This window comes from Agromyces ramosus, from assembly GCF_030817175.1.
Classification (GTDB): domain Bacteria; phylum Actinomycetota; class Actinomycetes; order Actinomycetales; family Microbacteriaceae; genus Agromyces; species Agromyces ramosus_A.
Genome location: NZ_JAUSYY010000001.1, coordinates 286,401 through 342,171 on the forward strand (window position 1 = coordinate 286,401; position 55,771 = coordinate 342,171).

At 70.6% G+C, this 55,771-nt stretch carries 54 protein-coding genes, 2 tRNA genes, 1 other RNA gene and 1 pseudogene (2 of these 58 only partly in view); 24 read left to right on the plus strand and 34 right to left on the minus strand.

From position 1 onward, the window contains the following. Nucleotides 1-741 carry the start of a transglycosylase domain-containing protein gene (locus QFZ26_RS01305; RefSeq protein ID WP_307038681.1) on the minus strand. Its footprint begins 1,590 nt before the window's first position, so the window shows 741 of its 2,331 coding nt (coding positions 1-741); it begins with the start codon at nt 739-741; the stop codon falls past the left edge of the window. Between the two features lie 202 nt (nt 742-943). Here QFZ26_RS01305 and QFZ26_RS01310 point away from each other — a divergent pair, with 202 nt between their 5' ends. Continuing rightward, nucleotides 944-1,174, plus strand: coding sequence for a hypothetical protein (locus QFZ26_RS01310; protein WP_307038682.1), 231 nt, complete (start codon nt 944-946; stop codon nt 1,172-1,174). 53 nt (nt 1,175-1,227) lie between these two features. Here QFZ26_RS01310 and QFZ26_RS01315 read toward each other — a convergent pair whose 3' ends face one another. After that, a complete protein-coding gene (locus tag QFZ26_RS01315) occupies nt 1,228-2,688 on the minus strand; it encodes an SPFH domain-containing protein (protein ID WP_307038683.1) in 1,461 nt (486 codons plus the stop codon). Nucleotides 2,689-2,793: 105 nt separating this feature from the next. On the opposite strand from QFZ26_RS01315, the gene QFZ26_RS01320 reads away from it, so the two are divergent. Further along, entirely contained in the window at nt 2,794-3,108 is a 315-nt protein-coding gene (locus tag QFZ26_RS01320; RefSeq protein ID WP_307038684.1) for a DUF2306 domain-containing protein, read from the plus strand. A gap of 106 nt (nt 3,109-3,214) precedes the next feature. Here the strand turns inward: QFZ26_RS01320 and QFZ26_RS01325 are convergent. From QFZ26_RS01325 to QFZ26_RS01345, 4 genes are all read right to left on the minus strand, one after another. Further along, nucleotides 3,215-3,286, minus strand: a tRNA-Gln gene (locus QFZ26_RS01325). Continuing rightward, a complete protein-coding gene (locus QFZ26_RS01335) occupies nt 3,272-4,324 on the minus strand; it encodes an NAD(P)/FAD-dependent oxidoreductase (RefSeq protein ID WP_444876236.1) in 1,053 nt (350 codons plus the stop codon). The genes QFZ26_RS01325 and QFZ26_RS01335 overlap by 15 nt, the downstream gene beginning before the upstream one ends. Then, nucleotides 4,321-5,835: a glutamate--tRNA ligase gene (gene gltX / locus QFZ26_RS01340; RefSeq protein ID WP_307038685.1), complete on the minus strand. Its 1,515-nt coding sequence runs from the start codon at nt 5,833-5,835 to the stop codon at nt 4,321-4,323. The genes QFZ26_RS01335 and gltX overlap by 4 nt, the downstream gene beginning before the upstream one ends. 11 nt (nt 5,836-5,846) lie before the next feature. Further along, entirely contained in the window at nt 5,847-6,788 is a 942-nt protein-coding gene (locus QFZ26_RS01345; protein WP_307038686.1) for a LysR family transcriptional regulator, read from the minus strand. Nucleotides 6,789-6,869: 81 nt separating this feature from the next. Here QFZ26_RS01345 and QFZ26_RS01350 point away from each other — a divergent pair, with 81 nt between their 5' ends. After that, nucleotides 6,870-7,901, plus strand: coding sequence for an aminotransferase class V-fold PLP-dependent enzyme (locus QFZ26_RS01350; protein ID WP_307038687.1), 1,032 nt, complete (start codon nt 6,870-6,872; stop codon nt 7,899-7,901). A 21-nt stretch (nt 7,902-7,922) separates the two neighbouring features. Here the strand turns inward: QFZ26_RS01350 and QFZ26_RS01355 are convergent, their stop codons facing one another. The 4 genes and pseudogenes from QFZ26_RS01355 to QFZ26_RS01370 form a co-directional block, all read right to left on the minus strand. Next, a complete protein-coding gene (locus QFZ26_RS01355; RefSeq protein ID WP_307038688.1) occupies nt 7,923-8,693 on the minus strand; it encodes a fumarylacetoacetate hydrolase family protein in 771 nt (256 codons plus the stop codon). 4 nt (nt 8,694-8,697) lie between these two features. Further along, nucleotides 8,698-9,156, minus strand: a complete 459-nt coding sequence (locus tag QFZ26_RS01360) for a GNAT family acetyltransferase (protein ID WP_307038689.1) — start codon at nt 9,154-9,156, stop codon at nt 8,698-8,700. Continuing rightward, nucleotides 9,153-10,269 (minus strand): annotated as a pseudogene (locus QFZ26_RS01365) (branched-chain amino acid aminotransferase). The gene QFZ26_RS01360 and the pseudogene QFZ26_RS01365 overlap by 4 nt, the downstream one beginning before the upstream one ends. A gap of 25 nt (nt 10,270-10,294) precedes the next feature. Next, entirely contained in the window at nt 10,295-11,356 is a 1,062-nt protein-coding gene (locus QFZ26_RS01370) for a 3-isopropylmalate dehydrogenase (RefSeq protein WP_307038690.1), read from the minus strand. A gap of 126 nt (nt 11,357-11,482) precedes the next feature. Between QFZ26_RS01370 and QFZ26_RS01375 the strand changes: the two genes are divergently transcribed. Beyond that, nucleotides 11,483-11,737, plus strand: a complete 255-nt coding sequence (locus QFZ26_RS01375) for a DUF6458 family protein (RefSeq protein WP_307038691.1) — start codon at nt 11,483-11,485, stop codon at nt 11,735-11,737. On the opposite strand, the gene QFZ26_RS01380 is transcribed toward QFZ26_RS01375, so the two are convergent. Continuing rightward, nucleotides 11,731-13,239 (minus strand): MFS transporter, encoded by a 1,509-nt coding sequence (locus QFZ26_RS01380; protein WP_444876244.1) that lies wholly within the window; start codon nt 13,237-13,239, stop codon nt 11,731-11,733. The two genes, QFZ26_RS01375 and QFZ26_RS01380, sit on opposite strands and share 7 nt — an antisense overlap. Before the next feature lie 224 nt (nt 13,240-13,463). Between QFZ26_RS01380 and QFZ26_RS01385 the strand changes: the two genes are divergently transcribed. Continuing rightward, a complete protein-coding gene (locus QFZ26_RS01385) occupies nt 13,464-14,030 on the plus strand; it encodes a TetR/AcrR family transcriptional regulator (protein ID WP_307038693.1) in 567 nt (188 codons plus the stop codon). A gap of 46 nt (nt 14,031-14,076) precedes the next feature. On the opposite strand, the gene serA is transcribed toward QFZ26_RS01385, so the two are convergent. The 6 genes from serA to QFZ26_RS01415 all read right to left on the minus strand — a co-directional run bounded on the left by serA (nt 14,077) and on the right by QFZ26_RS01415 (nt 19,525). Further along, nucleotides 14,077-15,666, minus strand: coding sequence for a phosphoglycerate dehydrogenase (serA, locus tag QFZ26_RS01390; RefSeq protein ID WP_307038694.1), 1,590 nt, complete (start codon nt 15,664-15,666; stop codon nt 14,077-14,079). 134 nt (nt 15,667-15,800) lie between these two features. Next, nucleotides 15,801-16,184: a hypothetical protein gene (locus QFZ26_RS01395; protein ID WP_307038695.1), complete on the minus strand. Its 384-nt coding sequence runs from the start codon at nt 16,182-16,184 to the stop codon at nt 15,801-15,803. 1 nt (nt 16,185) lies between these two features. Beyond that, on the minus strand, nt 16,186-16,635 hold the full coding sequence (locus tag QFZ26_RS01400) for a hypothetical protein (protein ID WP_307038696.1): 450 nt from the start codon (nt 16,633-16,635) through the stop codon (nt 16,186-16,188). Nucleotides 16,636-16,644: 9 nt separating this feature from the next. Beyond that, nucleotides 16,645-16,827 carry a hypothetical protein gene (locus tag QFZ26_RS01405; protein ID WP_307038697.1) on the minus strand — a complete coding sequence of 61 codons (183 nt, stop codon included), beginning with the start codon at nt 16,825-16,827 and terminating at the stop codon, nt 16,645-16,647. Continuing rightward, nucleotides 16,805-17,557 carry a copper homeostasis protein CutC gene (locus QFZ26_RS01410; RefSeq protein WP_307038698.1) on the minus strand — a complete coding sequence of 251 codons (753 nt, stop codon included), beginning with the start codon at nt 17,555-17,557 and terminating at the stop codon, nt 16,805-16,807. The genes QFZ26_RS01405 and QFZ26_RS01410 overlap by 23 nt, the downstream gene beginning before the upstream one ends. 111 nt (nt 17,558-17,668) lie before the next feature. Further along, nucleotides 17,669-19,525, minus strand: coding sequence for a 5'-nucleotidase C-terminal domain-containing protein (locus QFZ26_RS01415; protein WP_307038699.1), 1,857 nt, complete (start codon nt 19,523-19,525; stop codon nt 17,669-17,671). Nucleotides 19,526-19,625: 100 nt separating this feature from the next. On the opposite strand from QFZ26_RS01415, the gene merB reads away from it, so the two are divergent. Further along, nucleotides 19,626-20,297 (plus strand): organomercurial lyase, encoded by a 672-nt coding sequence (gene merB, locus QFZ26_RS01420; RefSeq protein WP_307038700.1) that lies wholly within the window; start codon nt 19,626-19,628, stop codon nt 20,295-20,297. A 108-nt stretch (nt 20,298-20,405) separates the two neighbouring features. On the opposite strand, the gene ilvC is transcribed toward merB, so the two are convergent. The 8 genes from ilvC to QFZ26_RS01460 form a co-directional block, all read right to left on the minus strand. Then, on the minus strand, nt 20,406-21,434 hold the full coding sequence (gene ilvC / locus QFZ26_RS01425) for a ketol-acid reductoisomerase (protein WP_307038701.1): 1,029 nt from the start codon (nt 21,432-21,434) through the stop codon (nt 20,406-20,408). 48 nt (nt 21,435-21,482) lie between these two features. Next, nucleotides 21,483-21,992, minus strand: coding sequence for an acetolactate synthase small subunit (ilvN, locus tag QFZ26_RS01430; protein ID WP_307038702.1), 510 nt, complete (start codon nt 21,990-21,992; stop codon nt 21,483-21,485). A gap of 2 nt (nt 21,993-21,994) precedes the next feature. Continuing rightward, nucleotides 21,995-23,839: an acetolactate synthase large subunit gene (locus QFZ26_RS01435; protein ID WP_307038703.1), complete on the minus strand. Its 1,845-nt coding sequence runs from the start codon at nt 23,837-23,839 to the stop codon at nt 21,995-21,997. After that, nucleotides 23,840-25,534, minus strand: a complete 1,695-nt coding sequence (gene ilvD / locus QFZ26_RS01440; protein ID WP_307038704.1) for a dihydroxy-acid dehydratase — start codon at nt 25,532-25,534, stop codon at nt 23,840-23,842. It lies immediately after the preceding gene. Between the two features lie 9 nt (nt 25,535-25,543). Then, nucleotides 25,544-27,790 (minus strand): bifunctional alpha,alpha-trehalose-phosphate synthase (UDP-forming)/trehalose-phosphatase, encoded by a 2,247-nt coding sequence (locus QFZ26_RS01445; protein ID WP_307038705.1) that lies wholly within the window; start codon nt 27,788-27,790, stop codon nt 25,544-25,546. Between the two features lie 73 nt (nt 27,791-27,863). Beyond that, nucleotides 27,864-29,825, minus strand: a complete 1,962-nt coding sequence (locus QFZ26_RS01450) for a YhgE/Pip family protein (RefSeq protein ID WP_307038706.1) — start codon at nt 29,823-29,825, stop codon at nt 27,864-27,866. Beyond that, nucleotides 29,822-32,710: an MMPL family transporter gene (locus QFZ26_RS01455; protein WP_307038707.1), complete on the minus strand. Its 2,889-nt coding sequence runs from the start codon at nt 32,708-32,710 to the stop codon at nt 29,822-29,824. The genes QFZ26_RS01450 and QFZ26_RS01455 overlap by 4 nt, the downstream gene beginning before the upstream one ends. Nucleotides 32,711-32,721: 11 nt before the next feature. Beyond that, entirely contained in the window at nt 32,722-33,327 is a 606-nt protein-coding gene (locus QFZ26_RS01460) for a TetR/AcrR family transcriptional regulator (protein WP_307038708.1), read from the minus strand. Between the two features lie 98 nt (nt 33,328-33,425). Between QFZ26_RS01460 and QFZ26_RS01465 the strand changes: the two genes are divergently transcribed. From QFZ26_RS01465 to QFZ26_RS01500, 8 genes are all read left to right on the plus strand, one after another. Continuing rightward, the gene (locus tag QFZ26_RS01465) at nt 33,426-33,614 is read left to right on the plus strand and encodes a hypothetical protein (RefSeq protein ID WP_307038709.1); all 189 of its coding nucleotides are present in this window, start codon (nt 33,426-33,428) and stop codon (nt 33,612-33,614) included. Nucleotides 33,615-33,722: 108 nt separating this feature from the next. Then, the gene (locus QFZ26_RS01470; protein WP_307038710.1) at nt 33,723-34,247 is read left to right on the plus strand and encodes a hypothetical protein; all 525 of its coding nucleotides are present in this window, start codon (nt 33,723-33,725) and stop codon (nt 34,245-34,247) included. A 48-nt stretch (nt 34,248-34,295) separates the two neighbouring features. After that, nucleotides 34,296-34,976, plus strand: coding sequence for a biotin transporter BioY (locus QFZ26_RS01475; RefSeq protein WP_307038711.1), 681 nt, complete (start codon nt 34,296-34,298; stop codon nt 34,974-34,976). After that, nucleotides 34,937-36,169: an AMP-binding enzyme gene (locus tag QFZ26_RS01480; RefSeq protein ID WP_307038712.1), complete on the plus strand. Its 1,233-nt coding sequence runs from the start codon at nt 34,937-34,939 to the stop codon at nt 36,167-36,169. Before QFZ26_RS01475 ends, QFZ26_RS01480 begins: the two co-directional genes overlap by 40 nt. Then, nucleotides 36,166-37,305, plus strand: a complete 1,140-nt coding sequence (locus tag QFZ26_RS01485; protein ID WP_307038713.1) for a thiolase family protein — start codon at nt 36,166-36,168, stop codon at nt 37,303-37,305. Before QFZ26_RS01480 ends, QFZ26_RS01485 begins: the two co-directional genes overlap by 4 nt. Then, nucleotides 37,302-37,982, plus strand: a complete 681-nt coding sequence (locus tag QFZ26_RS01490) for an energy-coupling factor ABC transporter ATP-binding protein (RefSeq protein ID WP_307038714.1) — start codon at nt 37,302-37,304, stop codon at nt 37,980-37,982. Before QFZ26_RS01485 ends, QFZ26_RS01490 begins: the two co-directional genes overlap by 4 nt. 10 nt (nt 37,983-37,992) lie before the next feature. Continuing rightward, nucleotides 37,993-38,586 (plus strand): energy-coupling factor transporter transmembrane component T family protein, encoded by a 594-nt coding sequence (locus QFZ26_RS01495; protein WP_307038715.1) that lies wholly within the window; start codon nt 37,993-37,995, stop codon nt 38,584-38,586. 91 nt (nt 38,587-38,677) lie between these two features. Then, nucleotides 38,678-39,463 (plus strand): metal-dependent hydrolase, encoded by a 786-nt coding sequence (locus QFZ26_RS01500; RefSeq protein WP_307038716.1) that lies wholly within the window; start codon nt 38,678-38,680, stop codon nt 39,461-39,463. Nucleotides 39,464-39,539: 76 nt separating this feature from the next. Here the strand turns inward: QFZ26_RS01500 and QFZ26_RS01505 are convergent. Next, a tRNA-Lys gene (locus QFZ26_RS01505) sits at nt 39,540-39,612 on the minus strand. A gap of 117 nt (nt 39,613-39,729) precedes the next feature. On the opposite strand from QFZ26_RS01505, the gene QFZ26_RS01510 reads away from it, so the two are divergent. From QFZ26_RS01510 to QFZ26_RS01535, 6 genes are all read left to right on the plus strand, one after another. Next, the gene (locus tag QFZ26_RS01510) at nt 39,730-40,422 is read left to right on the plus strand and encodes an AzlC family ABC transporter permease (RefSeq protein ID WP_307038717.1); all 693 of its coding nucleotides are present in this window, start codon (nt 39,730-39,732) and stop codon (nt 40,420-40,422) included. Continuing rightward, nucleotides 40,419-40,724 carry an AzlD domain-containing protein gene (locus tag QFZ26_RS01515; RefSeq protein ID WP_307038718.1) on the plus strand — a complete coding sequence of 102 codons (306 nt, stop codon included), beginning with the start codon at nt 40,419-40,421 and terminating at the stop codon, nt 40,722-40,724. Before QFZ26_RS01510 ends, QFZ26_RS01515 begins: the two co-directional genes overlap by 4 nt. A gap of 35 nt (nt 40,725-40,759) precedes the next feature. Beyond that, complete coding sequence (locus QFZ26_RS01520) at nt 40,760-41,623, plus strand: inositol monophosphatase family protein (protein WP_307038719.1); 864 nt, start codon at nt 40,760-40,762, stop codon at nt 41,621-41,623. A gap of 4 nt (nt 41,624-41,627) precedes the next feature. Next, nucleotides 41,628-42,551 carry an LLM class F420-dependent oxidoreductase gene (locus QFZ26_RS01525; RefSeq protein WP_307038720.1) on the plus strand — a complete coding sequence of 308 codons (924 nt, stop codon included), beginning with the start codon at nt 41,628-41,630 and terminating at the stop codon, nt 42,549-42,551. Between the two features lie 132 nt (nt 42,552-42,683). Then, complete coding sequence (locus tag QFZ26_RS01530) at nt 42,684-43,211, plus strand: septum formation family protein (protein ID WP_307038721.1); 528 nt, start codon at nt 42,684-42,686, stop codon at nt 43,209-43,211. Between the two features lie 38 nt (nt 43,212-43,249). Next, nucleotides 43,250-43,798 (plus strand): septum formation family protein, encoded by a 549-nt coding sequence (locus QFZ26_RS01535; protein WP_307038722.1) that lies wholly within the window; start codon nt 43,250-43,252, stop codon nt 43,796-43,798. Between the two features lie 39 nt (nt 43,799-43,837). Here QFZ26_RS01535 and mgrA read toward each other — a convergent pair whose 3' ends face one another. Continuing rightward, on the minus strand, nt 43,838-44,890 hold the full coding sequence (gene mgrA / locus QFZ26_RS01540) for an L-glyceraldehyde 3-phosphate reductase (RefSeq protein ID WP_307038723.1): 1,053 nt from the start codon (nt 44,888-44,890) through the stop codon (nt 43,838-43,840). A gap of 102 nt (nt 44,891-44,992) precedes the next feature. Next, nucleotides 44,993-45,362: a transfer-messenger RNA gene (ssrA, locus tag QFZ26_RS01545) on the minus strand. Nucleotides 45,363-45,524: 162 nt separating this feature from the next. On the opposite strand from ssrA, the gene QFZ26_RS01550 reads away from it, so the two are divergent. Then, nucleotides 45,525-46,190 carry an SIMPL domain-containing protein gene (locus QFZ26_RS01550; RefSeq protein ID WP_307038724.1) on the plus strand — a complete coding sequence of 222 codons (666 nt, stop codon included), beginning with the start codon at nt 45,525-45,527 and terminating at the stop codon, nt 46,188-46,190. 9 nt (nt 46,191-46,199) lie between these two features. Here the strand turns inward: QFZ26_RS01550 and QFZ26_RS01555 are convergent, their stop codons facing one another. After that, complete coding sequence (locus QFZ26_RS01555; protein ID WP_307038725.1) at nt 46,200-46,937, minus strand: tyrosine-protein phosphatase; 738 nt, start codon at nt 46,935-46,937, stop codon at nt 46,200-46,202. A 260-nt stretch (nt 46,938-47,197) separates the two neighbouring features. Here QFZ26_RS01555 and QFZ26_RS01560 point away from each other — a divergent pair, with 260 nt between their 5' ends. Further along, nucleotides 47,198-49,873 carry a DUF7507 domain-containing protein gene (locus tag QFZ26_RS01560; protein WP_307038726.1) on the plus strand — a complete coding sequence of 892 codons (2,676 nt, stop codon included), beginning with the start codon at nt 47,198-47,200 and terminating at the stop codon, nt 49,871-49,873. Here the strand turns inward: QFZ26_RS01560 and smpB are convergent. The 4 genes from smpB to prfB all read right to left on the minus strand — a co-directional run bounded on the left by smpB (nt 49,870) and on the right by prfB (nt 53,577). Continuing rightward, the gene (gene smpB / locus QFZ26_RS01565; RefSeq protein ID WP_307038727.1) at nt 49,870-50,346 is read right to left on the minus strand and encodes an SsrA-binding protein SmpB; all 477 of its coding nucleotides are present in this window, start codon (nt 50,344-50,346) and stop codon (nt 49,870-49,872) included. The two genes, QFZ26_RS01560 and smpB, sit on opposite strands and share 4 nt — an antisense overlap. A 106-nt stretch (nt 50,347-50,452) precedes the next feature. Then, nucleotides 50,453-51,364 carry a permease-like cell division protein FtsX gene (gene ftsX / locus QFZ26_RS01570; protein ID WP_307038728.1) on the minus strand — a complete coding sequence of 304 codons (912 nt, stop codon included), beginning with the start codon at nt 51,362-51,364 and terminating at the stop codon, nt 50,453-50,455. Beyond that, nucleotides 51,361-52,407 (minus strand): cell division ATP-binding protein FtsE, encoded by a 1,047-nt coding sequence (ftsE, locus tag QFZ26_RS01575; RefSeq protein WP_307038729.1) that lies wholly within the window; start codon nt 52,405-52,407, stop codon nt 51,361-51,363. The genes ftsX and ftsE overlap by 4 nt, the downstream gene beginning before the upstream one ends. Nucleotides 52,408-52,470: 63 nt before the next feature. Then, nucleotides 52,471-53,577 (minus strand): peptide chain release factor 2, encoded by a 1,107-nt coding sequence (gene prfB / locus QFZ26_RS01580; RefSeq protein WP_307038730.1) that lies wholly within the window; start codon nt 53,575-53,577, stop codon nt 52,471-52,473. A gap of 96 nt (nt 53,578-53,673) precedes the next feature. Here prfB and QFZ26_RS01585 point away from each other — a divergent pair, with 96 nt between their 5' ends. Next, the gene (locus QFZ26_RS01585) at nt 53,674-54,195 is read left to right on the plus strand and encodes an Hcp family type VI secretion system effector (protein ID WP_307038731.1); all 522 of its coding nucleotides are present in this window, start codon (nt 53,674-53,676) and stop codon (nt 54,193-54,195) included. A 74-nt stretch (nt 54,196-54,269) separates the two neighbouring features. After that, nucleotides 54,270-55,562, plus strand: coding sequence for an MFS transporter (locus tag QFZ26_RS01590; RefSeq protein WP_307038732.1), 1,293 nt, complete (start codon nt 54,270-54,272; stop codon nt 55,560-55,562). Here QFZ26_RS01590 and QFZ26_RS01595 read toward each other — a convergent pair. Beyond that, nucleotides 55,559-55,771, minus strand: the 3' portion of a protein-coding gene (locus tag QFZ26_RS01595) for an alpha/beta fold hydrolase (protein ID WP_307038733.1). It continues 540 nt past the right edge of the window; the window shows 213 of its 753 coding nt (coding positions 541-753); the start codon falls outside the window, past its right edge; its stop codon occupies nt 55,559-55,561. The genes QFZ26_RS01590 and QFZ26_RS01595 overlap by 4 nt on opposite strands.

Sequence of the window (55,771 nt, forward strand, 5' to 3'; positions counted from 1 at the left end):
CGAGAAGTAGTAGTTCGCCGCGGCCTCGATGCCGTAGACCGTTCCGCCGAATCCCGCGATGTTGAGGTAGCCGAGGAGGATCTGGTCTTTCGAATAGCGCTTCTCGACACCGATCGCGAGCCGCATCTCCTTGAGCTTGCGGTCGATGGTGGTCTCGGTCGCCGAGTCGTAGCAGGAGAGCCGCGCTTCTTCGATGAGCGCGTGGCGCTCATCGCCGGTGAGCGCGGCCAGCTCCTCCTCCGACTTCCCCTCGAGTGCCGTCGTCGCGGCCTCACGTTCGCACTCCTGCACTCGCACGTTCTTCACGTACTGCTGGGCGATCGACGAGCCGCCTTGGGTGTCGCGGCCCGATGCTGTCGTGACCGCCGCGCGCATCGTGCCCTGCAGGTCGATTCCGCCGTGAGTGTAGAACCTCGGATCCTCGGCGGCGACCGTTGCATCCTTCACGTACTGGCTGACAGCGTCCCAGCCGACCTCCACGCGGTTCTGGTCGTAGAACGACGCGAGCAGGACGGGGTTGCCGTTCGAGGCGGTCGCGTAGATGTTGCTCTTCTCGCTGAGCTCGCCGATGCGCAGGTATCCCGGCAGGTTGTCGAACATCCCGACGGTTGCGGATGCCGCGATTCCCACCGTCGCGAGCGCAGGCGTGACCCCGGCCACGACGAGCATCGCAGCGCCGACGCTGGCCGCGATGAGGCCGATGAGCCCGCCGATGACGCCCAACGGCGTGCGCGTCTCCATGAAGTCGCGACTCCTTCTGTTCCGAGGAACCACGGACTCACCTCCATGCCGGCATGCGGGTGTCAGGGTGGCGCCCGTTCGGCGGGCTCCGGTCGATGCCGTCAGTTCCATGCAAGCGCAGGGCGAGCCGGTTGTCCAGCGCTTGCGAGGCGCGGGAGACATCTGCCTGATGGATGTCGGTGGCTCATGAGACTCTCTCACTATGAGTCGGTCGATCACATACGTGCAGGCACGCGAGTTGCGGGTCGGCGATGTGCTCGTGAACGCCGGCGGTTCCGACTTCACCGTCACGGCAGTTGCTCGAGTCGGGCGTGGCTACCGCGTGCGGTACCTTCGCGCCGACGGCGGCATCGCGGCGTTCACTGCCGCGCCCGAGGCGATCACCAGGGTGACCCTGCCGCGCGCGCACGAGCGCATGGCGGCGACCGGCTGACCGCTCGCGAACGGGCCGTCGACGTGTGCTTCGACGGCCCGCACGCCGCTCGGCTACTCGGTGGCCGCGGGCGACGGCTCGGCGTCGAGCACCGCGACGACCGGTGCAGCCGACGAGTCGACGAGTGCGTTCTTCGCGCCGGCGTCGGCACTCTTCGCGATCGCAGTGCCCGCGGCAGTACCGCCGACGAATGACCCGAGCAGCTCGCGAATGCCGAGTCCCATCGTCGACGACAGCATCGCGTCGACCTCGGTGATGCCCGACACGGCGTTGCGCGCGAGCTGCGAGGCGCCGTCGGTCGAGACGACGGTGAGGTTGTCGATGTTCGACATCGGGGCCGCGAGCTCGCGAGCGATGAGCGGGAGCACGTCGATGACGCGCATCTGCAGGAGGGCCTCCGACTGCTGGGCGACGGCTTCGGCCGCGGCCTTCGTCGCGGCGGCTTCAGCGGCACCGCGTGCCTCGATCGCGGCGGCTTCGGCGAGCCCCTCGGCCTTGAGCGCCTCGGCAGCTGCGGTACGGGCGTCACGGTCGGCCGTCGCCGCGGTGCGAGCGGCGTTCGCCGCCGCCTCGGCGGTGACCTTCACCTTGTACGCCTCGGCGTCGGCGACGGCATGCACCTCGGACTCGAGCTCGGCCTTGCGCAACTGGGCCTTGCGCTGCGCGGTGATCTCCTGCTGCGCGACGACCTCCTGCTGGGCGAGCGCCTCGGCGAGCGGCCGCGAGGCGGCCGCCTCGGCGTTCGCGCGGTCGGTGTCGCGGAGCAGTGCGGCCTTGCGCAGTGCGAGCTCGGCTTCACGCTCGGCGACCGACTGCTCGGCCGTGATCGCGGCCTCGCGGGACTCCTTCTGCGCCTGGGCTTCGGCGATCTCGGCCTGCTTGCGCACCTTCGCCTGCTCGGCACGACCGAGGTCTTCGATGTAGCCGTTGTTGTCGGAGATGCCCTTGATCTCGAACGAGTCGACGTCGAGGCCCTGGTTCTCGAGCGACTTGCGCGCGATGTCGAGCACCGCGGCCGACAGCTCGTCGCGCTTCGTGATGATCGTGAGCACGTCGGTGGCACCGACCGACGAGCGGAGCGAGCCCGAGAGCACTTCGAGTGCGAAGTTGTCGATGTTCTTGTCTTGGCCGAGGAATCGCTGCGCCGCCGCGCGGATCGCGGACTCGCTCGAGCCGACCTTCACGATGGCCACGGCGTCGACGTTCATCGTGATGCCGTTGTTGGTCTGCGCCTCGGCGCGGATCTCGATCGCACGTGAGCGGAGTGAGATCTTGTGCGCCTTCTGGAAGAACGGCATGATCCAGACGCCCTGGCCGTGCACGACGCGCTGGCCCGACTGCTCGGTCTCGGCACCGTCGACGATGCGGCGCCGGGAACGCTTGCCCGTGACCACGATCGCCTCATCGGGCGAGACGTTGCGGTACAGGACCTTCGCCCAGATCCAGAGGACGAGGACGGCGACGAGTACCGCGGCGATGATGCCGGGAATCGGGTTGAGCAGGAAGTCGAACACGCGGGTCCTTTCGAAGGGGGTCTCACGCAGGCTACCCGGGCGCGACCCCCTGGGCGAGCGGCATCCGCATCAGCTTGTGAAACCGACCCGCGGATACATACATCGATGTATGTAGACTGCGTCCAGAGCCGATGCGGGCAGGAGTCGCTCGCCACGGCCGTCTTCGGGTCGTGGTTCCTCGTCTGTCTCTTCCTCGCCTACGCTGCGATCCGCCGGCGAGACGTGCGCGTGCATCGACACTGGATGATCCGCGCCTTCGCGGTGGGCGTCGGAGTCGGCACGATCCGCCTGTGGATCGGACTGCTCGCCTGGCTGACCTCGATGCCGATCGCCGACAGCTTCGCGCTCGCGTTCTGGTTGGGTCTCGGCATGAACGTCGTGGTCGGCGAACTCTGGCTGAGGTGGCGCCGCGACGGGTGAGGCGCCGGGGCCGATCGCGGACGGGCTGGCGGCCGCGCCCGAGAAACAGTGAAGGCGCAGGTCGGGCAATGGGTGACATTGCCGCGGAATCCTGCGCCTCTACGAGCTGGGGTACCTGGACTCGAACCAAGAACAACGGTACCAGAAACCGCCGTGTTGCCAATTACACCATACCCCAATGACCTGGAACCGAAGCCCCGGGCCGACATGTCATTTTAGCCCACGAAACGCGCGCATCCAAACTGAGGCGGCCTCGCCGCTGGATCAGAGCGGGCCCAGCAGGTCGCGGTTGACGGTGGCCGCGACGGCGGCTCCCTCGCCCGCAGCGACGATGAGCTGCTCGGGCCCCGGAGGGGTGACGTCGCCCGCGGCGTACACGCCCGGAATGTTCGTGCGACCGAGTGCGTCGACGTGCACGAGGCCGTCGGCGTCGAGCTCGAGGTCGAGCCCGTCGATCGTCGTGATCGGTGCACTCCAGGCCGGCCGCACGAACCGCGCCCGAGCGCCGTTCGAAGGATTCGTCGGTGAAGCGCACGCCGGTCATGCGCCCGTCTGCACCCTCGACGTCGGCGATCGGGCGTCGATCGACGCGGATGCCCCGAGCAGCGAGCGCCGCCTCGGCCGCCACCGTGACGATGCCGACGCCGTTGGTGCAGACGAGCAGGTCGTCGCTCCACTGCGAGATGAGCAGCGCGCGCTCGGCGAGGTCGTCGGACTCGCCGATGAGCACGAGCGGCTGCTCGGACTTCTCATAGGCGTCGCATTCGACGCAACTGTGCAACTGCGTGCCGTACCAGGCGCGGATCGAGGGCAGCGCAGGCAGCGTCTCGACGAGGCCGGCGGCGATCACCACCGCGAGTGCGGTCGCGTCGAGCGCGGGGGCGCCGCGAACACCACGACCGGTCAGACGGAACCCGCCGCCCTGGAGCGGTGACACCGCGTCGACGGATGCAGCGTGGAACCGCGCCTCGGAGTACCGCTCGAACTCCTCGCGGCCGATGCGCCTGAGCTCGAGTGGCGACACGCCGTCGCGGGTCAGGAACCCGTGCGATGCGAGCGTCGCGGCGTTGCGCGGACGATTCGCGTCGATGAGGAGTGTCGTGCGGCGGGCGCGCACGAGGTTGAGGGCGGCCGAGAGCCCGGCGGGGCCGGCGCCGATAACCGCGACGTCGGCGTCGAACGGCCGCGCCGCGGCATCCGTCGCCCCCTCGCTCATGCGATGAGTGCCACGAGTCGATCGATGCGGTCGAGCGAGTCGATCTTGCCGAGGATCTGCAATGACTCGAAGAGCGGCGGTGACACGCGCCGACCCGAGATCGCCGTGCGCACCGGGCCGAACGCGACGCGCGGCTTCAGGCCGAGCCCGTCGATGAGGGCGCCGCGGAGCGCCTCCTCGATCTGCTCGTGCGTCCAGTCGTCGGCGGGGAGACGCTCGAGGGCGGCACGGGCGGCGGCGAGCACCGAGGGGGCATCGGCCGGGAGCGCGCCGACGGCGGATTCCTCGAACTCGAGGCCCGCGGCATCGGTGAAGAGGAACCCGAGCATGCCGGGCGCCTCGCCGAGCAGCGCGATGCGCTCCTGCACGAGCGGGGCCGCCTCGACGAGCACCGCCTCGTGCGCCGCGCTGATCGGCGTCTCGACGAAGCCCGCCGCCTGGAGGTAGGGCACCGTGCGCGCCGTGAACTCCGCGACATCGAGCTGGCGGATGTGGTCGCCGTTGATCGCCTCGGCCTTCTTGAGGTCGAAGCGTGCCGGGTTCGGGTTCACGTTCGCCACGTCGAACGCCTCGACCAGCTCGTCACGGCTGAACACGTCGCGATCGGCCGAGAAGCCCCAGCCGAGGAGCGCGAGGTAGTTGAGCAGGCCCTCGGGGATGAAGCCGCGTTCGCGGTGATGGAACAGGCTCGACTCGGGGTCGCGCTTGGAGAGCTTCTTGTTGCCCTCGCCCATGACGTAGGGCAGGTGGCCGAAGCGCGGCACGAACGTCGTGACGCCGATGTCGATGAGCGCGTGATACAACGCGATCTGGCGCGGCGTCGACGAGAGCAGGTCTTCGCCGCGCAGCACGTGCGTGATGCCCATGAGGGCGTCGTCGACCGGATTCACGAGCGTGTAGAGCGGAGCCCCGTTCGGACGCACGACCACGAAGTCGGTGGTGTTGCCCGCCGGGAAGGTGATCTCTCCGCGCACGAGGTCGTCGAAGCCGAGGTCGACCTCGGGCACGCGCAGGCGCAGCGCCGGCTCGCGACCCTCCGTGCGGAATGCGGCGCGCTGCTCGTCGGTGAGGTCGCGGTCGAAGTTGTCGTACCCGAGCTGCTTCGGGCGCCCGGCCGCCTCGTTGCGGGCGTCGATCTCTTCAGCGCTGGAGTAGCTCTCGTAGACGTGGCCCGACGCCGTCAGTCGCTCGATGACGTCGGCGTAGATGCCGGAGCGCTGCGATTGGCGGTAGGGCCCGTGCGGACCGCCGATTCCGATGCCCTCGTCCCAGTCGAGTCCGAGCCACGTGAGCGCGTCGAGCAATTGCTCGTAACTCTCTTCGCTGTCGCGCGCGGCGTCGGTGTCTTCGACGCGGAAGACGAACGTGCCCCCGGTGTGCCGGGCGTAGGCCCAGTTGAAGAGCGCCGTGCGCACGAGGCCGACGTGCGGCGTGCCGGTCGGTGAGGGGCAGAAGCGCACACGGACGTCGACGCCGGTGGCCTGGGTGAAGGGGTGAGCTGTCTCAGACATACGGGTCAATGCTATCGAGGGGCGAGCGATTCGAGCGCGGCGATCGCGGCGCCGACCGCGGGCACCCGCTCGGCGCCGCGTGCGGTCACGAGGTGGAGCGATCGCACGTCGGCGCGGGCGGTCGGCCTGGTGACGACGCCCGGATGCCGCGGTGAGGCCGCGAGGGCGAGTGAGGGCAGCAGCGCGACTCCGAGGCCCTGTGCGACCATGCCCTCGACCGCGACGAAGTTGTCGGTCTCGAATGCGATGTGTGGCGCGAACCCGGCGGCGCCGGCGAGCTCGAGCAGGTGGCCGCGGCAGCGGGGGCATCCCGCGATCCACGGCTCGCCCGCCAGAGCTTCCAGATCGACGACGTCGGATGCCGCGGCCGCATGCCCGCTCGGCAGCACGAGCCGCATCGCCTCGTCGCCGTATGCGCGAACGTCGAGCCCGCGGGCGCTCGCGCGGTGCGGGTCGTCGCGGTCGCCCGGATAGCTGAACGTGATCGCGACGTCGGCGCGGTCGGCGCGGACCGCCTCGACGGCCTCGGGCGGCTCGGCCTCGACGTAGGTGACGGCGACGCCCGGATGTGCCGCGCCGAGGGCGGCGATGAGCCGAGGCACGAGGGTGGCCGACGCCGACGGGAAGGCGACGAGCCGCACGCGACCGGCACGGAGGCCGCGGATCTCCGCGAGCTCTCCCGCAGCGGCTTCGAGCACGGTCGCGACGGCGTTCGCATGTCGGGCGAGCACCCGGCCCGATTCGGTGAGGCGGATGCCGCGACCGACGCGCTCGACGAGCGCGATGCCGGTGCGCGCCTCGAACCGGCGCAGTTGCTGGCTGACGGCGGGCTGGCTGTAGCCCAGGGCGGTGGCGGCGGCCGTGAGCGTGCCGTGCTCGGCGATCTGCCGCACGACGCGGACGGTGTGCAGGTCGAGGGCAGCGGCCAGGGCGTCGATCGATGCATCCGACATGCCCGAATCATAATGTCCCCGCATGTGTTACATCAATCACCTGCCCTTGTCGAATGAATAGCCGGGCCGGAGACTGGTCGCATGCACCCTGCACACGACCGGTTCGCCGCGGGCCGCGGCTACCTCGCGGCCTGCACCCTCGGGCTGCCCGCCGACGTCACTCGCGACGCCGTTCAGCGTGACCTCGAGCGGTGGTCCGTCGGCAACGCCGTCGCCGCCGACTACTCGGCATCGCTCGAGCGCGCCCGGGGCCACGCCGCGACGCTGCTCGGCACGACACCCGACCGGGTCGCCACCGGCTCGCAGGTCTCGGTGTTCGCCGGTCTCGCCGCCGCCTCGGCGCCCCCCGGCGCCGAGGTGCTGTGCGTCGACGGCGACTTCTCGTCGGTCGTCGCGCCATTCCTCGTACGCGGCGACCTGCGGGTCCGGCACGTGCCGCTCGACGCGCTGGCCGACGCCGTGACGTCGTCGACCTGGCTGGTGTCGTACTCGCTCGTGCAATCGGCGACCGGCGCGGTGGCGGATGCCGCGGCCATCGCCTCAGCGGCCCGCGGTGCCGGGGCGCTCACGCTCGTCGACACGACGCAGGCCACCGGGTGGCTGCCGACCACCGACATCGAGGGCGACCTCGTCGTCTGTCACGCATACAAGTGGCTCTCGGCACCCCGCGGCGCCGCCTTCGCCGCCTTCTCCGACCGCGCCATCGCCGAGATCACGCCGCACACCGCCGGGTGGTACTCGGGCTCCGACCCGTGGGCGTCGTGCTACGGCCCGAACCTGCACCTCGCCGACGACGCCCGTCGATTCGAGGTCTCCCCGGCCTGGCACGCCTGGGCTGGGGCCGAAGCCGCGCTCGGCTTCGTCGCGTCGCTCGACATGGAGGCCGTGCGGCAGCACGACGTCGGACTCGCGAACGCGTTCCGCACACGCCTCGGGCTCGAGGCGTCCGACAGTGCGATCGTCTCGTGGCCCGACCCCGACGGCGACGCGCTCACGGCCCTGGGTGCCGGCGGCGTGACGGCATCGGGTCGCGCCGGCCGCGCCCGTGTCGCGTTCCACCTCTGGAACGACGACGACGACGTCGAGCTCGCGGCGGGCGCGCTCGGACGCTAGCGCGGCCGACCCCCCGCTCGCTCAGGCCGATCGCACCGTGTTCGACAGCGTGCCGAGGCCAGAAACCGTGACCTCGACGACGTCGCCCGCGACGAGCGGGCCGACGCCGGCAGGGGTGCCGGTGAGGATCACGTCGCCCGGCAGGAGCGTGAAGACCGACGACGCGTAGGCGACGATCGCGGGGATCGAGTGCACCATGTCGGCGAGCCGGCCCTCTTGGCGGCGCTCGCCGTTCACGCTCGTGGCGATCGACCCGTGCTCGAGGTCGACCTCGGTGTCGATGACGGGGCCGAGCGGGCAGAACGTGTCGAAGCCCTTCGCGCGCGCCCACTGACCGTCGCGCCGCTGCAGGTCGCGCGCCGTGACGTCGTTGGCGATCGTGTAGCCGAAGATGTAGGAGTCGGCGTCGGCCTCGGCGACGTGCTTTGCGATGCGGCCGATGACGACGGCCAACTCGCCCTCGTGCTCGACACGCTCGCTCTGCGCGGGAAGCACGATGGCGTCGTCGGGGCCGATGACCGAGGTGTTCGGCTTCAGGAAGAGCAACGGCTCGGCGGGCGCCTCACCGCCCATCTCCGCGGCGTGATCGTGGTAGTTCTTGCCGACGGCCACGATCTTCGAGCGCGGGATGACGGGCGCGAGCAGCTTCACCTCGGCGAGCGGCACGCGCTCGCCGGTGGGCTCGTATCCTGCGAACATCGGGTCGGCCTTCAGCAGCACGAGCTCGTGTTCCTCTTCGTCGACGACGCCGAACGAGATGCTGTCGTCGTGGCTGAACCGGGCGATCTTCATGCGTTCAGCCTATCGGCGGGGCATCCGCGATCAGTCGCTTGCCGAGGCTCGCGACCTCGTCGACCTGATAGCCGATCCGGCGGTAGAACTCGATCACGCCCGCGTTCGTCGAGCGGACCTGGAGGTTGAGCTTCGGGCAGCCGCGCTCGGCGAGCAGTCGCTCGGCCTCGGCCATGAGCCTCGCGCCGAGCCGCTCGCCGCGGCGCGAGCCGTCGACCGCCAGGTAGTTCACCCAGCCGCGATGCCCGTCGTAGCCCACCATGGCCGTCGCGATCACGGCGCCGTGCGCCTCGCCCACGAGGAAGAGCTCGGGCTGCACGCCGAGCTTGCGCTCGATGTCGAGATACGGGTCGTTCCACGGCACCACGAGCCCGGCCGCGCGCCACAGCGCGACGACCGGCTCGGTGTCGGCTCGATCGAACGGCCGGATGCGCAGCTCGCGCACAGTGCCGGCCGCGCTCACGCGTCGAGTCGGGTCAGCCACCCGTGCCGGTCTTCGACCCGGCCGTACTGGATGTCGGTGAGCTCCTGGCGCAGCGAGAGGGCGAGCTCCGATGCCTCGGCGCCCGCGTGCACGATCTCGAAGTCGGTGCCGAGCAGCCGTCCGATGGGCACGACCACGGCGGCGGTGCCGCACGCGAACGCGCCGACGATGTCACCGGATGCCGCGCCGCTGCGCCACTCGTCGAGCGAGACGCTGCGCCGCTCGACCACGTGCCCGCGATCGGTCGCCAGCTGCAGGATCGAGTCGCGCGTGATGCCCTCGAGGATCGAGTCCGACTCGGGCGTGACGAGCGTGCCGTCGCGCTTGACGAGCACGATGTTCATGCCGCCGAGCTCTTCGAGGTTGCCCTCGTCGTCGAGGAACGCGACCTGCTGGCATCCCTTCTCGTAGGCCTCGGCCTGCGGAAGCAGGCTGGAGGCGTAGTTGCCGCCGGTCTTGGCGGCGCCGGTGCCGCCCTTGCCTGCACGCGAGTACTGCGTGGACAGCCAGATGTTCACCGGTTCGACGCCGCCCGGGAAGTAGGCGCCCGCCGGGCTCGCGATGACGTAGTAGTTGACCTTCTTCGCCGGTCGTACGCCGAGGAACGCCTCTTTCGCGAACATGAACGGACGCAGGTACAGGCTCGTCTCGGGTGCGCTCGGCACCCAGTCGGCGTCGACCGCGATGAGCTGCTTGAGCGACTCGATGAAGATGTCGCTCGGCAGCTCGGGAAGCGCCATGCGGCGCGCGGAACGCTGCATGCGGGCCGCGTTCTCGTAGGGGCGGAATGTCCAGATCGAGCCGTCGGCGTGCCGGTAGGCCTTCATGCCCTCGAAGATCTCCTGCGCGTAGTGCAGCACCGCGGCGGCGGGATCGAGGGCGATGGGGCCGTACGGCGAGACACGGGGGCGGTGCCATCCGCCCTTTCTCCGACCAGCACACGTCGACCATGTGGTCGGTGAAGTGGTTGCCGAAGCCGGGGTCGGCGAGCACGGCCTCGCGCTCGGCGGGCGACTTCGCCACCTCGTTGCGCGTGATCTGCCAGATGAGCCCTGCAGCGGAGGGGGCCTGGAGCGGGAGGTTGATCGTCATAATCTGTGTCCTTCGATGCGCGGATTCAGTCGAGTGCGCCGATGCGGGCGACGATGGCGTCACCGACCGCTGCGGTGGAACGTCGTGCGTCGCCGCGGTCGGCGAGGTCGTCGGCGACCGCCCGCTCGACCTTCGCTGCGGCATCCGCTCGGCCGAGGTGGCGGAGCAGGAGTGCCACGGAGAGGATCGCGGCGGTCGGGTCGGCGATGCCCTTCCCGGCGATGTCGGGTGCGGAGCCGTGCACCGGCTCGAACATGCTCGGGAACCGGCCATCGGGGTTGATGTTGCCCGAGGCCGCCAGGCCGATGCCGCCGCTGATCGCGCCGGCCAGATCGGTGAGGATGTCGCCGAAGAGGTTGTCCGTGACGATGACATCGAATCTAGCAGGATCGGTGACGAGGAAGATCGTGGCCGCGTCGACGTGCAGGTAATCGACCGCGACCTCGGGGTACTCGGCGGCGACGGCGTCGACGGTGCGCTTCCAGAGCGAACCGGCGAAGACGAGCACGTTCGTCTTGTGCACGAGCGTCAGCCGCTTTCGAGGGCGGGCGGATGCCGCGGCGAACGCGTAGCGCACGACGCGCTCGACCCCGTAGGCCGTGTTCACGGAGACCTCGTTCGCGACCTCGGCCGGCGTGCCGACGCGGATGGCGCCGCCGTTGCCGACGTAGGGACCCTCGGTGCCCTCGCGCACGACGACGAAGTCGACGTCGCCGGGATCGGCGAGTGGGCTCGTCACGCCGGGGTGCAGGGTCGTCGGTCGGAGGTTGACGTAGTGGTCGAGCTCGAAGCGGAGCTTCAGCAGCAGGCCGCGCTCGATGTTGGCGCCGGCGAGCCGGGCGTCGCCGGGCACGCCGCCGACGGCGCCGAGCAGGATCGCGTCATGCTGCTTGATGGCGGAGAGGTCGTCGTCGGTCAGCACGTCGCCCGTGGCGAGGTACCTCGCCGCGCCGAGCGAGAACGGCGTCTGCTCGAACGTGACCTCGGACCCGATGGTGGCCGCGTCGAGCGCTTTCAGCGCCTCTGCCACGACCTCTGGACCGATGCCGTCGCCCGGGATCACCGCGAGCTTGACCGTGCGTACCATGGATTCTCCTTCAAACGCCAGCCCTCCCAGCGTACTGGCTGGCCTCGCTAGTCTGGGTTCGAGTAGGGGCAGACCCCCTGCTCGACTGGAACGCGGCACCGGGCCGCGCCGGAGAGGGAGGACCTCATGAGCCTCGGACTCGGAATCGTGCTGTTCGCGATCGGAGCAATCCTGACGTGGGCACTCAATGTCACCGTCGACTGGATCAACCTGCAGATGGTGGGCATCATCCTGATGGTGGCGGGAGCGATCGTGATCATCCTCGGCATCGTCCTCATCGCACGTCGACGTCGTTCGATCGCGACGTCGCACACGACGGTCGACCCGGCAACGGGCGACCGCGTCACCCGCAACGAGCACTCGACGCCCGAGACCTACTGAGTCTCCGACGCCGACTCGGTCGCGGACTGAGCAACTCTCGCCGCCGTGGCAGGCGGGATCTTCGGATTCCGCAGCGCCACGGCGGCGATTGCTGCCGCAGCGGCCATCAGCCCCACCCCGATGAGCGACGTCACGACGACCCCGCTGTCGAAGGCATGTGCAGCGGATGCCGCGAGCTCCGCACCGATCGCAGCGGGCAGCTGCTCGGCCACGGTGACGGCCCCCGCGAGCGTCTCGCGGGCCGCATCGGCCTGCGCGCCCGTGAGCGCGCCGGGCAGCTCGATCGCCCCACGGTAGTGCGCGGCGAGGATGCTCCCGAGCACGGCCGTGCCCAGCACGGCGCCGAGCTCGTACGCCGTCTCCGACACCGCCGAGGCGGCTCCGGCCTTCGCGGCCGGCGCGCTCGAGAGGATGAGCTCGTTCGACACCGTCTCGGCGGCACCGATGCCGACGCCGAGCAGCACGAAGGCGATCACGACCGGCGCGATCGAGTCGGCCGTCGCGGTGGAGGCCACCACCGCGTAGCCCGCTGCGGAGAGCGCGAGCGCCGTGGGCACGAGGATGCGCGGGCGCACCCGACGCGCGATCGGCACCACCGCGAGGCCGGCGATGATCATGGCGACGAGGCCGGGCAGCAGCGCGAGGCCGGCGGCGACTGGCGTGAGGCCGGCGATCAGCTGCAGGTGCTGCGACACGAAGTAGAGGAACCCGACGAGCGCGATGACGCTGCACAGGTTCACGAGTACCGCACCACCGAATGAGCCCTGGCGGAAGAGCCGCACATCGAGCATCGGCGAACGTGCGCTCAGCTGGCGCCGCACGAACCACACACCGGCGAAGGCGCCGAGCACGATGGCCTGCACGCCGAAGCCGTCGAAGCCGTCGGTCGCGAGCGACTTGATGCCGTAGACCACCGGCCCCATCGCGGCGAGCGAGAGCAGCGTGCTCGGCAGGTCGATCCGGCCGGGCGCCGGATCGCGGCTCTCGGGGATGAGCAGCGGCACGAGGATCAGCATCGGCACGAGCACGGGAACGGCGAGCAGGAACACCGAGCCCCACGCGAAGTGCTCGAGCAGCAGTCCGCCGACGAGCGGGCCGAACGCGCTGCCCGCGGCGAACCCCGACGCCCAGATCGCGATGGCGAGGCGGCGCTGCTCTCGCTCGACGAAGACGGTGCGCAGGAGCGAGAGCGTCGACGGCATGAGCATCGCGCCGAAGAAGCCGAGCGCTGCGCGGGCGGCGATGAGCGTCTCGGCGGTGGGCGCGAAGGCCGCGGCGACCGAGAGCACGGCGAAGCCGATCGAGCCGATGAGGAGCATCCGCCGCCGGCCGTACCGGTCGCCCGCGCTGCCCATCGCCACGAGCAGGCCGGCGAGCACGAGCGGATACGCGTCGATGATCCACAGCTGCTGCGCGGCGGTCGGCGCGAGATCCCGCGAGATGGCCGGCAGGGCGAAGCTGAGCACCGTGTTGTCGATCGAGACGAGCAGCACGGGCAGCATGAGCACCGCGAGGGCGACCCAGGCATGGCGGGGCGCGCGGGGCGAGGCGGGCCCGGATGCCGCAGATGCGGCGGACACGGAGGTCGCCGTGCTCGCGGCATCCGTTCGCGTGGTGGTCGTGCCCGTGTGGGCCTGCTCGTTCGTCATGTCTCGTCCCATTGCTTTACCGTCCAGCCGGTATAGTATCAGCTCATGCCCTGTACGACACCGCTAGCATCGTCGACATGAGCCGCCCACCCGCCGCCCGCGAAGCCGTGCTCGACGCGTTCGAGCGCCTCATCATCGCCGACGGCGAACGCGGTGCGACGCTCGAGGCGACCGCCCGCGAAGCCGGGGTGTCGAAAGGCGGGCTGCTCTACCACTTCGCCTCACGCGACGCCCTGATCGCCGGCCTGCTCGAGCGCCTGCACCGGCTGGTCGAGCTCGACATCGCCGAGATCGAGTCCGCACCCGACGGGCCGGTCTCCTACTTCGTGCGTTCGTCGGTCGCACTCGCGTCGCCGCTCGACCACGCGTTCGTCGCCACCGTGCGACTCGCCCAGGGCGGCAACCGCGAAGCAGCGCGGGCGATCGACGAGGTGCGCGACCGCTGGCTCGAGATCATGGGCCGGCACGTCGGCGACCCCACGCTCGCCCTCGCGATCACGCTCATCGGCGACGGGCTGTACTACCACTCGGCCTCGCGCGGCGGCGACGACCTGCTCGGGTCGGCGCCGCTGGAGCCGGCCGCGATGGACTCGCTCGTCGCCCTGCTCGACCGCCTCGCGAACAGCGGCCCGCCGGCAGCGTGACGCCCCCGACGGGCACGAGGGCCACCCATCGGCGGCCCGCCACCCGCTACTCGGTGATATCGACCTCGACGAAGACGCTCGCATCGATGGCCTCGCGCACCCGGTCGAGCACCTCGGTCGGCACCGGCGAGTCGACCGTCAGCACGCTGAGCGCCGGGCCGCCGGCCTCGCGCCGCGCGATCTGCATGCCCGCGATGTTGATGCCGGCCTCGCCGAACTCCTGCCCGTACACGGCGACGATGCCCGGCCGGTCGGTGTACTCCATGATGATGTGCGTCGTGGCGATCGGCACCTCGATCTCGTAGCCGTTGACGCCCACGAGCTTCTCGATCTGCTTGGTGCCGGTGAGCGTGCCCGCGACCGACACCTGCGTGCCGTCGGCGAGCGCACCGCTCAACGTGATGACGTTGCGGTACTCGGGCGACTCGGCCGAGGTGATGAGACGCACGTCGACGCCGCGCTGCTCGGCGAGCAGGGGGGCGTTGACGTAGGACACGGTCTCGCTGACGACGTTCGTGAACACGCCCTTCAACGCCGCGAGCTTCAGCACGCTCACGTCGTAGTCGACGAGCTCGCCGCGCACCTCGACATCGATGCTCGTGAGACGGCCGTGGGCGAGCCCGGAGAAGAGCTGGCCGAGCTTCTCGACGAGCGGGATGCCCGGACGGACGTAGGGATCGATGATGCCGCCAGCCACGTTGACCGCATCGGGCACGAGTTCACCCGCGAGGGCGAGTCGAACGGACTTCGCGACCGAGACGCCCGCCTTCTCTTGCGCCTCGTCGGTCGAGGCGCCGAGGTGCGGGGTGACGACGATGTTCGGCAGGCCGAGCAGCGGCGACTCCCTCGGCGGCTCCGAGACGAACACGTCGATGGCGGCACCGGCGATGGTGCGGCTCACGAGCGCGTCGTGCAGGGCGTCTTCATCGATGAGGCCGCCGCGGGCGACGTTCACGACGTAGGCGGTGGGCTTCATGCGGGCGAGCTGCTCGGCGCCGATCATGCCGGTCGTCTCAGGGGTCTTCGGCATGTGGATCGTGACGAAGTCGCTGCGCTCGAGGAGCTCTTCGAGGCTCACCGTCTGCACGCCCAGCTGCTGGGCGCGTGCTGCGGTGATGTACGGGTCGTACGCGATGACCTCGGTGCCGAACGCCTGCAGGCGCGCAGCGATGAGGGCGCCGATACGGCCGAGGCCGATGATGCCGACGGTCTTCTCGTAGAGCTCGACGCCCGTGTAGGAGGAGCGCTTCCACTCCCCCTGCGCGAGTGCGGCGTGCGCCGCCGGGATGTGGCGCGCAAGGCTCAGGATGTGGCCGACGGTGAGCTCTGCGGCCGAGATGATGTTCGATGTTGGCGCGTTGACGACCATGACGCCGGCCGTGGTCGCCGCCTTCACGTCGACGTTGTCGAGGCCCACGCCGGCGCGGGCGATGACCTGCAGCACCGGCGCCGCCGCGATGGCCTCGGCATCGACCTTCGTGGCGGAGCGCACGAGGATCGCGTTCGCGTCGGACAGCGCCGCGAGGAGGGCGGGTCGATCGGTGCCGTCGACCTTCCGGATCTCGAAGTCGGGCCCGAGGGCGTCGACGGTGGCGGGCGAGAGTTCTTCAGCGATCAGCACGACCGGCTTTGACACGAACGATTCCTTCGGGGACGATGCGCGCGCACGGGGCTGCGACTTGCGGTGGGATGCGCCACACGCCGTCGGGGCGCCTACCCGTTCACTCTACTGGAGCAGCCGAGGGGCGACCGTTGTGTGACGTCCCGCGGTCACAGGTCGAGTCCGCCCAGGTCGAAGAGCGCGGCCACGTCGGCCGAGAGGGCCTGCACGAGGGCGTAGCCCGCGAGGAAGAGCACGACCTGCGCGAGCGGGCTCCGACGCCGGCCGAGCCAGAACGCCATGGCGTAGGCGAGGAGTGGCACCACGATGCCGACGACGAGCAGCACGACCCCGTATGCCGTCAGCGCCACCTCCAGTTGCCCGGCGTAGATGTTCAGCCCGACGAGGTTGCCCACCGCCTCCCAGACGTCGTACGCGTAGAAGACGCCGAAGACGACGGCGATGGTCACCGCGAGCCAGAGCGGCGTGGCCGGGCGCGAGGCGCGGGCGTCGACGACGTCGGCGCGATCGCCGGGAACGGATGCCTCGGTCAACTCAGCCTCGCAACAGGAAGGGGACGGGAACGAGGAGCACGGCACCGGCGACGAGCCAGGCGATGCGCGCACGGCGATGACCCACGGAGAGCCAGAGCACGGCACCGAACCACAGCGCCGGCGCGGCGACCGCGAACCAGCGCCCGAGTCCGTACATGAACTCGGCCACCGGATCGGCGAGCTGCGGTGCCGCCGTCGTGGCCACGAGCAGCCAGCCGATGGCGTAGAGCAGGTAGACGCCGCCGAGCACCCCGAGGACGACGAGCTCGACCGAGCCGGTCTGCGGCGCGGCATCCGGAGCGGGTTCCGCATCGCGGGCGGGCACCTCGTCGCCATCGGCGTCGGCACCTCGGAGCTCCACCGGCTCGCCGACGGTCTTCCACCCGGGCGCGAGGGTCGGGTCGTCGTCGCCCTCCCAGCGCAGGGCGTCGTCGTCGGAGTCGCGCGTCATGCTCCAACCCTAGCCAGCAACCGGCACGCAACGCCCGCGGATGCGCGGCTGCGCGACCCCGAACGCGAATCCGACGACCGCGTGCTCGACCGAGCCGAGGCCACCGCCTCCCAAGTGCTCCTCGCCCTGCAGCGGCTGGGGTGCGCTCGACTCGGCGAGGTGGCGGTCGTCATCGGGCAGCGCGATGCGCACCCGCCGCCGCGATCGCCGCGTGCACGAGCTGCGCGTCGGTCGTGTCGAATCCGACGTCGCCGCCGCCCGGCCCGCTCAATCCGCCGATCGCAGCCCGGCGACGCGCCGAGAGGTGCACCGCATCGACCCCGGCTGCGGCGAGCGCAGCGATGTCGCCGACCCGCACTCCCCCGCCGGCCATGACCTCGAGGGTGCTGCGGGTCGCGCCCACCATCGCGGTGAGCGTCGCGAGGCCGGTGCGGCAATCGGATGCCCCGCCGGAGGTGAGCACGCGCCGCACGCCCGTTCCACCGAGCGACGCGACCGAGCCGAGCGGGTCGGCGGACGCATCGACCGCCCGGTGCACGGTGACGTCGAGCACTTCGGCGGCGTCGACGAAGGCGGCGATTGCCGACAGGTCGAGCGCACCGGCATCCGTCAACGCGCCGACCACCACGCCCGCGGCGCCCAGCGACCGCACGAAGCGGATGTCGCGGACAACCTGGTCGAGCTCGTCTGCGTCGTACACGAACCCGCCGCCGCGCGGACGAATGAGCACGTGCACGAACGGGCCCGCGGATGCCGCAGCCGCCAGTTCGACGGCCGCCTCGACGAGCCCCGCCGAAGGAGTGAGGCCGCCGACCTCGAGCGCCTGGCAGAGCTCGACGCGGGCAGCTCCCGCCTCGAGGGCGATGCGCACCCCCGCGACATCCTGGACGGCGATCTCGACGGGAAGAGGCGGGGCGACCATTCTCGACAGGCTACCTGTCCACCGCCGCGTTCCGGCGCGCGCGCCGGCGGACTGTCCGCCGAGGCAGCGCGCTCGGTCGGGACATCCCGGCCGAGCGCACTGCCGGAACCGCTAGAACACCGGTACTCCACCGCGCACGAGGCGCCAGTTGACGACATGGAACGTCGCGCTGTCGATGGTTCCCGAGGCCGACGCGTACGAGACGATCGCCTCGCGGATGGCGATCTGGGCGTTGTACACGACGGGTGCGGCGGCGATGTGCGGGAACCCTCCGCCGCCCGACTGCCGGTAATTGTTGACGGCGACCAGGAACTCCTGGTTGGCCGCGACCGGCGTGCCCGCATACGCGAGGCCGACGATGCGCGAGCCCTCAGGCTGCGAGAGGTCGATGTCGTAGGTGACGCCCGAGAACTGGTCGTAGTTGTAGTCGGGCAGGTTGTGGGCGTTCGTCCACGTCGCGGGGGCGACCGGGGCATCCGGAGCCACATGCTGGAAGTACCGCGCGGAGTACTCGAGGTAGTCCTTGATCTGGGCGCCGGTGAGCACGCTCGCGAGCAGCGTGTTGTCGTAGATGTACAGGCCGGCGACGTCCTTGATGGTGACCGCGCCGGCCGGGAACGTGGCCGCCCGGTTGAACGGCGCGGCGATCGAGAGGATCGGCAGCGCCGCATGCGCGCTGCCGGCGACCGCGTCGGCGACCGTCGCCGTCTGCACGGCGTTGACGTAGTCGAGGATCGCGGTGTCCTTCCAGCACGCCTCAGCCGCCGACATGGCCTCGGTCGAGATTGCGACCGTCTGATTGACGTAGGCGACGACGGCGTCGTGCTGCGGCTTGACGAGGGCGACGAGTGCCGGGTCGTCGACGACGGTGTTCGTGTTCACCGTGATCGCCGACTTCGACGTGACCTTCCACGCGCCGCGTTCGAACGCGAGCGTGAGGTCGAACACGCTCAGTCGCTGGCCCCAGCACTTGGGCTCGCTCAGCACGACCTCTTCGCCGCTGACCGAGTTGACGATGAAGCGCTGCGGCACGTCCCGATGCGCATGACCGAACAGGATCGCGTCGATGCCCGGCACGCGCTCGGCGAGGAGTGCCGAGGCGTTCTCGACCGGAAGGTCGGTGCCGTACGACGAGAGACCGCTGTCGCCGGCGTGCGCGCTCACGATGACGACGTCGGCACCGGCGTTCCGGATCACCGGCACCCAGCGTGCCGCCGACTCGATCAGGTCGAGCACCTCGATCTTGCCGCTCACGTTCGCCTTGTCCCAGATGACGACCCCGGGGTTGGTGAGCCCGAGCACGCCCACGCGGATCGGCGGGCGCCCCTTCACCTTCATGGTCTTGATCGTGTACGGGAGGTAGGCCGGCACCTTCGTTCCGGCGTGCACCGCGTTCGCGGCGAGCACGTCGGCGTCCATCTGCGAGATCCAGTTGGCGAGGAAGTCGAGGCCGTAGTTGAACTCGTGATTGCCGAGGGCGACGGCGTCGTAGCCGATCGCATTCATCTGGGCGGCGATCGGATGCATCGCCCCGCTCTCGGTCACCGGATCGACGCTCGCGTAGTAGAAGCCGAGCGGCGTGCCCTGGATCGTGTCGCCCGCATCGAAGAGCAGGGTGCGGTCACGGCCACGATCGGCCCGGACCTGGTTCACCACGCTCGAGACGCGCGCCAGGCCGACGACGTTGCCGGCGCTGTCCTTGAACGGGGCGTCGGTGTAGTAATCCCAGTTCACGGCGTTGCTGTGCAGGTCGGAGGTGCCCATGACCGTGATGGTCACCGACTTGTCATCGGCGGCGACCGCGGCAGCGGGCCAGCCGGCCGCGGCCAGGGCGCCTGCGGCGGACATGCCGATCAGGACATTGCGTCGGCTGACTCCGGGGGCCGTCTGCGAGACGTCTTCGTCGGGCACGGCGCACGAGCACCAGCGTGGGGTCGGGTCGGTGTGGTGGTGGGAGAGTTCGCTCATGGGACCTCATGCGATCACGACGCCGACCCCTGCGACAAGGGAATCGGCGAAACTCGTCGTGATCATTCGCGCACGCCCCGTCGAGGAGGAGACTCGTGTCATGACCGACCGCAATGAGACCGTGCGCCTCGTGATCTACTCGGCCCTCGCCGCGACGGGGCGACTTCCGACCGCCGCGGAAGTGGCCGACGAGACGGAGCTGACCGCGTCCGATGTCGAGGATGCGATCGAGGAGCTCGCACGCATGCGTCACCTGGTGTTCGACCGCGAGCACCGGATCGTGCTCGCGCATCCGTTCGCGACCCGGAACTTCTCGTTCTCGGTGATGGGCGAGCGAACCATGTGGTGGGGCGGATGCGCCTGGGACGCGTTCGCCATCCCGAACCTCGTGCCTGACGAGCCGTCAGCCCTCGTGGCGACCACCTGTCCTGCCTGCGGCACGGCGCATTCGTGGACGGTGACTCGCGACGGCCCGCCGTCGGGCACGCAGGTGGCCCATTTCCTCACGCCGATGGCCGAGGTCTGGGACGACGTCATCCACACGTGCGAGAACCAGCGCATCTTCTGCGATGAGACGTGCGTGCGGCGATGGCTCCAACAGACCGGGAACGAACCCGGCGCAGTGTTCGATCTGGCCACGCTCTGGCAGCTGGCGTCGCAGTGGTACGCGGGCCGGCTCGAGACGCCGTACCGGCGCCGGGAGCCCGATGAGGCCCACGAGTACTTCGCGACCGTCGGGCTGGTCGGTGCGTTCTGGGGAAACGCGCCCTGAGCGATCCCGAGCATCAGTGCGGCGGGTTCGAGTGCGTCGCGCCGCCTCGCATGCGAACGCCGGGGCAGGCCGAAGCCCGCCCCGGCGTCGCGCGGGTGAAGCGAGCGCCTAGCGCGCGACCTCGCCGTCGACGTAGTCGTCGTCGTTCGAGGCGTTCCATGCGAAGAGCTTGCGCAGCTCGCGGCCCGTGGCCTCGATCGGGTGCGCCTCGCCCTTGGCGCGGAGCTCGAGGAACTCGGGGGCACCGGCATCCTGGTCGGCGATGAACCGCTCGGCGAACGCGCCCGACTGGATGTCGGCGAGCACCGCCTGCATGTTCTCCTTGACGTGCGGGTCGATGACGCGCGGGCCCGAGACGTAGTCGCCGTACTCCGCCGTGTCGGAGACCGACCAGCGCTGCTTGGCGATGCCGCCCTCCCACATGAGATCGACGATGAGCTTGAGCTCGTGGAGCACCTCGAAGTACGCGACCTGCGGCTGGTACCCGGCTTCGGTGAGGGTCTCGAAGCCGTACTGCACGAGCTGCGAGACGCCGCCGCAGAGCACGGCCTGCTCGCCGAAGAGGTCGGTCTCGGTCTCTTCGGTGAAGGTCGTCTTGATGCCGCCGGCGCGGAGGCCGCCGATCGCCTTGGCGTAGCTCAGCACGAGCGGCCAGGCGTCGCCCGTCGCATCCTTCTCGACGGCGACGATGACGGGCACGCCGCGGCCGGCCTCGTACTCTCGGCGCACGGTGTGACCCGGACCCTTCGGAGCGACCATGACGACGTCGACGCCCTCGGGCGCCTCGATGTAGCCGAACCGGATGTTGAAGCCGTGGCCGAAGACGAGGGTCTTGCCCTCGGCGAGGTTGTCCTTGATGGACTCGGCGTAGATGTGGCGCTGGTACTGGTCGGGCGCGAGGATGACGATGACGTCGGCACCGGCCGCGGCATCCGCGACGCTCTTCACCTCGAAGCCGGCCTCTTCGGCCTTCGACTTCGACTTCGAGCCCTCCTTGAGCCCGATGACGACCTCGACGCCCGAGTCGCGGAGGTTCTGCGCGTGCGCGTGGCCCTGCGAGCCGTAGCCGATGACGGCGACCTTCTTGCCCTGGATGAGCGTGAGGTCGGCGTCCTTGTCGTAGTAGATGTCAGCCATGTGCTGTTCTTTCTCCTTGATGGGGTCTTGCGCAGTTCGTGGATGTGGTCAGTTCTTGAAGACGCGCTCGGTGATGGACTTGCCACCACGCCCGATCGCGAGGAGGCCCGACTGGGCGATCTCCTTGATGCCGTAGGGCTCGAGCACGCGCAGGAACGCCGTGGTCTTGCCGGAATCGCCCGTGACCTCGATCACGAGCGCGTCGGTCGACACGTCGACGACGCGCGCACGGAAGAGGTTCACGGCCTCGAGCACCTGCGAGCGGGTGGAGTTGTCGACGCGCACCTTGATGAGCAGGTGCTCGCGCTGCACCGACTGCGTGGGATCGAGCTCGACGATCTTGATGACGTTGATGAGCTTGTTCAGCTGCTTCGTCACCTGCTCGAGCGGCAGCTCCTCGACGTCGACGACGACCGTGATGCGGGAGAGTCCCTCGATCTCGGAGTGGCCGACCGCGAGCGACTCGATGTTGAAGCCGCGTCGGGCGAACAGGCCCGCGACGCGGGTGAGCAGGCCCGGCTTGTCCTCGACGAGGAGGGAGAGCACGTGTGTCGACATGGTCAGTCCTCCTCGCTGAAAGCCGGCGAGTGATCGCGGGCGTACTGGATGTAGCTGTTCGACACGCCCTGCGGCACCATCGGCCACACCATCGCGTCGGCCGAGACCACGAAGTCGATGACCACCGGGCGGTCGTTCGTCTCGAGGGCGAGCTTGATCGCCGCGTCGACCTCTTCTTCCTTCGTGACCCGGATGCCGAGCGCCCCGTAGGCCTCGGCGAGCGCCACGAAGTCGGGCACGCGCACCGAGTCGTGGCCGGTGTTCAGGTCGGTGTTCGAGTAGCGGCCGTCGTAGAACAGCGTCTGCCACTGCCGCACCATGCCGAGCGAGGAGTTGTTGATGATCGCGACCTTGATCGGAATGTCGTTCAGGGTGCAGGTCGCGAGCTCCTGGTTCGTCATCTGGAAGCAACCGTCGCCGTCGATCGCCCAGACCACTCGATCGGGCTGCGCGACCTTCGCGCCCATCGCAGCCGGCACCGCATAGCCCATGGTGCCCGCACCACCGGAGTTCAGCCACGAGTTGGGGCGCTCGTACTTGATGAACTGCGCGGCCCACATCTGGTGCTGGCCGACGCCCGCGGCGTAGACACCCTCGGGGCCGGTGAGCTCGCCGATGCGCTGGATGACGAACTGCGGCGCGAGGAGGCCGTCGGACGGCTGCGAGAAGCCGAGCGGGAACTCCGAGCGGAGTCCGTCGAGCGTCGCCCACCACTCGTCGAGATCGGGCGTGGTCGTCGCGATCGCATCGCGGTACGCGGCGAGCAGGTCGACGAGCACGTCTTTCAGGTCGCCCACGATCGGCACGTCGGCCGTGCGGATCTTCGAGATCTCGGCGGGGTCGATGTCGACGTGCACGACCTTCGCGTTCGGCGCGAAGAGCGGCGCCTTGCCGGTGACCCGGTCGTCGAAGCGCGAGCCGAGGGCGACGAGGAGGTCGGCCTCCTGCAATGCGATGACGGCCGGCACCGTGCCGTGCATGCCGGGCATGCCGAGGTGCTGCTGGTGCGAGTCGGGGAATGCGCCGCGCGCCATGAGCGTCGTCACGACCGGGGCGTTCGTCGCCTCGGCGAGTGCGACGAGCTCGTCGGATGCCCGCGAGCGGATGACGCCGCCACCGACGTAGAGCACGGGCCGCTTCGCCTCGGCCAGCATCTGCGCGGCTGCGGCGACCTGCTTGCCGTGCGCCTTCGTGATCGGGCGGTAGCCGGGCAGGTCGAGCTTCGGGGGCCAGCGGAACTGGAACTTGGCCTGCTGCGCGTCTTTCGTGATGTCGACGAGCACGGGGCCGGGGCGTCCGGTGGTGGCGATGTGGTAGGCCGCTGCGATCGTCGCCGGGATCTCGGCCGGATCCTTCACGAGGAAGGAGTGCTTCGTGATGGGCATCGTGATGCCGACGATGTCGGCCTCTTGGAACGCGTCGGTGCCCATGAGGTTCGAGAACACCTGGCCGGTGATCGCGAGGATGGGCACTGAGTCCATGTGTGCGTCGGCGATGGCCGTGACGAGGTTCGTGGCGCCGGGGCCCGACGTCGCGATCGCGACGCCGAGCTTGCCCGAGCTCGACGCGTAGCCCTCGGCCGCGTGCCCGGCGCCCTGCTCGTGACGAACGAGGATGTGGCGCAGCTTGCGGCTGTCGAGCAGGGGGTCGTAGACGGGGAGGATCGCGCCGCCGGGGAGGCCGAAGACGTCGGTGATGCCGAGCATCTCGAGCGAGCGGACGACCGCCTCGGCACCCGTCATCTCGACGGGCGCACCCGACGGCACGGGGGCGGGCGATGGCACGGGGTTGGATTCCGTGGACATTCGGTTCCTGTTCTGCTGGACGGTCTGCGGTGAGCGCAGCACTCAGCCCGTCGTGGCGCCTTCAGCGGCGGAGCGCACGAGCTTCGAGTACTTCGCGAGGACGCCACGGGTATAGCGCGGGGGAAGCGGAGCCCAGCCTTCACGGCGGGCAGCCAGCTCGGCATCGTCGACCAGTAGGTCGATGGAACGAGCTGCGATATCGACCCGTATCAGATCACCATCGCGCACGAATGCAATCGGACCAGCGTCGACTGCTTCGGGTGCCAGATGGCCGATGCAGAGGCCGGTTGTGCCGCCTGAGAATCGACCGTCCGTCAAGAGTAGTACATCTTTGCCGAGCCCTGCGCCCTTGATGGCGGCGGTGATCGCGAGCATCTCCCGCATGCCGGGGCCGCCCTTCGGGCCCTCGTAGCGGATCACGACGACGTCGCCGTGCTTGATGGCCCCTTCGGTGAGTGCGTCCATGGCGTCGCGCTCCCGCTCGAACACGCGGGCGGGGCCCTCGAACGTCGCCGCGTCGAAGCCGGCGGTCTTCACGACGGCGCCCTCGGGTGCGAGCGAGCCGTGCAGGATCGTGAGCCCGCCGGTCTCGTGGATGGGGTTGTCGAGCGTGCGCAGCACCTCGCCGTCGAGCGGCGGGATGTTCATCTCGGCGAGGTTCTCGGCAAGAGTCTTGCCCGTGACGGTGAGGGCGTCGCCATGCATCAGGCCTGCGTCGAGCAGCGCCTTCATGAGCACGGGGAGACCGCCGCGCCGGTCGACGTCGTTCATGACGTACTTGCCGAACGGCTTCAGGTCGCCGATGTGCGGCACCTTCGAGCCGATGCGGTTGAAGTCGTCGAGGGTGAGCTCGACCTCGGCTTCGCGGGCGATCGCGAGCAGGTGGAGCACGATGTTCGTGGAGCCGCCGAGCGCCATGCCCACGGCGATCGCGTTCTCGAACGCCTCTTTCGTAAGGATCTGGCGAGCGGTGATGCCCAGGTTCAGCAGGTTCACGACCGCCTCGCCGGAGCGATGCGCGTAGTAGTCGCGGCGACGATCGGCGGATGCCGGTGAGGCCGACCCCGGCAGTGAGAGCCCGAGCGCCTCGGCGACCGAGGCCATGGTGTTCGCGGTGTACATGCCGCCGCAGGCACCCTCGCCGGGAGCGAACGCGCACTCGATGCGGTGCGCGTCTTCGGCGCTCATGGTGCCGGCCTTGACCGCGCCGACCGCCTCGAAGGAGTCAATGATCGTGATGTCCTTCTCGGTGCCGTCGGACAGCCGCACCCAGCCCGGGGCGATCGAGCCGGCGTAGAGGAACACCGAGGCGAGGTCGAGGCGGGCGGCCGCCATGAGCATGCCCGGGATCGACTTGTCGCAGCCGGCCAGCAGCACCGAGCCGTCGAGGCGCTCGGCCTGCATGACGACCTCGACCGAGTCGGCGATGACCTCACGGGAGACGAGCGAGAAGTGCATGCCCTCGTGGCCCATCGAGATGCCGTCGGAGACCGAGACGGTGCCGAACTGCAGCGGGTATCCGCCGCCGCCGTGCACTCCCTCCTTCGCGGCCTGCGCGAGGCGGGCGAGCGAGAGGTTGCACGGGGTGATCTCGTTCCACGAGCTCGCGATGCCGATCTGCGGCTTCTGCCAGTCGGCATCGCCCATGCCGACCGCGCGGAGCATGCCCCGGCTCGTCATGGCCTCGATGCCGTCGGTGACGGTACGACTACGCGGTTTGGGATCGAACGGCGACATGGAACGAGTCTATGGCCAGCGCGTCGAGCCTCCGCGCGCGGTATCACGGTCGTCGGCGAGGTGCTCGAGGAGCTCGGCGACGTCTTCCGGACTGCGCACCCGGTAGGCCGCAAGCGACCGGCCCTGCCCCACCTTCACGCCGACGTCGTCGGTCTCGAGGGCGGCGAACGCGTCTTCGTCGGTCACGTCGTCGCCGACGTAGAAGACCGCGCTCGCACCGGCGTGCTGCCGGAGGCGCGTGAGCGCCTCGCCCTTGTCGCTCGGTCGCACCGAGAACTCGAGCACGCCCTTGCCGCTCTTCAGGCTGAGCTCGGGGATCTCGCGCTCGACCCGTTCGCGGGCGACGCGTTGCAGGTCGGCGGCGACGTTCGCCGCCACCCGCCGGGTGTGCAGCGCCTGCCCGGCCGGCTTCCACTCGACCCAGGCGCCCTCGGCCCCTGATGCGACCTCTTCGAGGATGCGGGTCAGCCGTTCGAGCGCGGCGAGCTCGGCGTCGCGGAGGTCGATCGTCACGCCGCCCGTGTCGAGTTGCAGCTCGACCCCGTGCGAACCGCTCAGCAGGGTGCCGTGCGGCGGGTCGGCGACCTCCCGCAGGCTCTCGAGCGAACGACCCGACACGATCGCCACGCGCGTGTCGTCGGACGCGGCCAGCCGCTCGATCGCCGAGCGCGCCCGATTGGTGGCGCGCGCATCTTCGGGACGGTCGACGAGCGGGGCGAGCGTGCCGTCGAAGTCGAGCGCGACGAGCAGCCGCTCGGCGGTCGCGATGCCGGCGACCGCGGCGTCGAGGCTCTCGGGAATGCCCGGCGCGATGATGCCGGCGCCCGTGAGCGTCTTCAGGAAGGTCGCCGACCAGTTCGCGACGTCGTTCTCGCGGACCCGCCTGCGAAGCGCCCGCATGCGCCGCGAGCGTTCGCGGCGCGGCATCTCGACGGCCTCGACCATGGCGTCCTTCAGCCCGTCAATGTCGTGCGGGTTCACGAGCACGGCCTGGCGGAGCTCATCGGATGCCCCGGTGAACTCGCTGAGCAGCAGCACGCCGTCTTCGTCGAACCGGCAGGCGACGTACTCCTTGGCGACGAGGTTCATGCCGTCGCGCAGCGCGGTGACGAGCATCACGTCGGCGGCGAGGTAGAGCGCCACCATCTCTTCACGCGGATACCCGTGGTGGAGGTACGCGATGGCCTGGTGTCCGAGGGTCGAGTAGTCGCCGTTGAGGCGGCCGACCATGAGCTCGATCTCGTCGCGGAGCTGCCGATACGTCTCGACGCGCTCGCGAGACGGGCTGGCCACCTGCACGAGGGTCACGCCCTGCACCGACATCCGCTCGTCTCGAAGCAGCTCGCCGAACGCCTTCAGTCGGTGGCGGATGCCCTTCGTGTAGTCGAGGCGGTCGACACCGAGCATGATCACCTCGGGGTTGCCGAGGCTTTCGCGGATCTCGCGCGCCCGCGCCTGCACCTCGGGGCGCCGGGCGATCTCCTCGAAGCCCGCGGCGTCGATCGAGATCGGGAAGTGCCGGGCGACGACGTGGCGCACCTCGCCGGTGGCGTCGGGGACGTCGATGACGCTCCCGCGCGTCGCATAGCCGAACAGGCGGCGCACGGCGCGCGTGAAGTTGCCGGCGTCGGCCGCCCGCTGGAAACCGATGACGTCGGCGCCGAGCAGCCCGTCGACGACCTGCCGCCGCCACGGGAGCTGCGAGTAGATGCCGTATGCCGGGAACGGGATGTGATTGAAGAACCCGATCACGAGGTCGGGACGGCTCTCACGGAGCATCCGCGGCACCAGTTGCAACTGGTAGTCCTGCACCCACACGACGGCGCCCGGGGATGCCGCGCGCGCCGCCGCCTCGGCGAAGCGCCGGTTCACGCGCACGTAGGACTCCCACCATTCGCGGTGGAACGTGGGCGGCGCGATCACGTCGTGGTAGAGCGGCCAGAGGGTGTCGTTGGAGAACCCCTCGTAGTACTCCTCGAGCTCGGCGGCCGACAGCGGCACGGGGATGATCGAGATGCCGTCGTGCTCGAACGGGTCGAACTCGCGGTCGGCCACGCCGGTCCAGCCGATCCACGCTCCGTCGGCGGCGCGCATGACGGGCTCGAGGGCGGTGACGAGGCCGCCGGGCGAGCTCTTCCACCGTGTCTCGCCGCCCGGACCCTCGTCGTAGTCGACCGGGAGTCGGTTCGAGACCACGAGCATGTCGTAGGCGGCATCGACGTACAGGTCGTCGCGGATCGGTTCAGGGGCGTGCATATGACGGATGTCCCTCCAGGCGCTTCGTTCAGGCTAACAGCCGGACTCGAGGCCCCGGGAACCCCTCCGCGGCTCAGCCGAGGGCGGCTGCGGCGAACCCGATCGAGCGGATGCCCCGGCGCCTGCCGACCACGACGGCCGTGCCGATCACGCCCACGAGCCCGAACAGCGCCAGCACACCGGCAGCGGTCGCGACCGCTCCCCCGGCCGCTCCAGCGACGATGAGCTGCATGCCCTGGACCGCCCACGTGAGCGGCAGGAACGGGCTGATCACCTGATAGGGGCCACTCAGCACCTCGACCGGGTAGAGCCCGCCTGACGCGGTCAGCTGCAGGGCGACGAGCACGAGCGAGACGAGCAGTCCCGCGCGGCCGAGCCACACCGTGAGGAACGCGTGCAGCACGGTGAACACGAGCGCGAGCAGTGCGGCGAACGCGAGCGTCTGCGGCAGGACGGTCCACGCGACGCCGAGCGCGCCGTGCAGGAGCAGCACCACGGCGACGGCCTGCGCGAGAGCGAGGAGGCCGGCGCGTGCGAGTGTCCGCGCGACGAGTCCGCCCGTCGAGGCCGTGCTGCGCAGCACTTCGCGCCCGAACGGGCGGAAGACGAGGAAGAGCGCCATCGCGCCGAGCCACAGGCCGATCGGCACGAAGAGCATGCCGATGACCTCGCCGGTCGAGCCGATCTCGTGGTCGCGCGCCGCGTGGACCGTGACGGGTTCGGCGACGACGTCGGCGGTGGTGGCGGCGTCGATGTCGGTGAGCGTCTTCGCCTGCTCGGCCCCGGTGGTGAGCCCATCGGCGAGGGTCGTCGCGCCGCCGGCGAGCTGGGTGGCGCCGGTCGCGGCATCCGCTGCCCCGCCGTGGAGCGCGCCGAGACCGCCCGCGAGCTCGTCGATGCCGACGGCGAGGGAATCGATGCCCGAGGCGAGCTCGGCGCCGCCCGTGCGGAGGCCCTCCGACCCGCCGGCAAGCTGTTGTGCGCCGCCTGAGAGCTGCGTGATGCCGCTCTCGAGGGCCGGCAGGCCGGCAGCGCCCTGGGCGAGCGGACCGCCCTGCCCGGCGACGGCGGTCAGCCTGCCACTGACGGTCGCGAGCTCCGTGTAGAGCGCGGGCAGCGCTGCGTCGTCACTCGCATTCGCGAGAATTCGCGCGGTGACATCGGCGAGCTGGGCGCTGGAACCGTCGACGGCGGTCGTGTAGCCGCCGATGCCGGTGCCGAGCGCGCCGAGGCCGGTCGTGCCGGTCGCGAGCTGGGAGAGCCCGCCGGCGATGCCGTCGACCCCGGTGGTGTACTGCGCGACGCCGTCGGCGTAGGCGGCAGCACCGTCGGCGGTCGCCGACGCGCCGTTCGCGGCATCCGTCGCCCCCGAGGCGGCCGAGGCGACGCCGCTCGACAGCGTGCCGAGCCCTCCGGCCAGCGAGCCCGCTCCCGACGAGAGCTGCGTCGCACCGTCGGCGGCGTCGCCGAGCGCGCCGCCCATCGTCGCGAGGTTCGTGTAGAAGCCCTCGAGGTACTGGGCGGTGAGCTCGCGCCCGAACGTCGCCGACATCGCGTCGCCGACCGCCTGCGCCGCCGAGCCCGCGAGGTACGCGTGCGCGTCGTCGGTACGGATGTCGAGGTTCGCCTTCACCGGCGCCTCGCCGGAGAGCGAGGTGACCGACTCCGAGAAGTCGGCGGGGATGGTGAGCACCGCGTAGGCGTCACCCGAGGCGAGGAGCTCCGCGGCCTCGTCGTCGTTCGAGATGGTCCACTGGAAGCCCGACGTGTCGGGGTCGGTGAGCTCCGTCACGAGCTGCCGCCCGGCGAGCACGGGCTGCTCGGTGCCATCGGGCAGCGTCATCGTGACCATCTCGTCGTTGTTCACGACGACGGCCGGAACCGACTCGAGGTTGTCGCCCGAGTTGCCGAGCGCGCCCGAGACGAGGCCGGCGACCGCGAGCGGCACGGCGATCACGGCGGCGACGAGCACGCCGTAGCGCACCCGGCGCTGCGCGGGGGTCGAGCCGAAGAGGCGGGACAGTCGGGTGCTCATCGGAGGGCCTCCTCGGCGGCGGAAACGGGGTGAAGGGTGCGGATGCCACGAGCCGCGAGCTCGGGCGAGGCATCGGGCGTGACGGCGGCCGGCCCCAGACCGACGATCATCGTGACGGTCGCCGGCACGAGCGTGGCGATGGCCCGCCAGAGCTCGCCGCTGCCGGCGCCGGGGTCGTCGTCGAGGTCGATCGCGATGAGCCTGGGGCGCTCGGCGAGCGCCGCGGCGAGCGCGACGAGCGTGCGTGCCTCGACGCCGAGCGCGGCCAGCGGGGTGTCGGCGTCGAACCGCGGACCGTCGGGCCCGTGACCCGCGGCGGTCGCGGCACGGTCGCTCCACGAGCGCACGAGCGACGCCGACGGACCAAGGCGGTACCAGGCGCGCGTGGCGTCGAGGCGGGCGGCGATGAGCTCGCCGACGGTGCCGCCGGCCGAGGCATCCGTCGAGACCTCCGCGATCGCGACCCGGCGCATCACCCCGCCTGAGCCGGTGGGGAGCGGCGTGCCGAGCACCGCGAGGCGCCCGGAGACGGGCGCAAGGCGGCCGGCCACGGTCGCGGCCACGACGCGGCGATCGACGGGGTCGCCCTGGACGACGAGCACGCCGCCGACGGGGACCTCGACACCGAGCGGGCCGATGGGGCGTTCGGGCAGGCCGAAGACCGCGTCGTCGGCGTTGATCGCCGCGGGCCGGCCGGCCGCCCAGCGCTCCTGCTCGAGGTGGGCGCGCAGGCCCTCGCCCTCGATGTCGACGTTCGGCAGGCGCTTCTCGAGCCACTTCGGCAGCCACCAGGCGCCCTTGCCCGCGAGCGCCATCGCGGCCGGCACGAGGGTCATGCGCACGAGGAACGCGTCGAAGGCGACGCCGATCGCGAGCGCGAACGCGATGCCCTTGATCACTCCGGACCCTTCGGGGACGAACGCGAAGAAGACGAAGAACATGATGAGCGCCGCCGCGGTCACGACGCGGGCGGCGTGCTGGAAGCCGTGCACGATCGCCTTGCGCGGCTCGCCCGTCTTGACGAACTCTTCACGCATGCCCGAGACGAGGAACACCTCGTAGTCCATGGCGAGGCCGAAGAGCACCGCGAGGAGCAGGATCGGCAGGAAGCTCAGGATCGGCCCGGGCTGGACGTCGAGGAGTTCGGCGAACCACCCCCACTGGAAGATCGCGACGGTCGCGCCGATCGCGGCGAACGCCGAGAGCAGGAAGCCGAGCGCCGCCTTGATCGGCACGAAGATCGAGCGGAACACGAGCAGGAGCAGGAGGATCGAGAGGCCCACGACGATGAGCGCGAACGGCACGAGCGCGTCGTTCAGGCGGTTGGAGATGTCGATCGTCACCGCGGTGTAGCCGGTCACCGCGATCGGCGTGCCGTAGTCGGCCGCGATCTCGGGAGCGAACTCGCGGATGCGCTCGACGACGGCCTTCGTCTCGGGCGAATCGGGGGCGCTCTCGGGGATGACCTGGATGATCGCCGTGTCGGCGGTCTCGTTCGGCAGGCCCTCGCCCACGAACGCGACGTCGTCGAGTTCGGCGATGCGCGCACCGACCGCATCGAGGTCGTCGAAGATGTCGGTGGTCTGCGTGATGTCGACGGTCACGGTGAGGGGCCCGTTGTAGCCGGGCCCGAACCCGTTCTCGATCAGCTCGAACGCCTCGCGTTGCGTGGAGCCCTCTGGCTCGGATGCCCCGCTCGGGAGGTTCAGGTCGAGGCTCGCGGCCGGGATCGCCGCCGCGCCGAGGAGACCGACGACGATGACGAGGAAGACCACGGGCGCCTTCAGCACGAGGTCGACCCAGCGCCGCCCCATGGTGCGCTTGCCGGTGTCGTCGTCGGCGTTGGCGCGGCGATGCGCGCGGCTGCCGGGCTTCGGCACGAGGCGCCTGCCGAACACGCCCATGAGCGCGGGCAGGAGCGTCACGGCGCCGGCGACGGCGATGAGCACCGCGAAGGCCGCGGCCACGCCCATGACGCTGAGGAACGGGATGCCCACGATCAGCAGGCCGAGCAGCGCGATGATGACGGTGAGCCCCGCGAAGACGACCGCGCCGCCCGCGGTCGCGACCGCCTCGGCCGCACTCTCCTCAGGGTCTGCTCCGCGGGCGAGTTGCGTTCGATGGCGCGACAGGATGAAGAGGGCGTAGTCGATGCCGACCGCGAGGCCGATCATGACCGCCAGCATGGGGGCGGTGCTCGACACGGTGGTGAACGCCGCGGTCAGTGAGATCCCGCCGAACGCGGCGGCGACGCCGACGAGTGCGGTGAGCAGCGGCATGCCGGCCGAGAGCAGCGAGCCGAAGGTGATGAGCAGCACGACGCCCGCGAACAGCACGCCGAAGACCTCGGTGATGGTGAGGCCGAAGGTGGTGTCCTGGAACACCTCGCCGCCGAAGGCGACGGTGAGGCCTGCGTCACGACCCGGGTCGCCGGTGGCCGTGACGGCCTCGACCGACTCGGGCGTGACGTCGGTGGTGGGGCCGTCGAACTGCACCTGGATGTAGGCGGTGCGCGCATCGTCGGAGACCTGGTCGCCCGCGTACTCGTCGAACGGCCCGAGCACGTTCGCGACGCCGTCGACCTGCTCGAGCCCGGCCTCCATGGCCGCGATCGCGCTGCGGTACGGCTCGGATTCGACGGATGCCCCATCTGGCGCCTCGACGACGGCCTTCGCCGATGCGCCAGACGTCTGCGGGAACACGGCGGCGAGCTGGTCGATCGCCGTCTGCGACTCGGTGCCGGGGATCGCGTAGGACTCCTGGAGCTGGCCGCCGAGCCCGAGCCCGGCGCCGAGGAGCGCGCCGAGTGCGAGCACCCAGGCGGCGATGACGTACCAGGCCCGCCGGAAAGCGAACCGGCCGATGCGGTGGAGGAGGAGTGCCACGGGTGTGTCTCTCAGTCGTTGCGAGGGCGGGCAGCGGGGTGCGCGGGGGCGAGGAGTTCGGCGAGCACGGCGCGCATCGCCACCTGCATCTCGTCGTCGGCGAGCAGCTGGTCGTCGTCGACGAACGAGCGGCCGGCCGTGAGCAGGAATGCCGCGCCGCCGAGCGCGACGCCGAATCGCACCTGGTCGGTCACGCTCTCGCGCTGGTCGCTGATGGCCTCGGCGAGCCGGCGGACCGCCGCGTTCGCCCTGGCGATGATCGGCAGGTGGGAGAGGCTCGGCCCCTGGATGATGAAGACGTGCACGGCCTGCCGATTCTCGATGAGCAGGTCGACGATGCGGTCGACGAGCCGCCGGCGACGTTCGCTCGAGCGACCGGAGATGAAGTCGTCGAGCACGGCCTCGAACTCGGCGATGGCCGGCTCGATCGCCGCCTCGAGCAGGGCTTCCTTGGAGGCGTAGTGGTAGAGCACGCTCGATTTGGAGTAGCCGGCACGGTCGGCGATGTGCTGCAGCGACGAGGCGGCGAAGCCGACGGTCGCGAATTGCTCGAGGGCGGTCGCGCGCAGCTCTTCACTGGCGCGCACGCGGGACGACGGTTGGGCATCGGCTGGCATGACCTCGACCGTACTTGACCGATCGGTCAGCTTCTGCACGATCGGTCAGATTCACGGATGACTCCCAGCGGCAGCACCCCGCGCGGTAGCGTTGCGGCATGCGCAAGTACCTCTTCAGCGGAGCCGTGATCACCGCCGTCATCAGCGGCATCGGTGTGGTGCGTACCACCCTTGCCGGGCCTCGCGACTGGCGACTGCTGCTGATGTGGGTGTCGTGGGCCGCCAGTCTCGCGATCGCCATCGGCACCGTCTCCGAAGAGACGAAACGCCCCGATCTGGGCGAATAGCCGCACCGGCCTCGCACTGCGCGGCGTGTCTTTCGCGTTCCCACGGGACGTGCCCGAGACTGGGACGAACGACCCGAAATGCCACGCACCGACTGAGAGGGGCCACCGATGTTCCGCCGCTGGCGCCGCGCACGGCTTGCCGCACAGGCCTCTGCCCACGCTGCTGCACCGACGCCGCGCCCCACCGCGGCCGACCTCCGCGGCGAGCACATCTTCGAGCTCCTGAACGCCAGGCTCTCGGAGTTCATCGGGCCGGGCGGCGGCTGGTCGCTCGTGCGTCGCACCGACGGCGACACCGACCGCATCTTCCACGCGATGCTCACGCACCAGATCGCGGCAGAGCTCACTCGCGCGATCCTCGACGAGCGCGACACGGTCGCCCACGTCGTGCCCGCGGGTGAGGAGTCGATGGTGCTCGGCTGGGAGCCCGCACCGCTCATCGTCTGGGCCGACCCGGTCCCTGCGCCGGCCGACGCCGCCGACGACCCCCGCGACGGGCGCCGAGCTGCCGACGATCGGCGCGAACGCCCGCCTCGAGGCCCGCGCCGCCTGACCGCCCGGCGCCGCCGATCCAAAATCGCCGTGCGATTGTTGTACGGCCGCAGCGCGAAGCCGCTCTTCCGTCCCTCGTAGCGTGATTCACGGGCATGCCGCCCGATCCACGCCTCGAGAGGGAGACCGATGAGCGCCGCCCAGAGCACCTCGCACGACGCATCCGACACCGCAGCGATCGGTGCCGGCACCGCCGATGCCGCACCCACACGGCGTCGCCGCAACACCGCCGGCGACCTCGCGCAGATCGCGGTCTTCGCCGCGCTCATCGCGGCGCTCGGGTTGCCGGGCGCCCTCTACCTCGGCGGCACGGCGGTGCCGATCACGTTCCAGACCCTCGGCGTGATGCTCGCCGGCGCGATCCTCGGTGCTCGCAAGGGGTTCCTCGCGGTCCTGTTGCTCCTCGCCCTCGTCGCGGCGGGCCTGCCGCTGCTCTCGGGCGGACGCGGCGGTCTCGGCGTGTTCGTCGGTCCGTCGGTGGGCTACCTCATCGGGTGGCTCCTCGGGGCGCTCGTCATCGGATGGTTCACGGCGCGACTCCTTCCCCGCTACCGCGTGCTGCCCGCGCTCGGCGCGACGGCCCTCGGCGGAATCGTCGCGGTGTACCTCATCGGCGTGCCGGTGTTCGCCGCGAACACGGGAACACCCCTCGGCGTGGCCCTGCTCGGTTCGGCCGTCTTCCTCCCGGGCGACCTCGCCAAGGTCGTCGTCACGGTGCTCGTCGCGAAGGGCGTGCATCGCGCCTGGCCCGGCCTCATCGATCCGCAGCCGTGGCCCTGGCGACGGAACGCGGCACCGGCCGGCGCATGAGCGAGTGGCTGCGCGGCTCGCGCGACGACGTCGCCCTCGCGTTCGGCGGCGACGTCGTGCGCTACGGCGAACTCGCCCGCTCGGTCGACGCGGCCGCACTGCCGCCGGGTGACGGTGCGATCGGATGCCCCGCCGGCACCGATCCCGTCGTGCTCATCACGACCGTGCTCGCCGGTCTCAAGCGGGGGCGCCCCGTGCTCGTCGGCGCCGCGCAGGCCGACCGACTCGCCTCGGCACTGCCTCCCGGGACCGAGCTCGCGCTCCTCACCTCCGGCTCATCCGACCCGACGGGCGCGCCGCGCGTGGTCGCCCGCACGAGCACCTCGTGGCTCGCCTCGGCTGAGCCGCTCGCGCGACTCGCCGCACTCCGTGCCGAGGACCGCATCGCGGTGACCGGGCCCCTGCACGTGTCGATGCACCTGTACGCCGCGCTGCACGCGCTCTGGCTCGGAGCATCCGTCGGCGACGCCCTCGCCGACGCGACGGCGATGCACGTGACGCCCACCCGGCTTGCGCGACTCCTCGAGCATCGCGCCCTGCCGCAGAAGGTCATCGTCGCGGGCGCGGCCCTGAGCCCGTCGCTGCGAACGGCGGCGGCCGGCCGCGGCATCCGCCTCACCGAGTACTACGGCGCCGCCGAGTTGTCGTTCGTGCTCGCGGGCCGCGGCGGCGGACTCGCGCCGTTCCCCGGCGTCGAGGTCGAACTTCGACCGGATGCCGCGGGTGACGAGCTCTGGGCCCGGTCACCGTACCTCGCGCTCGGGGTCATCGGCGGCGGCATGCTCCGGCGCGACGATGACGGCTTCGCCACGGTCGGCGATCTCGCCGAGCCCGCCGAAGACGGCTCGTTCCGCGTGCTCGGCCGGGGTGAGGCGGCCATCACGACCGCCGGTGCGACGGTGCTGGCCGAGCAGCTCGAGGCGCGCATCGTCGGGCTGCCGGGGGTCGTCGCGGCCGGCGTGGTCGGCGAACCGCACGAGCTCCTCGGTGAGCGGATCGTCGCGGTCGTGGAGCTCGCCGACGGCGTCGACCTCGCCGGGGTCGTGGCAGCGGCCCGGGCTGGCCTCTCCCCCGCCGAGCTGCCGCGACGGTGGTTCGTGCACGCCGTGCCGCTCACCGCGTCGGGCAAGGTGGCGCGCGGCGTGCTGCGCGAGGCGCTCACGGCCGGCACGCTCGATGGGAGCCGGACATGACGAACGCACCCGTGATCGTGGCTGCGAGGCGCACGGCGATCGGCACCGCCGGCCGCGGCCTCGCGGCCCATACGGTCGACGCGCTCGCGGCGCCGGTGCTCGCCGCGGTCGCTCAGGCGGTCGCCCCGGCGGGGATCCCCGTCGACGATGTCGTGCTCGGCAATTGCATGGGACCCGGCGGCGACGTCGCCCGCGTCGCCGCACTCCGCGCCGGCCTCGGCGACCAGGTGCCGGGCGTCACAGTCGACCGCCAGTGCGGCTCGGGCCTCGACGCGGTCATGCAGGCTGCAGCCCGGGTGCGAGCGGGTGATGCGGGTCTCGTGATCGCCGGCGGCGCGGAGTCCGCGTCGACCGCGCCGCATCGCCGGTGGCCCGACTCCGGCGAGCGCTTCACGCGCGCTCCCTTCGCGCCGCCCGGCTTCGCCGACCCCGACATGGGTCCGGCCGCCGACCGGCTGGCGGCCATCCGGGGCATCCCCCGCACACGACAGGATGCCTGGGCGGCACGGTCGCACGCGCGCGCGGTCGCCGCCCAGTCCGCCGGGGTCTTCGACGCGGAGATCGTGGGCCTCGACGGCGTCGGCCGAGACGATCGGCCGCGCGCCGCGATGGACCTCGCGCGCCTCGCTCGCTTCACGCCGGCGTTCCCGGGCGACGCTTCGGGCGCCGGCACGGTGACCGCGGGCAACTCCTGCGGCTTCTCCGACGGCGCCGCCGCGATGGCCGTCACCACCGAGGCGATCGTCCGCGAGCTCGGCTTGCCCGCCCTGCGGGTGCGGGCCATGGCGGTGACGGGCGGCGACCCGGCGCTTCCTGGGCTCGGGGCGGCTCCGGCCGCGCGCCGGGCCCTCGCGCGAGCCGGCATGACGGCGGCCGACCTCGGCTTCGTCGAGATCACCGAGGCCTTCGCGGCGCAGCTGCTCGCGGTCAGCGACGAGCTGGCCCTCGACGAGGACCTCATCTCCGCCGACGGCGGCGCCATCGCGCTCGGGCATCCGTGGGGGGCATCCGGTGCCGTGCTCCTCGTGCGCCTCGCCGCTCGCATGCTCGCCGCCGATGACGACCGCCCGGGCCTCGCGGCGTGCTCGATCGGCGGCGGCCAGGGCATCGCGATGATCGTGGAGCGTGCCGCATGAGCGAGATCGTCTTCGAGCACGTGAGCCACCACTTCGACGCCGAGGCGGTCGTCGACGACGTCTCGCTGACGCTTCGCGAGCACCGCATCGGCATCGTCGGCGCGAACGGCTCGGGCAAGTCGACGCTCGCGCGTATGGTCAACGGGCTCGTCGCACCCACGGCGGGCCGGGTCACGGTCGACGGCCTCGACCTCGCCCGGCACGGCCGCGAGGTGCGACGACGGGTCGGCTTCGTCTTCACGAACGCCGACAACCAGATCGTCATGCCGACCGTTCGCGAAGACGTCGCCTTCACGCTGCGCCGCCACAGGCTCAGTGCAGCGGATGCCGCGACCCGCGTCGACGCCACGCTCGAGCGCTTCGGGCTCGCCGACCTCGCCGACCGTCCGGCGCACCGCCTCTCGGGCGGCCAGAAGCAGTTGCTCGCGATCGCCGCGGTGCTCGTCGCGGAGCCCGCGGTCGTCGTGGCCGACGAACCGACGACGCTCCTCGACGCGCGCAATGCCCGGCGCATCGCCGAGCACTTCGACTCACTCGAACAGCAGCTCGTCGTCGTCAGCCACCAGCTCGAGCTGCTCGAGTCGTTCGACCGTGTCATCGTGATGGAGGGCGGTCGGGTCGTCGCCGACGACGAGCCGCGCATCGCGCTCGGCGCCTACCGGGCACTGATCGGGTGAGCGGCTGCACATGATCGGCATCTTCCATCCCGGCACCTCGCTCGTGCACCGCACGCCGGCGCTCGTGAAGCTCGGCCTGCTCGCCGTGCTCGTGACCGTCATCGCGTTGCAGGGTTCGCTCGTGGCGCTCGGCGGGGCATCCGTGCTCGTGATCGGGCTGTTCCTGCTCGCGAGGGTCCCGTTCGCGCTCGTGTGGCGGCAGCTCGTGCCGATCATCTGGGTGCTCGCGTTCGCGGTGCCGGTACAGGTGCTGTTCGGCGGATGGGAAGCCGCCGCCGTGATGGCGGTGCGGCTCACGCTGGCGGTGGCGCTCGCCGCGATCTACACCCTCACGACCCCCGTGACCGCGACGCTCGACGCCATGCAGGCGCTGCTGCGACCGTTCCGCCGATGGATCGACGCCGACCGCATCGGGCTCGTGCTCGCCCTCACCATCCGGTGCGTGCCGCTCCTCGCCGAGCTCGTGCGGGAGGTGCTCGAGGCGCGCAAGGCGCGCGGGGCCGAGGGGTCGATCCTCGCGCTCGCGGTGCCCGTGATCGTGCGGGCGCTCCGGACCGCCGAGCACCTCGGCGAGGCGCTCGTCGCGCGCGGCTTCGACGACTGACGCCAGGTTCGTTCGCCGCGAGACCGCCGCGACGCCGATGTCGCACCGACCCGACAGACTGGTCGTCGGCCGACCGAGGAGAGCACTTCGAATGATGGGCATCACCCACGCGACGAGCGGCGCCGCCGCGTGGATCGCGATCACCGGCGCCATGCCGATCCTGAGCCTCGGGGCGTACCCGCTCGACCCCGTGGGCGTCCTCGCCGGCACCGCGGTGTGCGCGGGCGCTGCGCTCCTGCCCGATGCCGACCATCACAGCGCCACGATCGCCCAGGCGGTGCCCGTGCTCGGCCGCATGACCGCCTCGACGATCGGTGCGCTCTCCGGTGGGCACCGCCACGGCCTGCACTCCCCCATCGGCCTCGCGATCGTCGCCGCAGGCGCGTGGGCGCTGACGCTCCTGACCCTCGCGACCGACGAGTTCGGCACCATCGCGATCGGCGCCGGCATCGGCGCCGCGGCGCTCACCTGCTTCGGCTTGAAGGCTCGCGGATTCGTCGGGTCGTGGACCGTGGCCTGGCTGCTCGGGGCCCTGCTGGGCGCGTTCATCGTGGTGTTCGCGCCCGATCAGGTGGCGTGGTTCCCGCTCGCGGTCATGGTCGGCTTCCTCGCCCACCTGGCCGGCGACTTCCTCACCACGGGCGGACTGCCGGGCCTCCTCTGGCCGTGGGTGCCGCGACCGCCCGAGCTGCTCCGGCCGGTGCCCGTGCTGAACCGGCTGTGGCTGCCCAACGGCTACGTCGCCCTGCCGCTGCTGGGCGACACCGGCTCGTTCCGCGAGACCGCGTTCGGCGCCGTCCTCGCCGTGTACTGCTGCTCGGGCTTCGCGTTCGAGTGCCTCCGCATGGCCGGCGTCGATCTCTTCGCGCTCGGATGAATCGGTGCGAAGCGCTCCGAACCGGCTTGGCGCATGAAAAAAGCCCCGAACCTGGCGAGAGGTTCGGGGCTTTCAGTGCACCCCCCGGGACTTGAACCCGGAACCCACTGATTAAGAGTCAGTTGCTCTGCCAATTGAGCTAGAGGTGCGTGATTCGGGCCTTTGCGGACAACCCGAACCGAGGGACCACGTTATCAGGAGAACCGCCGGTTACGCCAATCGAGCCCGAAACCGGCGCGTCGGTGGCGCTTCCTAGACTGAGGCCCGTGAATGAGACCGGTCCAGCACCCTCGAGCGGCTGGCGCGGCGGCCTGCGTGTGGGCATCGGCCTCGGTATCGGGGCCTTCGCGCTCGCCGTCAGTTTCGGCGCGTTCGCCGTGACGAACGGATGGCCGGCGTGGCTCGCGATCGTCATGTCGGCCGTCACGTTCTCGGGGTCGGCGCAGTTCGCGCTCGTGACGGCCGCGAGCGGCGGGAGCATCGCCGCCGGCGTCGGCGCGGCGGCACTGATCAACGCACGGTTCATCCCCATGGGCGCGGCATCCGCCCGCTCACTCCACGGCGGGCCGGTGCAGCGAGCCTTCGAGGGGCAGGCGGTCGTCGACGGCTCCTGGGTGGCGTCGCAGCGCGGCGACGGCACGCTCGATCGCACGAAGCTGTTCGGTGCAACGCTCGTGCAGTGGCCCGCCTGGATCGCGGGCACGGCCATCGGCGCCCTCTTCGCACCCTCGACGGAGTTCATGCGCGAGTTCGGGCTCGACGTGATCTTCCCCGCCTTCTTCCTCGTGCTCCTGCTCGATGCGCTTCGCGGCCGGCCGCGACTCGTGCTCATCGCCCTCGTGGCGGCCGTGATCGCCGCAGTGTGCGCGCTGGTGCTGCCGGGTGGCGTGGCCCTGCTCCTCTGCGGCCTGGCGACGGTCCTCGCCGCAGCGCGCACCGTGAGGGCGACTGAATCGTGACCGGCCTCATCATCGCGGTGATCGCGCTTGCGCTCATCAACATCGTGTACAAGGGCGTCGGGCCGGCAGTGCTCGGCGATCGTGTCTTCCCGCCACGCGTGCAAGCGATCATCGACGCACTCCCGGCCGCGCTGCTCGCCGGACTCGTCGTCGTGAACCTCCTCGGCGAGCGATGGGCCGAGGCCGACGCAGGCATGGTCCCCGGGCTGGTCGCGGCGGCGACGGCATGGTGGTTCCGCATGCCCCAGCTCGGCTGCGTCGCAATCGCCGTCGTCGTCACGATCCTGGTGCGACAACTCTGAACCCGACGGGTGCGGCCCGTCGATAGTGTGGTCCGGTGACCGATCACGCCGCCGACCTCGCACTCGCCCTCGAACTCGCCGACCTCGCCGACGCCGTCTCGCTCCCGAGATTCCGTGCGATCGACCTCGACGTGCAGACGAAACCCGACCGAACGCACGTGACCGAAGCCGACCTCGCCGTCGAACGTGCGCTGCGCGGCCGACTCGCCGAGGTACGGCCGAACGACGGCGTGCTCGGCGAGGAGTTCGGCACCGAGGGCGACACCCATCGCCAGTGGATCCTCGACCCGATCGACGGCACCGCGAACTTCCTCCGCGGAGTCCCGGTCTGGGGCACCCTCATCGCGCTCGCGGTCGACGGCGTGCCGGTCGTCGGCGTCGCCTCCTCGCCCGCGATGGCTCGCCGCTGGTGGGCGGCGACCGGCATGGGCGCCTGGACGCGTTCGTCGGCCGCCGAGCTCGGCGCGAGCGAGGGCGCGTCGGATGCCGCATCCGGTGCCTTCCCCGACGCGCACCGCCTGCGCGTGTCCGGCGTCGCCGCGCTCGGCGATGCCGCCCTCAGCTTCCAGAGCCTCGCGCAATGGCGCGACGCGGGCTACCTCGACCAGCTGCTCGACCTGGCGCAGCGCGTGTGGCGCGATCGCGCCTACGGCGACCTCTGGGCGTACATGCTGCTCGCCGAGGGACTCATCGACATCGCGGGCGAGTTCGACGTGAAGCCCTACGACCTCGCCGCGATCGTGCCGATCGTCGAAGAGGCCGGTGGCCGCTTCACCTCGGTGACGGGCGATCCGGGGCCGTGGCACGGCAGTGCGCTCGCAACGAACGGCCTGCTGCACGACGCGGTGCTCGACGTGCTCGCCGACTCCGCCGGCGCGGCCGACGCCGAGGGGAGCTGACGCCGTGGAGGTCTGCATCTTCACCGAGCCGCAGCAGGGCGCGAGCTACGAGGAGCAACTCGCCCAGGCCGGCGCCGCCGAACGGCTCGGCTTCGACGGGTGGTTCCGCTCCGACCACTTCCTCGCGATGGGGGCGGGCGAGGGGCTGCCGGGGCCGACGGATGCCTGGACCACCCTCGCCGGGCTCGCCCGCGAGACCCGCCGCATCCGGCTCGGCACCCTCGTCTCCTCGGCGACGTTCCGTCACCCGAGCATCCTCGCGATCCAGGTCGCCCAGGTCGACGCGATGTCGGGCGGCCGCGTCGAGCTCGGCCTCGGCACAGGCTGGTTCGCCGAGGAGCACGCCGCCTACGGCATCCCGTTCCCAGAGAAGCGCTTCGGCCTGCTCGAGGAGCAGCTCGAGATCGTCACGGGGCTCTGGTCGACGCCGGTCGGCCGTCGATACGACTTCGCGGGCGAGCACTACACGCTCGAGGGCTCGCCCGCACTGCCGAAGCCGGCACAGCCTCGCGTGCCCATCATCGTGGGCGGCAACGGTCCCCGCCGCACCCCTGCCATCGCCGCGCGCTACGCGAGCGAGTTCAACATCGGCTTCCGTGGCGAAGATCGCATCGCCGAGACGTTCGAGGGCGTGCGTCGCGCCTGCGGGGAGATCGGCCGTGATGCGTCGACGCTCCGCACGACCGTCGCACTCCCGACGGTCGTGGCGACGAACGACGCCGACTACCTTCGACGCCTCAGCGCCATCGACGCCGACCCCGATACCTTCGCCGAGGTCAACGTGGCCGGTTCACCCGACGTCGCCACCGAGAAGCTCCTGCGGCTCCGCGATCTCGGCGCCGACCGTGTCTACCTGCAGCTCGTCGACCTGCGCGACCTCGACCATCTCGAACTCATCGCCGCCGAGGTGCTGCCGCACGTGCGCTGATGGGGAGCCCACCCCATCGCGCCGAGGGCGGAGGCCCCGATAGGCTGGCGCCGAAACTACCGGACATCACGGGGGCACCGGTCTATCTGCGGCCCCGTGCGCCGCCTTCCATCCGAATCGAGAGGCCCTGTCGTGTCCCCTGCTCCACGCCGCGTGCTCACCCGCGCGCTCATCGCCCTGACCGCCCTCGCGGTCGCCGTTCCGCTCACCGGCTGCGGCATCGTGCGCGACCTCCTGCCGGGTGGCGGGGCGCCCCAGCCCGAGCGTGACGAGACCAGCCAGGAGATCGTCGAGGAGGGCCAGGCCGACGTCTTCGCCCTGCGCGTCGGCGACTGCATGAACGAGGTCTCCGAAGAACTCGTCTCCGAGGTGCCGGTCGTGCCCTGCGACCAGCCGCACGATGAAGAGGTCTACTTCGACTTCACGCTCCAGGGCGATGAGTTCCCGGGGGAAGACGCCGTGCAGACCGAGGCCGACACCAGGTGCCAGGCCGAGTTCGACGCCTTCGTGGGCCTCGCCTACGACTCCTCGACGCTCGACTTCTACGCCTACCGCCCGTCGGAGGAGAGCTGGACCCAGCTCGACGACCGCGTCGTCTCCTGCGTGATCTACGACCCTGCCGGTCAGGTCACGGGCACCCTCGCTGGGGCGGCATACTGAGCTCGCCCCGCGCCGGTCGAGCGTCCATGATGGGCCGGATGCCTCGCAACCGGCCCATCGCGGCACTCGCGCTCGCGATCGCCGCAGCGGCGCTCGCCGTGAGCGGCTGCAGCGGCGGGTCCGCGCAGCCGTCGACTCCCCCGACGCCACCGAGCGCATCCGCGAGCAACGCACCGACGGCACCCGCTCCCACCGGCGCCCGCCCCGAGCCGCAGCAGTCGTCGGGCGACACCGCGCCTTTCGTCCCGGCCGTCGGCGACTGCCTCGACGCATCGAAGGAGCACGGACTCTCGCCGTCGTCGGTCGTGCCGTGCGAGGAGCCGCACGACGACGAGGTCTACGCGCAGTTCGACCTCGACGGCGGCGGATTCCCCGGCGACGACGCCGTGGCGCGCGCTGCCCACGACGCGTGCGCGAGCCGGTTCGAGGCGTTCGTCGGCATCGCCCACGCGGACTCGGCACTCGAGTTCTACACGCTCCATCCGACGACGGAGTCGTGGAGCACCTCGGGCGCTCGAACCGTTTCGTGCATCATCTGGAACCCCACCGACCACGTCACCGGATCGCTCGAGGGCGCTGCCTACTGATCGCGGGGGGCCCGCAGGCGGCGCCCGTCCGCCGGCGCGTCAGCCCGTCGTGCCGGGAAGCGCGCCGCCTTCGCGTGCCTCGGCCCAGAGGTCGACGCCGGCGTCACCGGCGAAGCCGTCGATCTCGGCGAGCTCGTCGGCGCTGAACTCGAGGCGGTCGAGGGCCGCGACGTTCTCCTCGAGCTGCGCGACGCGGCTGGCCCCGATCACGAGGCTCGACACGCGCTCGTCGCGCAGCGCCCACGCGAGCGCGAGCTGCGCGAGCGACTGTCCGCGACGCGTCGCGATCGCGTCGAGTCCCCGGATGCGCTCGAGCGTCTGCTCCGAGAGCATCGAACGGTCGAGCGAACCGTCGGTCGCCGCACGTGAGCCTTCCGGAATGCCCGCCAGGTACTTGCCGGTGAGGAGGCCCTGGGCGAGTGCGGTGAACCCGATGACGCCGAAGCCGAGGTCGGCCGCGGCGTCGAGGAGCCCCTCGGTCTCGATCCAGCGGTTCAGCATCGAGTACGACGGCTGGTGGATGAGCAGCGGCGTGCCGAGCTCGGCGAGCATGCCGGCGACCTCGCGGGTGGCTGCAGCGCTGTACGACGAGATGCCGACGTAGAGGGCCTTGCCCGAACGCACGGTCTGGTCGAGCGCCTGCGCGGTCTCCTCGAGTGGCGTCTCGGGGTCGGGCCGGTGCGAGTAGAAGATGTCGACGTACTCGAGTCCGAGCCGCTCGAGCGACCGGTCGAGCGACGCGATGAGGTACTTGCGGCTGCCGCCTACGCCGTACGGGCCGGGCCACATGTCCCAGCCGGCCTTCGTCGAGACGATGAGCTCGTCGCGGTGGGATCCCAGATCGCTCGCGAGCAGGCGGCCGAAGTTCGACTCGGCGGCGCCGTAGGGCGGCCCGTAGTTGTTCGCGAGGTCGAAGTGCGTGATGCCGAGGTCGAAGGCGCGGCGCACGATCGCGCGCTGGTCGTCGAGTGGCCGATCGTCGCCGAAGTTCTGCCAGAGCCCGAGCGAGAGGGCGGGCAGCTTCAGTCCCGAGCGGCCGACGCGGCGGTACGGCATGCGGTCATAACGCTGTGGATCGGGAAGGGAAGTCACCCGCCCATCCTGTTCCCGCAGCGCGGGAGTCGCAAACCCGCCGGAGACGACGAAAGCCGCCCGATGGGCGGCTTTCGCTTCCACGTGTGCGACAACGGCCGATGGTGGAGATGGGGGGAATTGAACCCCCGTCCATCGCTGTGATTCCACGCCTTCTCCGGGCGCAGCCTGTGTGAGCGTTCTACTCGGCCCCGACCTTTGCCACAGGCGTCTAGGTCGACAGGCCCAGCCTGATGAAGTCCCGCGTGTCGCTCAGGCGACGACACGCAGCAAGTTCCCTAGATGACGCCAGCTACCGGGGCGGGAACAGACCCGCGGGCTGACGGACTATCGAGCTCGCTTATGCAGCGAGGGCGAAGTCAGTGCGCTTTGAATTGGCACTTATGTTTTTCAGAGATCGTTAACGAGATAACCCTGAATCCTCGGCCCGCTTCTCGTGGGTTCGCAGGCGATGTCGAAACCGATCATCCCCATGTCACGCCGTACTGACGAGTCAGTCTGGCGGGCCGTTGTCACACACTGTGGAGTTTTCAAGCCCGGGCGCCGATCGTTGAATCGGATTGTGCCCGGCCTTACAGTCTAGAACAGGCGCGGCCGCTCCGCCATTCCCGAGCGGATGACCCAGGAGGTCCATGTGGCTACCGTCATCGCCGTTCGCGGCAACGCCGAACAGCGCATCGAGCCCGAGCTCGGCGCGGTGTCGCTCTCGGTCGGCGTTTCCGAGGCCGAGCGGAACGTCGCGATGAGCCGCACCACCGAGGCGCATGAGCGGCTGATTGCCGCGGTGCGCGAGCTCGAGGCATCCGGGGCGCTCGACTCCTGGTCGGCCGGACAGCTGCGAGTGTGGGCGCACCGGCCGTGGAACGCCGAGGGCAAGCAGCTCCCCATGGTGCACCAGACGAGCGCGGAGATCGAGGTGGTCTTCACCGACCTCGCGAAGCTCGGCGAATGGGTGAGCCGGGTCTCGATCGGCAATGCGGTCGCCCTTGGAGGCATCGATTGGCGATTGACGGATGCCACGCGCAAGCGCGTGCAGGAGCGCGCACAGCGCGACGCGGTCGCCGATGCGGTCGCGAAAGCCGCGATCTACGCGTCGGCCCTCGGCCTCGGCGCCCCGACCCCGGTCGAGCTGGCCGATACGGGCCTGCTCACGGCGCACCCCGTGCCGCAGGGCGGCGGTGAGCGGATGTTCGCGATGCGCGCGGTGGCCGACACGAGCGGGGGCGGCGCGGAGTTCACGCCGGCCAAGCTCGTGATCGAGGCATCCGTCGACGCGAGGTTCTCGGCCGACCCGGCGTGATGCTGCCGGTCAGGCCTCGTCGACGAGCAGCGTCTCGAGCGCGGCGAGCTCGCCGAGGCTGAGGCCGGCGGCGAGGAGGTACGAGCGGGTCGAGCCGTGCTCGCGCTCGATGGTCTCGATCACCCCGTCGATGGCCTCGCGGGGACTGCCGCCCATGAGCGTGCGGAGCTCGGGGCTGTCGGGCACGCCGTAGCGGCCGACGAGGGTGACCATCTCTTCGAGCCACTCGCCCGCGAGGTTCGACTCGGTGCGCACGTAGTCGTCGATGACCGCCTCGCGGTCGACGCCGACGGCCAGGAGCGCGAGCGCGACGACCACGCCGGTGCGGTCTTTGCCCGCGGTGCAGTGCACGACGACGGCACGGTCGCCCGCGCTGGCGATCTCACGCAACGCGCTGACCACGATCGAGGCGTGCTGGGTGACGATGCGGTGGTAGAGCGCGTCGAGCGAGATGCCGCCCGCCCCCTGCGAGGCACCCGAGCCCTCGAAGACCGGGAGCCGCAGCACCTCGACGTCGAGGCCGTCGAGGTCGTCGGGCATCACCGCCGCCTCGTTCTCGTCGCGGAGGTCGATGACGATGCCGACCCCGAGCTCTCGCAGCTGGGCGCGACCCGCCTCGCCCAGGCGATGCAGTCCGTCGGAGCGGAACAGCACGCCGTCGCGCACGGTGCCGGTGGCGGCCGGGAGCCCGCCCACATCGCGGAAGTTGTAGGTGCCGGGAACCGGGATTCGCGTCGAGGTCTCCATCGCGATGAGCCTACCCCCGACGCCGGACACCCCGGATGGGATAGCTGAGGAGTGCTCGTGCAATGGACGCCACCTCGGGTACGCTGTGGCTCACGAGGTCGGGGGACGTGGGGGCCGCAATGGCATGGGCGAACCGGGGCGCGCGCGTCGAAGCCGGCCCGAGCGAACTCGGGAGGCATGCCGGTTCCCGGAGTCCGCGTCGCGGCTCCCGCATTCCTTCGCGTCTGCTCTCGCTGGGGGCCGCGCTCCTCCTCGTCGTCGTGAGCGTTCCGGCCGGCGCATCGTCACCGGCCGCAGCCGCGGATCCGGTGGGGTGCAGTTACGGCACGCCCGGCCCGTCGGCGAATTCGATCTGCTGGCTCGACCTGACCGCGTTCAACCAGGCGGTGGCGGGTTCGTCGGCCGGGCAGAACATGGCCATCTCACTTCGCGGGGGGTACACGGCCACCTTCAACTTCCACGTCACCGGTGCCACGTACACCACGTCGGCGTTGCCGCGCGGGAGCGGATACCTGGGCCGGGGATCTCCTGACGCCGCCAACGGGTACCCGGTGCCGTCGTATCTCGGCACGACCGGGAGGCCGGCGATCGGTCGGAGCATGCTCGGCAGTTCGGTCGCCGAGGTTCGCAACTTCCAGATCCTCGATTCGGCCGGCCTGCCCGTCTCGGGCTACGCGTTGGTCTCGGCTGACGCCGAGTCGACGGCCAACCAGGAGACCCTGACGTTCACGTCCAACACGTCCATCTCGAAGATCACCGGGTTCGGGCAGGGATGCAACGCGCAGATCAGCGGCTTGGGAACGACGACCGTGCAATGCCGAGGACTCACCAACTCGTACCCGGGCGCGTATGGAACGGCGCTGTTCCGCTCGGTGAACTCGACGTTCATGAGTGCTCGCATGGCCGACAACACCAACATCGGGGTGCAGGCGGTCGCGTTCGGAGTCCAGCTCGCGGCGATCAGGTTGAACAAGACCGTCGCCAGTCGCTTCAACCCGTCGGATTCGTTCGAGACCAGCGTGACCTCCCCGCAGGGCACGACGCTCGGAAACGCGACGACGGGGGCCGCCGGCACCACGTCGTCGACGGGCGTGGCCGAAGTGATCCCGCCCGGCGCCGGGCAGTCGTACACGCTCTCGGAGGCGATGAGCCCAGGTTCCGCGAGCCCCCTCGCGGCCTACCTCACCTCGTGGAGCTGCAGCAACTCCAGGCCCGGTGCGTCGACGGTCCTGCCTTCCGGGTCCGGTACGCAGAAGGCCATCGTCCCGCAGGTCGGCGACGACATCGTCTGCACCATCACGAACACGGCGCAGGCGCCGGCGATCGGCGCGGTGAAGTCGGCGTCCCCGTCGGATGCGGCCAGCTTCACGGTCGGCAGGCTGATCACCTACACGTTCGTCGCCACCAACAGCGGGAACGTCACCCTGACCGACCCGACCATCAGGGAAGGCACCTTCACCGGCTCCGGCACGCTGTCACCGATCGCGTGCCCGCCGACCCCGTCGCTGGCCCCGGGCGGGCAGCTCACCTGCACCGCCACCTACACGATCACCCAAGCCGACGTCGACCAGGGCGAGATCGTCAACGACGTGACCGCAACCGGCACACCGCCCGCCGGACCCGACGTGGTATCGCCACTGGCGACCGTCACCATCCCCGGAGACCAGTCACCGGCGATCACGCTCGTGAAGTCCGCCGCTCCGACGCAGGTCACCGCAGCCGGTCAGACCGTCGCCTATTCGTTCGTGGTGACCAACACCGGCAACGTGACCGTGCATGCCGCGTCGGTGACGGAGACCGCCTTCAGCGGGGCCCGTGCGGCACCGGTGATCTCGTGCCCGCTCGCCGCGGCATCCCTCGTGCCCGGCGCATTCGTGACCTGCACCGCGCCCTACACCGTCGCGCAGGCGGATGTCGATGCCGGCCAGATCACCAACACCGCGACCGCGACGGCGAGTGCGCCGGATGGCTCACCGGTGAACGCGGCTCCCGCCGACGCGATCGTGACGGCCGCGGCAGCACCGGCGATCGCGCTGGTGAAGACCGCCGCTCCGACGCAGGTCACCGCAGCCGGTCAGACGGTCACCTACTCGTTCCTCGTGACCAACGCCGGCAACGTCACCCTGCACGCCGCATCGGTGACCGAGACGGCCTTCAGCGGGACCGGTCCCGCACCGGTGATCTCGTGCCCGTCCGCCGCGGCATCGCTCGCGCCCACCGCGTCCGTGATCTGCACCGCGCCGTACACCGTCACGCAGGCGGATGTCGATGCCGGCCAGATCACCAACACCGCGACCACGACCGCCAGTGCGCCGGATGATTCAACCGTGAGCTCGGCCCCGGCCGACGCCGTCGTGACGGCACCGGCCGCAGCGGCGATCGGCGTGGTGAAGTCTGCGTCCCCGTCGGATGCGGCCAGCTTCACGGTCGGCAGGCTGATCACCTACACGTTCGTCGCCACCAACACCGGGAACGTCACCCTGACCGACCCGACCATCAGGGAAGGCACCTTCACCGGCTCCGGCACGCTGTCACCGATCGCGTGCCCGCCGACCCCGTCGCTGGCCCCGGGCGGGCAGCTCACCTGCACCGCCACCTACACGATCACCCAAGCCGACGTCGACCAGGGCGAGATCGTCAACGACGTGACCGCAACCGGCACACCGCCCGCCGGACCCGACGTGGTATCGCCACTGGCGACCGTCACCATCGCGGGAGACCCGCCACCGGTGGACACCCCGTCGCCGTCGCCGTCGCCCTCGCCCTCGGCCGCCGCGATGGCGACGACCGGACTGACCATCCACACACAGCTTCTGCTCTTCGTGACGCTCACCGGTCTCGGGATCATCGCCATCGTGGTCAGCCGGCGTCGGCGGTCGACGAGCCAGAGGCGACCTGATCGGGCCGAGCCGGAGCAGTCGAAGCGGTACTCCTAGTCGCCGAGGTTGCGGCGACTCGCCATGGCGCGGTCGGCCTCGCGCTTGTCTTGACGCTCGCGCAGGGCCTGGCGCTTGTCGTACTCGCGCTTGCCCTTCGCGACCGCGATCTCGACCTTCGCCCGGCCGTCGGTGAAGTAGATGCGCAGCGGAACGAGGGTGTAGCCGCCCTCTTTCGTCTTGTGGCTGATCTTCACGATCTCCTGCTTGTGCAGCAGGAGCTTGCGCTTGCGACGGGGCGAGTGGTTGTTCCAGGTGCCCTCGGTGTACTCGGGGATGTGCACGGCGTCGAGCCACATCTCGCCGCCGTCGATGAACGCGTAGCCGTCGACGAGCGACGCACGACCCTCGCGCAGCGACTTCACCTCGGTGCCCGTGAGCACCATGCCGGCCTCATAGGTGTCTTCGACGGTGTAGTCGTGGCGTGCCTTGCGGTTGGTCGCCACGACCTTCTGACCGCGTTCCCTGGGCACGACGAGCTCCTCGTTTCGATTGGATGCTGCGACAGTGGCCGCGGCAGCCGTTCAGTCTAACGGATGCCGCGGCATCCGCTCGCCGTACTCCGACGTCGAGGAGTGCTCAGACCTTGAGGTACCGGGTGATCGCGATGCCCGCCGACACTGCCGCGAGCAGCACGCCGACGAGGATGAGCAACGGCACCACGAGCAGCGCGTCGGTGAGGTCGACGAAGGTGAACGAGAGACTCTCGGAGAGATAGCCCTGCACGAAGAAGTACACGATCGCAACCACCGCCCCGCCGGCGAGCAGCGAGCCGATGAGCCCCGCGAAGACGCCCTCGAGCACGAACGGCGTCTGGATGAACCGGTTGGATGCCCCGACGAGTCGCATGATGCCGAGCTCTCGCCGTCGCGAGAACGCCGACAACCGAATGGTGGTCGCGATGAGCAGCGCCGCCGCGACGAGCATGATCGACGCGATCGCGATCGCCGTGTAACTCGCCGCGTTGAGCACGTCGAAGATCTGGTCGAGGTATCTTCGTTGATCGACCACCTGCTCGACGCCCACCATGCCCGCGAGGCTCTCGACGAGCACCGCCGATTGCGACGGGTCGACGAGGTTCACCCAGAACGTCTCGTTCAGCACCTCGGGCGTGACGTAGTCGGCGGCAGGCGTGCCCTCGAACTGCTCCTGGAAGTTCTCGTAGGCCTGCTCGTGGTCTTCGAAGTAGAACTCGTCGATGAACGGCGAGAGCGTGTCAGAGCTGAGCTGCTCCTCGATCGCGGCCTTCTGCTCCTCGGTCGCCTCGCCGTCGGTGCACCCCGCGGTCGTCGAGACGGCCGTGCAGAGGTACACCGCGACCTGCGCCCGGTCGTACCAGTAGTTCTTCATCTGCGCGATCTGCAGCTGCAGCAGGGCCGCCGTGCCCACGAAGGTGAGCGAGATGAACGTGACGAGCACGACGGAGACGACCATCGAGGCGTTGCGCCGGAGGCCGTTCGCCGCCTCGGAGAGTACGAGACCGAGCCTCATTTCGTCGGCCCCACTTCTTGATCGTCGTCGCCTTCCCGGGGGCCTCCCGGGGCCCTGAGTCCCAGCCGTTCGGCGAGGGTCAGATGCGGGGATGCCGCGGTGGCGGTCTTCTTCGTGCCGGTCCTGCCTGCGCCCTCGGCGTCGGCGTCGTCGCCGTCGGCGCGCGTGATGGGCACCGACGCGGTCGCGGCAGCCGTGATCGCGGCCGCGGCATCCGTCACCTCGTCGCGCTCCTCGGGCTCGACGTAGAGCGGCGGCGCCTCGCGCATGACCTCGGCGTTGACCTTCGGAGCGGCCGACGTCATCGGCTCGGCAGCCACGATCGGCTCGGCGGTCTCGTCGTCGCCGGGTTCGCGGAGCGCGGCGCCGTAGCCGGCGCTGCGCTCGTCGCGCACGATGTCGCCGGCCGAGAGCTCGATGACACGGCGCTGCATCTCGTCGACGATGCCGGCCTCGTGCGTGGCCATGACGACCGTGGTGCCACCGGCGTTGATGCGTTCGAGGAGCGTCATGATGCCGGCGCTCGTCACCGGGTCGAGGTTGCCCGTGGGCTCGTCGGCCAGGAGGATCTGCGGCTTGTTCACGATGGCGCGCGCGATGGCGACACGCTGCTGCTCGCCACCGGAGAGCTCATGGGGCATCCGCTTGCCCTTGCCGTCGAGGCCGACGAGCTTCAGCGTCTCGGGCACCGCCGACTGGATGAAACCGCGCGACTTGCCGATGACGCGGAGCGTGAACGCGACGTTCTCGTAGACGTTCTTGTTCGGCAGCAGCCGGAAGTCCTGGAACACGACACCGAGGTGGCGGCGGAAGTACGGCACCTTGCGACTCGAGATCGAGCCGAGGTCTTGGCCGAGCACGTGGATCTTGCCCTTCGACGGCTTCTCCTCCTTGAGGATCAGCCGGAGGAAGCTCGACTTGCCGGACCCGGAGGCGCCGACGAGGAAGACGAACTCGCCGCGGAGGATCTCCACCCCAATGTCGTTCAGGGCGGGCCTGGACTGGCCGGGATAGGTCTTGGTGACGGAGTCGAAGCGGATCATCGCCATCGAGCCTAAGCAGCGACGCGGTGAATCGGTGCAACGACGCGCACGTTCACCGCCTGTCTACTCGACCTTCTGCTTGCGCCACTTGATGCCCGCGGCGATGAAGCCGTCGAGGTCACCGTCGAAGACGTGGCTCGGGTTGCCGACCTCGTAGTCGGTGCGAAGGTCTTTCACCATCTGGTACGGCGCGAGCACGTAGGAGCGCATCTGGTCGCCCCAGCTGGCGGTGATGTTGCCGGCGAACTCCTTCTTCTGCGCGGCCTCCTGCTCCTTCTGCAGCAGCAGCAGGCGCGACTGCAGCACGCGCATGGCCGCGGCGCGGTTCTGGATCTGGGACTTCTCGTTCTGCATCGAGACGACCGTGCCCGTGGGGATGTGGGTGAGGCGCACCGCCGAGTCGGTCGTGTTGACCGACTGTCCGCCGGGTCCTGATGAGCGGAACACGTCGACGCGGATGTCGTTCTCGGGGATCTCGATCGCCTCGGTCTCCTCCATGAGCGGGATGACCTCGACCGCGGCGAAGCTCGTCTGGCGCTTGCCGGCCTGGCCGAACGGGCTCATGCGCACGAGACGGTGCGTGCCGGCCTCGACGCTCAGCGTGCCGAACGCGTAGGGCGCGTCGATCTCGAACGTCGCGGACTTGATGCCCGCCTCTTCGGCGTAGCTCGTGTCCATGACGGTGGCGGAGTAGCCGTGCTTCTCGGCCCAGCGCAGGTACATGCGCATGAGCATCTCGGCGAAGTCGGCGGCGTCGACGCCACCGGCGCCGGCACGGATGGTGATGACCGCGGGACGGTCGTCCCACTCGCCGTCGAGCAGGGTCTGCACCTCGAGCTCGCCGATGGCCTTCTGCAGCTGGACGAGCTCGTCGCGCGCCTCGGTGGCACTCTCCTCATCGCCCATCTCGTTGGCGAGCTCGATGAGCACCTCGAGATCGTCGAGGCGCGAGTCGATGCTCTTCACCCGCGCGAGCTCGGACTGGCGGTGGCTGAGCGCACTCGTCACCTTCTGCGCGTTCGCGGTGTCGTCCCAGAGGTCGGGCGCACCCGCGAGCTCGGACAGCCGCTCGATCTCCGACTGGAGGCCGTCGACGTCGACGACGGAACGGATGTCGCGGAAAGTGGAGCGCAGCGCGGCGATCTCCTGCGTGAGGTCAAGATCCAACATGGCTTCCCCAGCCTACGCGACCCGGGCGGCGTACACTTCGGGTCAACGGGCTTCACGACGTGCGTCCTGTGCGTCGACCCGCGCGAGGAGACGAGCATGGCCGTCAACACGTATCTCACCTTCTTCGATGACGCCGACGGCGAGTCGGGTGCCGTCGGCCACGAACAGTGGATCGAGCTCCGCTCGTGGAACTGGGCGGTGACGTCGACGGTGGCCGCGCATGCGGGTCCCGGCGGCGGCACGGGCGCCGGCCTCGGCAGCGGCGCGGGAGTCGCAACCCCCACGGCATTGCGCTGGGAGCACGCATTCGATGCCTCGTCGACCCGCCTGCTCGGCTTCGTCGCTTCGGGTCGCCGGCTGGCGAAGGCGGAGCTGCACGTCACCCGCGGCGGCGGCCACAGCGGCCGTGATGCGTGGCTCGCCGTGACGATGCGCGATCTCGTCATCACGTCGGTCGCGACGTCGGGTGCGAGCGACGGCTCGGTCGCGCAGGAGGTCGCCATGGACTTCCGCTCGATGAGCGTCGAGTACCGCCGGCAACTGCACACCGGGTCGCTCGCGACGCCCGCGACGTTCGAGTGGGACATCGCCACGGGGGTCTCGAGCACGTCGCCGTGACGCGCTGAAGGGGCATCCGCTCGCCGTCTCGGGCGGTTGCAGCCCGGTTCGGCGTCGGGTGTACGGTCGAGGTGATGACCGACACGACGCCTCCGTTCTCGTGGCGCTCGATCATCCTCCCGGCCTACCTGCCGACGCTGCTCTTCTCGCTCGGCGAGGGCGCGATGATCCCGGTCATCCCCGTCGTCGCGACCGATCGCGGCGCCTCGCTCGCACTCGCGGGCCTCATCGCCGCGATGCTCATGGTCGGCGAGCTCGCCGGCGACCTGCCGGCCGGGTGGCTCGTCGCGCGCATCGGCGAGCGCAACGCCATGATCGCCGCCTCGATGCTCGCGGTGGTGGGCGTGCTCATCGCGCTCGTCTCCCCCACGACGGCGGCACTCGGCATCGGCGTGTTCCTGCTCGGCCTCGCGACCGCGGTGTTCGGCCTCGCGCGGCACGCGTTCCTCACGAGCTACGTGCCCGAGCAGGTGCGGGCGCGGGCGCTGTCGACGCTCGCCGGCGTGTTCCGGGGCGGCTGGGCGATCGGCCCGTTCATCGCGGCCGGCCTCATCGCGTACACGGGCTCGGCCGAGCTCGTGTTCTGGGTGCTCGTCGCGGCCTGCTTCGCGGTCGTGGCGGTGCTGCTCGTGCTGCCCGACCCCGAGCGCGTCTTCGGTGCCGCACGGCTCGCGCGTGAGGCATCCGCGTCGGGTGAGGCACGCACGGCCGGCGAGGCGGAAGCGGATGCCGCGTCCCACGGTGTCTTCCGCGCGATCGTGACGCACCGGGCGGTGCTGGCGCGCATCGGCTCGGGGGTCGGCGTGCTCGCCGCGATGCGCGCGAGCCGCACGATCATCCTGCCGCTCTGGGCCGTCTCGATCGGCATGCCCGCCGAGCAGGCCGCGCTCGTCATCGGCATTTCGGCCTCGGTCGACTTCGCCCTCTTCTACGTGAGCGGCCAGGTGATGGACCGCTTCGGCCGGCTCTGGAGCGCCATCCCCGGCCTCGTGGGGCTCGCCGCCGGTCACTTCGTGCTCGCGTTCACCCACGACGTTCCGGCGAACGTCTCGTGGTTCACGGTCGCGGCGCTCGTGCTCGGTGTCGCGAACGGACTCTCGAGCGGAGTCATCCTCACGCTCGGCGCCGACCTCGCGCCGAAGGCGAACCCGGCACCGTTCCTCGGCGGCTACCGCACCATCGGCGATGCCGGTCAGGCGGCCGCGCCGCTCGCGCTCGCGGCGATCACGAGCATCGCGACGCTCGCCGTGGCGAGCGCGACGATGGGCGTGGTCGGCCTCGTGGGCGCGGCGATCCTGTGGCGGTACATCCCGCGGTATGTGCCGCGTCGCCCGCGCGGTCCTCGGCTGCCGCCGTCGTCGCCCTAACGGCGCCGTTCCGCGCCCCGCACCTCGTCGACGATCTCAGCGATGGAGTCGATCACCAGCCGCGGGTTGCCCACTTGGATGTAGTGGTCGCTCCCGGTGTCGGTGATGTGCACGGCACGCTGGAACTTCCCGGGCAGAGCCTTCTGCGCTGCCATCTGCGCAGCCCACAAGGCGTCGGCGAACACTCGGTCGACGCCGGCGGGCAACTG

Excerpts from the sequence above, each read along its gene's own strand:
- ftsX (WP_307038728.1), bottom strand. The coding sequence starts at position 51,364 with ATGAGGCTCGGTCTCGTACTCTCCGAGGCGGCGAACGGCCTCCGGCGC.
- QFZ26_RS01310 (WP_307038682.1), top strand. The coding sequence starts at position 944 with ATGAGTCGGTCGATCACATACGTGCAGGCACGCGAGTTGCGGGTCGGC.
- QFZ26_RS01460 (WP_307038708.1), bottom strand. The coding sequence starts at position 33,327 with ATGCCAGCCGATGCCCAACCGTCGTCCCGCGTGCGCGCCAGTGAAGAG.
- QFZ26_RS01495 (WP_307038715.1), top strand. The coding sequence starts at position 37,993 with ATGATCGGCATCTTCCATCCCGGCACCTCGCTCGTGCACCGCACGCCG.
- QFZ26_RS01355 (WP_307038688.1), bottom strand. The coding sequence starts at position 8,693 with ATGAAGATCGCCCGGTTCAGCCACGACGACAGCATCTCGTTCGGCGTC.
- QFZ26_RS01535 (WP_307038722.1), top strand. The coding sequence starts at position 43,250 with ATGCCTCGCAACCGGCCCATCGCGGCACTCGCGCTCGCGATCGCCGCA.
- QFZ26_RS01375 (WP_307038691.1), top strand. The coding sequence starts at position 11,483 with ATGAGCCTCGGACTCGGAATCGTGCTGTTCGCGATCGGAGCAATCCTG.
- ilvC (WP_307038701.1), bottom strand. The coding sequence starts at position 21,434 with ATGGCTGACATCTACTACGACAAGGACGCCGACCTCACGCTCATCCAG.
- ilvD (WP_307038704.1), bottom strand. The coding sequence starts at position 25,534 with ATGTCGCCGTTCGATCCCAAACCGCGTAGTCGTACCGTCACCGACGGC.
- gltX (WP_307038685.1), bottom strand. The coding sequence starts at position 5,835 with ATGTCTGAGACAGCTCACCCCTTCACCCAGGCCACCGGCGTCGACGTC.
- QFZ26_RS01475 (WP_307038711.1), top strand. The coding sequence starts at position 34,296 with ATGAGCGCCGCCCAGAGCACCTCGCACGACGCATCCGACACCGCAGCG.
- ilvN (WP_307038702.1), bottom strand. The coding sequence starts at position 21,992 with ATGTCGACACACGTGCTCTCCCTCCTCGTCGAGGACAAGCCGGGCCTG.
- QFZ26_RS01320 (WP_307038684.1), top strand. The coding sequence starts at position 2,794 with ATGTATGTAGACTGCGTCCAGAGCCGATGCGGGCAGGAGTCGCTCGCC.
- QFZ26_RS01415 (WP_307038699.1), bottom strand. The coding sequence starts at position 19,525 with ATGAGCGAACTCTCCCACCACCACACCGACCCGACCCCACGCTGGTGC.
- QFZ26_RS01450 (WP_307038706.1), bottom strand. The coding sequence starts at position 29,825 with ATGAGCACCCGACTGTCCCGCCTCTTCGGCTCGACCCCCGCGCAGCGC.
- QFZ26_RS01465 (WP_307038709.1), top strand. The coding sequence starts at position 33,426 with ATGCGCAAGTACCTCTTCAGCGGAGCCGTGATCACCGCCGTCATCAGC.
- QFZ26_RS01470 (WP_307038710.1), top strand. The coding sequence starts at position 33,723 with ATGTTCCGCCGCTGGCGCCGCGCACGGCTTGCCGCACAGGCCTCTGCC.
- QFZ26_RS01500 (WP_307038716.1), top strand. The coding sequence starts at position 38,678 with ATGATGGGCATCACCCACGCGACGAGCGGCGCCGCCGCGTGGATCGCG.
- QFZ26_RS01385 (WP_307038693.1), top strand. The coding sequence starts at position 13,464 with ATGAGCCGCCCACCCGCCGCCCGCGAAGCCGTGCTCGACGCGTTCGAG.
- QFZ26_RS01485 (WP_307038713.1), top strand. The coding sequence starts at position 36,166 with ATGACGAACGCACCCGTGATCGTGGCTGCGAGGCGCACGGCGATCGGC.
- QFZ26_RS01410 (WP_307038698.1), bottom strand. The coding sequence starts at position 17,557 with ATGGTCGCCCCGCCTCTTCCCGTCGAGATCGCCGTCCAGGATGTCGCG.
- QFZ26_RS01400 (WP_307038696.1), bottom strand. The coding sequence starts at position 16,635 with ATGACGCGCGACTCCGACGACGACGCCCTGCGCTGGGAGGGCGACGAC.
- QFZ26_RS01490 (WP_307038714.1), top strand. The coding sequence starts at position 37,302 with ATGAGCGAGATCGTCTTCGAGCACGTGAGCCACCACTTCGACGCCGAG.
- QFZ26_RS01345 (WP_307038686.1), bottom strand. The coding sequence starts at position 6,788 with ATGTCGGATGCATCGATCGACGCCCTGGCCGCTGCCCTCGACCTGCAC.
- merB (WP_307038700.1), top strand. The coding sequence starts at position 19,626 with ATGACCGACCGCAATGAGACCGTGCGCCTCGTGATCTACTCGGCCCTC.
- QFZ26_RS01380 (WP_444876244.1), bottom strand. The coding sequence starts at position 13,239 with ATGCTGCCCGTGCTGCTCGTCTCGATCGACAACACGGTGCTCAGCTTC.
- prfB (WP_307038730.1), bottom strand. The coding sequence starts at position 53,577 with ATGTTGGATCTTGACCTCACGCAGGAGATCGCCGCGCTGCGCTCCACT.
- ftsE (WP_307038729.1), bottom strand. The coding sequence starts at position 52,407 with ATGATCCGCTTCGACTCCGTCACCAAGACCTATCCCGGCCAGTCCAGG.
- QFZ26_RS01445 (WP_307038705.1), bottom strand. The coding sequence starts at position 27,790 with ATGCACGCCCCTGAACCGATCCGCGACGACCTGTACGTCGATGCCGCC.
- QFZ26_RS01335 (WP_444876236.1), bottom strand. The coding sequence starts at position 4,324 with ATGAGCGAGGGGGCGACGGATGCCGCGGCGCGGCCGTTCGACGCCGAC.
- QFZ26_RS01370 (WP_307038690.1), bottom strand. The coding sequence starts at position 11,356 with ATGGTACGCACGGTCAAGCTCGCGGTGATCCCGGGCGACGGCATCGGT.
- QFZ26_RS01590 (WP_307038732.1), top strand. The coding sequence starts at position 54,270 with ATGACCGACACGACGCCTCCGTTCTCGTGGCGCTCGATCATCCTCCCG.
- QFZ26_RS01555 (WP_307038725.1), bottom strand. The coding sequence starts at position 46,937 with ATGGAGACCTCGACGCGAATCCCGGTTCCCGGCACCTACAACTTCCGC.
- QFZ26_RS01585 (WP_307038731.1), top strand. The coding sequence starts at position 53,674 with ATGGCCGTCAACACGTATCTCACCTTCTTCGATGACGCCGACGGCGAG.
- QFZ26_RS01350 (WP_307038687.1), top strand. The coding sequence starts at position 6,870 with ATGCACCCTGCACACGACCGGTTCGCCGCGGGCCGCGGCTACCTCGCG.